Genomic DNA, 57671 nt, shown 5'->3' on the forward strand with positions numbered 1-57671 from the left:
CAAAGACGCCGGTACACACCGCTTAAAATCACGACGATTTTGTGTTTTTAACCATATTCTTGCGTTTTTTGCGCGTATCCACGCCGTCAGGTTCTCAAACATTGGCCGTGCAGGTGACGCGGCTGCTTGATCAGCGTTGCCTTAAATCGACACCGGCAACTTGAAGTAAGTGCCCAACCCATCCAGAAACATCTGCACCGAAATGGCCACCAGCAACATGCCCATCAGGCGCTCGATCGCGGTCAGTGCACGATGACCGAGCAGTTTATACAGCAGCGGCGCCGAGGCCAGGATGGTGGATGCGCCGATCCAGGCAATCATCAGGGCCAGGCTCCAATCCCATAGCCGCGTGGGTTCGTTGCTGCCCATCAGCATCACCGCGGCCATGCCGGACGGGCCGGCGACCAGCGGAATCGCCAGCGGCACGATGAAGGGCTCGCCGTCGGGGATCTCGCCCATCAGGCCTTCCGGGCGCGGGAAGATCATGCGGATGCCGATCAGGAACAGCACGATGCCGCCAGCGATCGCCACCGACTCCTGACGCAGGTGCATCAGCTCCAGCGCGTACTTGCCGCCCCACAGAAATGCCATCAGCACGAATAAGGCGACCAGCAACTCGCGCGCGAGCACGAAGCGCTGGCGCTTCGGTGGCAGCGGCTTGAGCACGCTGAGAAACACCGGGATATTGCCCAGCGGGTCGAGAATCAGGAACAGCAGCAAGGCTGCCGACAGGATGGTCATGCGGGAGGACTCCAGATCGCACCGCGGTGCACGGCGCCTGCCATAGACAACAAGGTGACGCAGGCAGACGCATAGCGCGCGGGGTCGACCGCCTCGCTGTCTTGCTGATGGGTGAAAGCACGCGCGCGCAACGCGGTGCGCATCGGGCCGGGCTGCAGGCCGCTGATGCGCACCGCGCCGGTGGCGGTTTCGTGGTGCAGGCTGGCAAGTAGGCCGCGCTGTGCATGCTGGGCAGCGCCGTAAGCGCCCCAATAGGCCTGGCCAACGCGTGCAGGGTCATCAATGACGAAGACCACTGCCGCGTCGTCCCGCTGCCGCAACAGCGGCAGGCAGGCCTGGGTCAACCAGGCGCGCGCGGTGAGATTGATATGGATGTTGCGCGCAAAATCCGCAGGCGCTGCAAGCTCGGCTGGCGTCAAACCAGCGAAATCAGCGCCGCAATGCAGCAGGCCATGCAAGCCACCAAGTTCGGATTGCAGCCGTTGCGCAAGTGCGGCGTAATCGTCCGGCGTAGCGCCGGCCAGATCGAGCGGATACAGCAACGGCTCCGGACCAAGTTTGGCTACCACGTCGTAGATGCGCTCCAATGGGCGCACTTTGCGACCGAGCAGCACCACGGTAGCGCCGGCAGATGCACATGCCTGTGCAGCGGCAGCGCCCAGGCCGCCGGCGGCACCAGTGATCAGCACCACACACTCGTCCAACAAGGCAGCGTCGGACTGGTCCTGCAACGCACTCACGGCTGATAAGCCTCGCTGACGATGCGCTTGAGCTCGCCGGATTCGAACAATTCCAGCGTGATGTCGCAGCCGCCGATCAACTCGCCATGAATAAACAACTGCGGGAAGGTCGGCCAGTTGGAATAGCGCGGTAAATTCGCGCGCACTTCGGGTTCTTCCAGCACGTTGACGGTGCGCAATTGATCGGCGCCGGCAGCGACCAACGCCTGCACTGCGCGACTGGAAAACTCGCACATCGGGAACTGCGGGGTGCCTTTCATGAACAATACGATCGGGTGTTGTTCGACTTCGGCCTGGATCCGTTCCATCACCGGCATTGGACTCTCCTGACTGGGAGCGGCAGGCCCGACCGCCGGGTCGGATAGACTTCCGCAAATGCGCGCATTGTAAGCCTTCAACGCGACCTGTCGCCGCACTCTCTTCGCTGCCATTGCCATCATGCCGATCGAACACCTTGCACTGCCCTACTCCCGCGCTGCTCTTGAGCCGCATCTTTCATCCGCTACATTGGAGGCGCACCACTGCGTTTGTCATCGCAGCGATGTCGAACGGCTCAATGCGTGCATTGAGGGCAGCGAGTTCGCCGAGCTGACGCTGGAAGAGATCATCCCGCGTGCGCAAGGGACGCTGTTTCATCTGGCCGCGCAAGTGTGGAACCACAACTTCTATTGGAAATGCCTGCGCCCGCGCGGTGGCGGCGAGCCACTCGGCCGGTTGGCCGACAGCATTGCAACGTCGTTCGGCGACTTCGTGCATTTCAAGCAGGAATTCAACCGTGTCGCCCTGAGCACCTTCGGCTCGGGCTGGGTGTGGCTGGTGCAGCGCCCGCACGGCGCCTTGGCGGTCGTTGCCACGCCGAATGCATCCACGCCGCTCACCGGGCCGGACACGCCGTTGCTCACCTGCGACGTGTGGGAGCACGCGTACTATCTGGATTACCAGCAGGACCGCGCGCAGTACATGGACGCGTTCTGGAAGCTGATCAATTGGGATTTTGTGGCTAGCCGGTTGGGCTAGCCTTGCAGTTTTTTTGCGGTTCACATAGATCGCTTGCCTACTGCAAGCGCACGTTTGGCGGCTATCGATCTTTACGACAAGGCTTCCTGTGGAACATCGCCAGACGCCTGTTCTCGCGCTGCATCGTCGCACTGCCGCTCACGCGCCTTACGCATCATCCTTCGCTCAAACGCGCAACCACCGGCCCAACCTGCGTATCACGCTTCAATGCAATGCCAGCGTCCACCAGTGCGCGCGCAAGCAGCTGCGGCGTATCGGCGCGCAGCGTTGCATGGCCGACTTTGCGCCCATCGCGCGACTGCTTGCCGTAGTCGTGCCAATGCCCACCAGGCACTGCAAGAAACGCAGCAGCGTCCGGCATCGCACCCAGCCAGTTGAGCATGCAGGCATGCCCGCGCATTGCGGTGCTGCCGAGCGGCAAACCAAGCACCGCACGCACATGATTTTCGAATTGCGAGGTCTCTGCGCCTTCGGCGGTCCAATGGCCAGAGTTGTGCACGCGCGGTGCCATCTCGTTGGCGAGCAATTTGCCATCGCTAACGAAGAGTTCAAGCGCGAACACACCCACGTAGTCCAGGCGCTCGGCGATCGCGCGCGTATGCGCCTCTGCGGCAGCCTGCAACGCAGCATCGACCGTTGCTGGTGCAAGACTGGCCGACAGCACGCCGTCCACATGCCAGTTTTCGGTCAGCGGCCAGGCGCGGAACTCGCCATCGCGGCCGCGCACAGCCACCACGCTGACCTCGCGTTCGAACGGCACGAAGGCTTCCACAATCAGTCCGACGTTCACTGCCTGCGCGCCGAGTGCTTCCCATGCGGCATCAGCATCGGCCAGCGTCTTGATGCGGAACTGGCCCTTGCCGTCGTAGCCGAAGCGACGCGTCTTGAGCACGCAGGGCGTGCCGATGCGAGCCAATGCTGCATCGAGTCCCGCACGGTCGTCGATGGCGGCGAATTCAGGAACTGGAATCTCGAGCTCGCGAAACAAGGTTTTTTCGCTGAGCCGATCCTGCGCCACCGCCAATGCGGCAGCACTGGGAAACACCGGCACCTGCGTGGCCAACTGCTGCGCGCTGGCGGCAGGCACGTTTTCGAAATCGAAGGTGATCACATCGACCTGCGCGGCGAATGCGGCAAGCGCAGCGGTCTCGTCGAATGCGCCGACCTGCAGCGGTGCCACCTGCCCTGCGCAGGCATCGGCAGACGGGTCGAATACCGCAAACCGCAGCCCCAACGGCGCGCCGGCCAACACCAACATGCGTGCCAATTGGCCGCCACCCAAAATGCCAACCGTGCTCATTGACGCGGGTCGTCGCTGGCCATCACATCGTCGGTCTGCTTGGCACGGAACTGCGCCAATGCCAGGCCGACCTGCGCCTGCTCGGGCGCCAGCATTGCAGCGGCGAACAGGGCGGCATTCGCCGCGCCGGCATTACCAATGGCAAACGTTGCGACCGGAATCCCCGCTGGCATCTGCACGATCGACAGCAGCGAATCCATGCCGTTGAGCGCCTTGGACTGCACCGGCACACCCAGCACCGGCACCGCCGTCTTGGCCGCCAACATGCCCGGCAAGTGCGCTGCGCCACCGGCACCAGCGATGATCGCGCGCAGGCCGCGTTCGCCAGCCTGCTCTGCATAGGTGAACAACACATCCGGCGTGCGGTGCGCAGAGACCACCTTGACTTCGTAAAGCACGCCTAGCGCATCGAGCTTCTGAGCTGCGTGTTGCATGGTCTCCCAATCCGAACGGGAGCCCATCACGATGCCGACCAGCGGCGCGGAGTGGTTGGAGATCATGGCCCTGCCCTGCGGTAAAGACGTATTCTAGCCATCTTCCACGCAAGACAAGACTTCGATGGATCGCAAATTGCTCTACCTGCTGTGCTCGCCCGACACCCGCCAACCGCTCTCGCTGCTCGACGGCAAGGGCCTGGAAGCACTCAACACCGCCATCGCCGGCGGAAACCTGCAGCGTGCCGACGGGACCGTGCAGGCACAGCCGCTGCGCGAGGCGCTGATCACCCGCGACCGTAAGCAGATCTTCCGCGTCGACGACGGCATTCCGGTGCTGCTGGCCGAAGAAGCCATCGGCACAGCACAGATCGCCGGCTTCCCCGAGAAGTGACTTCTCCCGTGCGCACGACCGTGCCGGAGGCGCCGCCGGCCGCGCTGGTGGATGCCGATGTGGCACGCGCGCTGGCCGAAGACATCGGCACCGGCGATGTGACCGCCGCGCTGTTGCCCGATCAGGCCGACAGCGCGTATCTGCTGTGCAAGCAGGATGCGGTGATCGCCGGCCGGCCATGGTTCGATGCCACGCATCGCGCGCTAGATCCGCAGGTGCGCATCGACTGGCAGGTGCACGAAGGCCAGCATGTTGGTGCTGGCACAGTGCTGGCCATCCTGCATGGCAGCAGCCGCAGCCTGGTCAGCGCAGAGCGCACATCGCTCAATTTCATGCAAACACTCTCGGCCACTGCAACCACCACCGCTGCTTACGTTGCTGCGGTGGCCGGTACCGGCACGCGCATTCTGGATACGCGCAAGACGCTGCCGGGCCTGCGCGCAGCGCAGAAATACGCGGTGCGCTGCGGTGGTGGCGACAATCACCGCATCGGCTTGTTCGATACGGTGATGCTCAAGGAAAACCACATTCGCGCAGCCGGCTCGTTGAGCGACGCCGTGCATGCCGCACGTGCACAGCAACCGAAGTTACCGCTGGTGGTCGAAGTGGAAACGCTGGAGCAACTGCGCGAAGCATTGCAGGTGGGCTGCACGCGCATCCTGATCGACGACTTCGACCCGGCCAGGCGCCGTGCAGCGGTGCTTCTCGTTGCCGCCTTGCCGCAAGAACAGCGTATTCCGCTCGAAGTGTCTGGCAGCGTGGATCTGGCCGGCATTGCCGCGATTGCCAACGATGGCGTTGACTGTATTTCCATCGGCGGCCTCACCAAGCACGTGCAAGCGGTGGATCTTTCGCTCAAACTCGGCCCGCCGCCGCACTGATTTCACGTGTGCTCGCACGCAGCTCTGTCAGCCTGCTGCGATTGCTCAGTGCTGGATTTTCGATTACTGTAAAACCGTGGCCGTGGATCTGTCTGTTGTTGGCCGCATGCGGCGGCAGCGCGGCAGCCGCAGAAGTGTGCGATATGCCGCCACGGTTCGGCACCAGCCCGGCCGCAATCGCCATCGTACGCAGCGCCTGCAACGAACACCGATTGTGGCAGCACCCCTTCATTGATGCCAAAGGTCGTCTGGCCAGTCTTGGTGTTACCGAAGCCGAATCGAGCTATCTCGCCGACCACGGCGTGGTGGCGTGGCAACGTGTCGCAGGCTACTGGCGCGACAGCGGCACGCTGGCATCGATGGGCAGTCGCCCCGGTGCATCGAACTGTGCAGCCTTGGATGGCACGCGCTACACCGCCAGCGAATGCCGCGCGTTTCTGGTCGACAATCCATGGTCGGCAGCCTTCATTTCATGGGTGATGACGCAAGCCGGCCTGAGCGGCTTCCATCGCTCCGCGCGGCATCTGGATTACATCCGCAGCGCCTACAACGACGGCGCCAGCGGCCCGTACCAGTTCACCGATCCTGCAGTGGAAAAACCCGCCCCCGGCGATATGCTCTGCCTGCTGCGCGGGCGCACTGCCTCGCTCGGCTATGCCGGGCTCAAGGCTGAGCTTGGCGGTAATGTACCGATGCTGTGGCAATCGCATTGCGATGTGGTGGTGGCCGCCAACGTCGGTGGCGACCGCACGCTGTATCTGATCGGCGGCAATGTGTTCAACACGGTGATGATGCGCAAGATGCCGCTGGATCGCGCCGGCCGCGTGGTGCTGCCGACACCGCAGTCCGACACTGCTCAGGACCAGAACGAAGACCGCCTCGGCATCGCCAGCGAATGCACGCCAGCGCACGAAGAACTGTGCGATTTCAACCGTCGCGATTGGGCGGCTTTGTTGAAGCTGCGTCCTGATGCGGCAATGACCGCACCGCCGCCGATTGAGTCGCTGCCGGTGCCTAGTGCTGCGCCCGCAGATCAAACGATGCCGCCAGGTTTTCCACGCGTTGTGCCACCGCGTCCGGAAACACAGCCTGCGCCGACACAGCAGCCGGGGTGAGGGTACGGAGCTTCGTTTCAACCACACGAGGCTTCGCTCGCACCCTCATCCGCCCCTGCGGCACCTTCTCCTGCATGGAGTAAGGAACAAAGCACGGATTATTACCGAACCGACAACAAAAAAGCGGGCCGAAGCCCGCTTTTTCGTGACGCATCAAACAGCAGCGATTACTCGGCTGAAGCCGGAAGGCCTTCGCCCTCTTCCACGGCCTTGATCGACAGACGGATGCGACCCTGCTTGTCCACTTCAAGCACCTTGACGCGGACCAGATCACCTTCCTTCAGCTTGTCACCGACCTTCTCCACGCGCTCGCTGGAAATCTGCGAGACGTGCACCAGACCGTCCTTACCCGGCAGGATGGTGACGAACGCACCGAAGTCCATGATCTTGGCGACCTTGCCTTCGTAGATGCGGCCCGGCTCCACGTCCGAGGTGATCTGCTCGATGCGCGACTTCGCAGCTTGCGCGGCGATGGCGTTGACCGAGGCGATGATGATCGTGCCATCGTCCTGGATGTCGATCTGCGTACCGGTTTCCTTGGTGATCGCCTGGATGGTAGAGCCACCCTTGCCGATCACTTCGCGGATCTTGTCCGGGTGGATCTTGATGGTCAGCAGGCGCGGCGCGTAGTCGCTCAGCTCCAGACGCGGCGTGGTCAGCGCCTTGGACATCTCGCCCAAGATGTACAGACGGCCAGCCTTGGCCTGCTGCAATGCCTGCTTCATGATCTCTTCGGTGATGCCTTCGATCTTGATGTCCATCTGTAGCGCGGACACGCCTTCTGCAGTACCGGCCACCTTGAAGTCCATATCGCCCAGGTGATCTTCGTCACCCAGGATGTCGGACAGCACCACGAAGCGGTCGTCTTCCTTCACCAGGCCCATGGCGATACCCGCCACCGGTGCCTTGACCGGCACGCCGGCATCCATCAGCGCCAGCGAGCTGCCGCACACCGAAGCCATCGACGAGGAACCGTTGGACTCGGTGATTTCCGAGACAACGCGAATGGTGTACGGGAATTCTTCCAGGCTCGGCATCACAGCGAGCACACCGCGCTTGGCCAGACGGCCGTGGCCGATTTCGCGGCGCTTGGGCGCACCGAAACGACCACACTCGCCCACCGAGTAAGAAGGGAAGTTGTAATGGAACAGGAAGTTTTCCTTGTACTCGCCGCTGACGGCATCGATTACCTGGCCATCGCGGGCAGTTCCCAACGTAGTGACAACGATCGCCTGCGTCTCGCCGCGGGTGAACAACGCCGAGCCGTGGGTACGCGGCAGGATGCCTGCCTGCGCTGAGATCGGACGCACGGTATCCAGTGCACGGCCGTCGATACGCACCTTGGTCTCCAGGACCGAGTCGCGCATTGTGTGGTATTCCAGCTCGCCGAATTCCTTCGACAGCTCGGCGTTGTTCCAACCTTCCGAGGCAACACGGCCGGCCAGCGACTCGAGCACGTCCTTCTTGATCGCAGAGATCGCGTCCCGACGCTGCAGCTTGTCGCGCACCTGGAAGGCACCGGACAGCTGCGCGCCGACCGCTTCCTTCAGCGCGCTGATCAGCGCGGTGTTCTTGGCAGGCGCAACCCAGGTGCTGCGCTTGGTGCCGGCTTCGACGGTCAGCTCGTTGATCACGTTGATGACCTTCTGCAGCTCGCGATGACCGAAGGTGACCGCACCCAGCATCACTTCTTCGGACAGCAGCGCAGCTTCCGACTCCACCATCAGCACCGCATTGGCGGTACCTGCAACCACCAGCTCCAGCTGCGAATCCTTCAGCTCGGTAATGGTCGGATTGAGGATGTACTCACCATTCTTGTAGCCCACCTTGGCGGCGCCGATCGGGTCGTTGAAGGGGGTACCGGCCAGCGACAGTGCGGCCGATGCGCCGATCAGCGCGGCGATATCGCCGTCGATGTCAGGGTTCATCGACATCACCGTGGCGATGATCTGTACTTCGTTCTTGTAGTCCTCCGGGAACAGCGGACGGATCGGACGATCGATCAGGCGCGAGATCAGCGTTTCCTTCTCGGTCGCACGTCCTTCGCGCTTGAAGAAGCCGCCCGGGATGCGGCCGCCGGCATAGAACTTCTCCTGATAATCAACCGTCAGGGGGAAGAAGTCCTGCCCTTCGCGCGCGGTCTTTGCGGCGACGGCGGTGACCAGCAGTACGGTGTCGTCGAACTTGACGATGACGGCGCCGCTTGCCTGGCGAGCGACTTCGCCCGTCTCCAGGGTGACGGTGTGCTTGCCGTACTGGAAGGTTTTGGTGATTTTTGCCACGGAGGTTTTTTCCTTAAGGTGTCGCTATCTTCGTTGGACCGTCGTCGACCCATGCCGAGAACGGGCGGCCGGGAGGCTCCGGCCCGTGAATTGCATCGAGCAAATAACGGAATGCGTATGACCAAAATAAAACCGCGGCGCATCGCTGCACCGCGGTGGTAGGACTCTATTAGCGGCGCAGGCCTAGCTTTTCGATCAGCGACTTGTAACGCTCGCTGTCCTTCTTCTTCAGGTAGTCGAGCAGGCTGCGGCGACGGTTGACCATCTGTAGCAGACCACGACGGCTGTGGTGATCTTTCTTGTGGGTCTTGAAGTGGCCGCTCAGCAGTTCGATGCGAGCGGTCAGCAGCGCGACCTGCACTTCAGGAGAGCCAGTGTCCTGGGCGCTGCGCTTGTTGTCTTCAATCACTTTCTGGGTGTCGACGGACATGTGTTTTCTCGATAGATGCGTGGTCGACAGGAACGTGCATGACGCACCGCCGGACTCGCCGTTTGCTTGGGATGAGCGCGCTTGGCGCTGGAGGTGCCCCGAACGGGGCCGCGAAATTGTAACGTCGTGCAAGCCTGGGGACAAGTTGACTCAAAATTAACAAGCCTGGACTTCGTTCAGTCCATTGAACAACCGCTGGGGCGACAACCGCCCCTCCATGTCCACCAGGCCTAGGCCTGAGGGGATTCCGTCTGGTCCGAACACGGCCACCTGGCCAGCCGGAAATGCGGCATCGCGCAAGCGCTGGCCCATGCGGAAACGGGCCGCATGCGCCTGATCGAGGGTGATCCTCGCAAAATCGGCAAATCCAGCCTGAATCGGCAGCAACAACTCCTGCGCATCGGTGCCTGTTTCCAGGGCTGCCGACAGCGCTTCCAGTGTGATCATCTGCGGGGTGCGGAACGGCTCGACCCATAGCCGACGCAACGACGCGATATGCGCGCCGCAACCAAACACCTCGCCCAGATCGCGCGCCAAGCTGCGGATGTAGGTGCCCGAGCCGCAGGTCACGCGCAGTTGCAGGCGTGGCGCTGCATATCCGATCAATTTGATCGCATGTACATCGACTTCGCGTACCGGTGCCTCGATGATCTTGCCGCGGCGTGCCTTGGCATACAGCGGCTCGCCGCCTTGCTTGAGTGCAGAGTAGATCGGTGCTTGTTGGGCGATACGGCCGATAAATAGCGCCAGCGCCGCACGCAAGGCGTCTTCGCTCAGCTCGGGCACCGCACGCTCACGCAGCGGTTCGCCATCGGCATCGTCGGTATCAGTGGTGACACCCAGCACGACCTCGGCGTCGTAGGTCTTGGCCGAACCGAGCAACACGCCGGCGATCTTGGTGGCCTCGCCCAGGCACAACGGCAACAAGCCGGTGGCCAGCGGATCCAAGCTGCCGGTATGGCCGCCCTTTTCGGCGCGCAGCAAGCGGCGTGCGGCCTGCAATGCAGTGTTGGAACTGAGCCCTGCCTGCTTGTCCAGCAACAGGATGCCGTGTAGCGGGCGATAGACGATGCGGGGTTTCAAAAGATCAATGCTCGAATCGGGCGCCGTGCGTGCCCGTTGAAATCAGGGCCGCGTACAAAGAGGCGGCCGACCAGACAGCGCTTAGCGCTGCTCGGCGTCTTCGTCGCTGGACGTAGCCTCGGGGCCGATATCGTCCTGGTCACGCAACAGGTTGTCGATGCGCTCGCCACGATCGACCGAATCGTCGTAATGAAAGTGCAGCTCGGGCACGTGGCGCAGTTTCATAGCGCGCGCCAACTGCGTACGCAGCTGACCGGCAATTTCCTTGAGCCCCTTGACCGCTTCGACCGAGCGCTCCTGCTGCAGCGCGGTGACGAACACCTTGGCATGCGCGAGGTCGCGGGTGACTTCGACATCGGACACGCTGACCGACGGCAAGCCGTGGTCGCGCACGGCCGCGTGCACGATCGTGCCGAGGTCGCGACGCACCTGCGCCGACACGCGGTCGGTGCGATGGAATGATTTGGTTGGCATGGTCGTGGACCTGGTTGATTCGGAGGGCCAGATGGCAACGAAGCCAAAAACGAACGTGGGCGGCCATGCCGCCCTCGCCTTGCAAAACGTGCTGTACGCAATCGCGCGTTACCGACTCCAGCTTTGCCGACTCCGGGGCCCGCAGGCCCCGGCAGTCGTTACAACGTACGCGCGACTTCGATGCGCTCGAAGCACTCGATCTGATCGCCGGCCTTGACGTCGTTGTAGGCCTTCACGCCGATACCGCATTCTGTACCGTTGCGCACTTCCTCGACGTTTTCCTTGAAGCGACGCAGCGATTCCAGCTCGCCTTCGAACACAACGACGCTGTCGCGGAGCACGCGGATCGGCTTGCTGCGCTTCACAGTGCCTTCGATGATCATGCAGCCTGCAACCGCACCGAACTTGGAGCTGCGGAACACATCGCGGACCTGGGCGATACCGATGATCTCTTCGCGGATTTCCACGCCGAGCAGACCGGAAGCGACCTGCTTCACCTGATCGATCACGTCATAGATGATCGAAAAGTAACGCAGATCTACGCCGTTGGATTCGACGATCTTGCGTGCCGATGCATCCGCACGCACGTTGAAGCCGATCATCGTCGCCTTGGACGCAGCGGCCGAATTCGCATCGGACTCGGTGATGCCGCCCACGCCGGAGTGGATCACGTTGATGCGGATATCGTCATTGGACAACGCCACCAGCGACTGCTTGAGCGCTTCCACCGACCCCTGCACGTCGGCCTTGATCACCAGGTTCAACACCTGCTGACCTTCACCCTTGCCCATCTGCGCCAGGATGTCTTCCATGCGGTTGGTCGCCGAGGAAACCAGACGCGACTCGCGACGCTTGGTTTCGCGCTGCTGCGCCACGTCCTTGGCCAGACGCTCGTCGTCGACCACCACGAAGTCGTCGCCGGCTTCCGGCACGCCGGACAAGCCGAGCACCTGCACCGGAATCGACGGGCCCGCCGAGCTCGGCTGATGGCCGGTCTCGTCGAACAACGCACGCACACGACCGTACTGGATACCGCAGACCAGGTAATCGCCCTTCTTCAGCGCACCCTGCTGCACCAGCACCGTGGCGACTGGGCCGCGGCCCTTGTCCAACGACGACTCGATGACGGTACCGCTGGCGCGACCTTCCGACAGCGCCTTCAATTCCAGCACTTCGGCCTGCAACGAGATCGCGTCCAGCAGCGTGTCCACGCCCTGGCCGGTCTTGGCCGACACTTCGATAAACTGGGTATCGCCACCGAAGTCTTCGGCCACCACGTTTTCGGCCAGCAATTCGTTCTTGACCCGCAACGAATCCGCACCGGCCTTGTCGATCTTGTTCACTGCCACGATCAATGGAACGCCTGCCGCCCTGGCATGCTGCACGGCTTCCTTGGTCTGAGGCATCACGCCGTCATCGGCAGCGACGACCAGCACCACGATATCGGTGATCTTGGCGCCACGTGCACGCATCGAGGTAAACGCGGCATGGCCGGGCGTATCCAGGAAGCTGATGACGCCACGGCCGGTTTCGACGTGGTACGCACCGATGTGCTGCGTAATACCGCCGGCTTCGCCCGAGGCGATCTTGGTTCGACGGATGTAATCCAGCAGCGAGGTCTTGCCGTGATCGACGTGACCCATGATGGTCACCACCGGCGGACGCTGCACCGCATCGCCTTCTGCACCCTCGGCATGCGCCAGCAGCGCATCCTCGAAGTCGGCATTGTCTGCCCGTGAGGCCTTGTGGCCGAGTTCTTCGGTCACAAGCGACGCAGTGTCGTGGTCGATGCTCTGGGTGATGGTCGCCATGACGCCCATCTTGAACAGCGCCTTGACCACATCGCCGCCCTTGAGCGCGAGCTTCTGCGCCAGATCGGCCACGGTGATCGTCTCGCCGATCGCCACTTCACGTACCACCGGTGCAGTTGGACGCTCGAACCCGTGCGGGCCGCTGTTGCCCTGATTGCCGCCACGCCCGCCATCATTGCCACGACGTGAGGAAGACGAACCCGGACGACCGGTCGGCTTGCTGCGCACATTGGTACGACGCGCGCGATCGGCAGCGGACAGATGCAACTGCCCGGCAAATCGCTTGGTCGCATCGTCGTCTTCGACGCCGGCCACCATGACGTGCGAACCGCGCGTCTTGTGCTTGGCCGCATTATTGCGATCATCCGGACGGGCCGGCGTCGCCGGACGCGACGCCGGCGATGCGCCAGCCGGACGGGCCGGACGCGGTGCAGAAGACGGCGAAGAAGGCGCACGCCCTGCAGGAGCGGCAGACGGCGTGGGCGCGGCAGCCACCGGCGCCGGCGCACTGGCAGCCGCAGCGGCTTCCTCGGCAGCCTTGCGCTCGGCTTCGACGCGGTCCTTAGCGGCCTGCTCGTCATCGCGCTTGCGCTGAATCGCTTCGTCGCGCACACGGTCGCTTTCGGCCAGGGCCTGCTGCTCGTCGAGATTGCGCTGACGCGATGCGGCAAGCTTGCGCATGATGTCGGCGCGCTCTTCGTCCGGCGTCATCGGTACCGGACGGGTGGCGACCTCGTTATCGGATTTCACGTAAGTACGCTTCTGCCGCACTTCCACGTTAACCGTAGTCTTGGTGCGGCCGGCGCTGACCGTGACTTCCTGCAGCTTGCGCCGATTGAGCGTGATCTTCTTGGCTGCTTCGCTTGCCGCTTCGGCAGGCGTCTCAGCCTTGCCATGCGTACGACGCAGGAAGCCAAGCAGTTTCATCTTCTCGGTGCTGGTCACGACCTGGTCGGGACCGCTGAACTTCATCCCGGCCTCGGCCAGTTGAACCAGCAGTCTATCGACCGGCGTATTGACCAGTTCGGCAAGCTTGCGGATGGTGGTTTGCTGCGACATTCGGATCCTATGATCTGGTTGGCGCCCCCTCGCCCAGAGCAAGGTAAGCGCTGATTCTAAGCCCTGATGGGGTCAGGGCGCGGTTCATTGCCGGCTCATTCGCCGCGCTCCAAACGGGCGATCTCCTCGGCGCGGGCTGCCAGGATCAGCGCCGCAGCGCGCTCCTGGGTCAAACCCTCGATGCCGAAGTCGACGATCTCGTCCGCTGCCAGGTCGGACAAATCCTCGCTGGTGCGCACGCCGTGCTCGGCCAGAGCAAAGGCCGTTTCCTCGTCCATCCCCTCCAGCGCCAGCAGGTCCTCGGTGGGCTGAGTTCCTTCCAGGCCTTCTTCCTCGGCCAGCGCGGCGTTGAGCAACGCATCGCGGGCACGGGCGCGCAACTCTTCGACGATGTCTTCGTCGAAGCCTTCCACCGCCAGCAACTCGCCGACCGGCACGTAGGCGATTTCTTCGACCGTATTGAAACCCTCGGTCACCAGGATCGCTGCGATTTCTTCGTCCACTTCCAGGCGATCCATGAACAACTGGCGCGCGGAAATCTGCTCGGCTTCGGACTTGGCGGCCACCTGGTCGGCGGTCATCACGTTGAGCTGCCAACCGGTCAGGCGGCTGGCCAGACGCACGTTCTGGCCGCCCTTGCCTATCGCCTGGGCCAAGCGATCTTCTGCCACGGCCAGGTCCATCGAATGCTTGTCTTCATCGACGATGATCGACTGCACTTCGGCCGGCGCCATCGCATTGATGACAAAGTTGGCCGGGTTCTCGTTCCACAATACGATGTCCACGCGCTCGCCATTGAGCTCGTTGGACACCGCCTGCACGCGCGAACCACGCATACCGATACACGCGCCGATTGGATCGGTGCGGGTGTCGTGCGCGATCACCGCGATCTTGGCGCGGTCGCCCGGGTCGCGTGCGCAGGCCTTGATCTCGACTAGACCCTGACCCACTTCCGGCACTTCGAGCTTGAACAGCTCGATCATGAATTCCGGCGCAGCGCGACTGATGAACAACTGCGGGCCGCGTGGCTCCGAACGCACTTCGGCCAGATAGCCGCGCACGCGGTCGCCCGGACGCAGCACATCGCGCGGAATGCCCTTGTCCTTCGGAATGAAGGCTTCGGCATTGCCGCCCAGATCGACAAAGATATTGCCGCGCTCGGCACGCTTGACCACACCGGTGATCAACTCGCCGACGCGATCCTTCCATGCGTCCACAACCTGCTGACGCTCGGCTTCGCGCACGCGCTGCACGATCACCTGCTTGGCAGCCTGCGCGGCGATACGGCCGAAATCCGGGTTTTCGATCTGTTCTTCGATGTAGTCGCCCACATCCACGCCGTCGGCTTCGTCGATGGCATCCATCAGACGCATCTGGCGATCCGGCGACTCCATCACCACATCGTCGGCGACCACTTCCCAACGACGGTAGGTTTCGTAGTTACCGTCCTTGTGATCGATGGTCACGCGCGCCAGCACGTCCTGGTCGGGATAGCGCTTCTTCGCTGCAGAAGCCAACGCGGCCTCGATCGCATCGAAGATCACTTCGCGCGGCACGCCCTTTTCGTTGGCCACCGCATCCACTACCAGCAAAAGTTCCTTGCTCATTTAGTCACTCCGCGCGCGGCTTGCCAGCCGCCGACTCGTTGGATGGTTTCTTCTTCTCGTGCCCGGGTTTTTTCGGGCCGGGCTTATTCGGTTTTTGCGGCGCCAGGCCCAAAGCGACCCAATCCGGCAGGATGCGCGCCTTGTCGATGTTGTCGAAGCCGATCTGCACGTCCTTGCCGTCGATCGCGAACACCACGGCGTCGGCCTCAGCCTCGATACGCAGGATCTTGCCCTGAAAGCGGCGCCGGCCATCCTGCGCCAGCTTCAACACGATCTTTGCGGACTCGCCGGCATGACGTGCGAACTGTTCCAGGGTGAACAAAGGGCGATCCACGCCCGGCGAAGACACTTCGAGCGTGTAGTTGCCTGCGATCGGATCTTCGACGTCGAGCTGGGCGGAGACTTCACGGCTCACGCGCTCGCAGTCATCAACGTTGATCACACGCTCGGGCTGTTCGGCCAGCGGCACATCAATGTACAGACGCAACGTGGCGCCACCTGGAGCGGGAAGATATTCCACACCAAGCAGTTCCAAGCCCAAGGACTCAACCGTTGGACTCAGCAGATTCGCGATTTCGGTCGCTTTTTCGCTCACAGACTGCCTTGATCAAATGATTGCCAGTAGAACCCCGGCAACCGGCAGCGAACTTTCCGGTTCCGGAAAAAACAAGGGGCCCGATGGGCCCCTTGCGTGAAAAAACCCCGACCTCTAAGGGCCGGCGCAAAGACGGGAACATGCGTCTTTGCGATCCAAGAAAATGAACTGCTGCCGTAAGGCAAACTGCATTAAAGCAGCAATTCAAACTTGGTAGCGGGGGCAGGATTTGAACCTGCGACCTTCGGGTTATGAGCCCGACGAGCTGCCAGACTGCTCCACCCCGCAGCAGAAGCGGAATTATGAAGAACTTGAGCGTCAATTGCAAGCCCTAAGTTTTTCATCGGTTGAAAACCTTGGGGGTCTTCAACGTCGCGGCAAATGATAACCGCATTGCAACAAAAACGAAACAGCAATCACGACTTTATTTCAGTCACTCGTCAAAGGCGCATCTGACGGACGCGCCTGCAACGTCATGCAGGTACGCGCGTCTTAAGCAAGGCATGCAAATGCGCGCTGGCACCACACCATTATCGGGCTCCAGGCCAGACCGAGTGCCAGCAGTGCAAGTGCGTTGACGCCGAGTACGGTGCCGAGCACACGGTCGTTACTGGCCGGCAACGGCTCACCGACCGGTTCGTCGAAGTACATGACCTTGATGACGCGCAGATAGTAGTAGGCACCGATCACCGCGCAGAGCACGCCGAACAACGCCAGCCACAACATGTCGCCCTTCACCGCAGCGCCCAACACGGCCAGCTTGGTCCAGAAGCCGAGGAACGGTGGGATACCTGCAAGCGAGGCCATGATGCACAGCACCAGCCCCGCCATCCACGGATTGCGAGCGTTCAAGCCCTTGAAGTCGTCGATGTTCTCGGCTTCGAAACCATTGCGCGACAACGCGATGATGGCGCCGAATGCAGCGGTCGACATGATGGTGTAGCTCACTGAGTAGAACATCGCCGCTGCATAGCCTTCTTCGCCACCACCGGCCACGCCCATCAGCAGGAAGCCGATGTGCGAGACGGTCGAATACGCGAGCATGCGCTTGAGATTGGTCTGCGCAATCGCCATCAGGTTGCCGATCACAAGCGACAGTGCCGACAGGCCACCGATCACCAGATGCCACTGCGGCGACAACGGGCCCATACCGACTTCGAGCAGGCGATAGGTCATGCCGAAGGCAGCGAGCTTGGGCGCGGAACTGATGAACAACGCGATCGGTGCGGGCGCGCCCTGATACACATCGGGCAGCCACATATGGAACGGAGCGGCGCCCAGCTTGAAGGCCACACCTGAGATCATGAAGATGGTGCCGGTCAGCAGCAGAGTGCGTTCGTTGGATCCTTCGATCGCGTCATGGATACCCGCAAGGCTCAAGGTGCCGGTAGCGCCGTACACCAGCGACATGCCGTACAGCAACAAACCAGAAGCCAGCGAACCAAGCACGAAATACTTCATCGCCGCTTCGGTGGCCAGGCCGTTGTCGCGGTTGGACGCGACTAGTGCATACGAACACAGCGCCAGCAGTTCCAACCCCAGGTACACCATCAGCAAGCTGCCTGCAGAGGCCAGCAGCATCATGCCTGCGGTGGCGAACAACATCAGCACCGGAATTTCGCCCTGATAGAGATTGCGTTCGCGCAGGTACCTCCAGCCGTAGACCAGGCTCAGACCGCTGACCAGCACGATCACCGTCTTCATGACGTCGGCTGCGGTGTCGCGGACGAACATGCCGTGGAAGGCTTCGCCCTGCCCGCCCGTCCCGGTCGCCAACAGTGCAAACACCATAGCAAGCACGGCCACGGAGAACAGGTGGGTCCAGACTTTGTGCCGCTGGCTCACGAACAGATCGAGCATCAACAGAGCAAAGGCGCCGCCGATCAGCACCAGCTCCGGTGCGAGCAGAGCCATGTCAGCGGTGGTCAACGGCGCGAGCGTTGGCGTGGTCATCATCAAATCCTGAAAATCGGTACGTACGGCAAGCGGTTACAGCTTGGTCGCGGCAATCTGGGTAGCCAGCTTGGCGATTGATGGTTCCATCAGATCGGTCAGCGGCTTCGGATACAGGCCCAGGGCCAGCACGCCAGCGGCGAACACCCCCAGCACGAGTGCCTCACGGCCATTGATGTCCTTCAGCTCGGCCACGTGTGCGTTGGCCACTTCGCCAAAGAACACGCGCTTGTAAAGCCACAGCGTGTAGGCGGCGGTGATTATCAGCGTGGTGGCAGCGGCGAAGGCGACCAACGGATGCTTCTGGAAGCTGGCCAGGATCACCATGAACTCGCCAACGAAACCGCTGGTACCCGGCAGGCCGGCATTGGCCATGAAGAACAGCATGGCGAAGGTGGCAAACCAAGGCATCACATTGACCACGCCGCCGTAATCGGCGATGCGACGGGTGTGCATGCGGTCGTACAACACGCCGATGCAGGAGAACATCGCGCCGGACACGAAGCCGTGCGAAATCATCTGCACCATCGCACCCTGCAAGCCCAGACGGGCGGCATCGGTGCTGCCGTATTCGCGCACCAGGGTGAAGGCGATGAAGGCGCCCAGGGTGACGAAGCCCATGTGTGCGATGGACGAGTACGCCACCAGCTTTTTCATGTCTTCCTGCACCAACGCCACCAAGCCGACGTAGACCACTGCGATCAGCGACAGCGCGATGACAAGCCAGGCGAACTCATGGCTCGCATCCGGCACGATCGGTAGATTGAAACGCAAAAAGCCGTAGCCACCGATCTTCAACGCGATCGCGGCCAGGATCACCGAACCGGCGGTCGGCGCCTCGACGTGCGCATCCGGCAACCAGGTGTGCACGGGGAACATCGGCACCTTGACCGCAAAGGCGATCAGGAACGCGAAGAAGATCCAGGTCTGCTCCTTTGCAGTCAGCTGCAGCGCGTACATGTCGGCAAGCTGGAAGCTGCCACCCTTCAAATACAGATAGACCAGGCCCACCAGCATCAGCACCGAGCCGAGGAAGGTGTACAGGAAGAACTTCATCGCCGCATAGATACGTCGCGGGCCACCCCAGACACCGATGATCAAAAACATCGGGATCAGCATGGCTTCGAAGAAGACATAGAACAGCATCGCATCGGTGGCGGCGAAGATGCCCACCGTGACGCCTTCCAGGATCAGGAAGGCGGCAACGTACTGATTGACGCGCTTGTCGATTGAGCGCCAGGCGCCGATCAGGGCCAGCACCGTCACCAGCGTAGTCAGCACGATCAACGCGACCGCGATGCCATCCACGCCCAGGTTGTAGCCGATGTTGTAGGCCGGAATCCAGGCGTGCAGTTCGATGAACTGCATGGCGTCGTTTGCGGTTTCGTAGCCCAGCAGCGGCAGACTCAGCGCAAAGGTCGCCACCGCCACCGCCAACGATGCCCAGCGGGCAGTTTCGACGTTGCGCAACGCAAGGATCATGGCGCCACCGATAATCGGCAGCCAGATCAAGATAGACAGTAAAGGCCAGTTCGACACGTTTTCTTATTCCGTACAGGTCAACGCCAGAAATGCATCAGTACCGCCAACAAGGCGATCAAACCGATGATCATTACGAAGGCGTAGTGATAGAGGAAACCGGATTGCGTGCGACGCAGCAGATTTGCAGCCAGGTCGATCAGTCGGGCAGAACCATTGACGACGGCACCGTCGACCACATGGGTATCGATGGCACGTGACATCTTGCCAAGAACAACGCCGCCACCGGCGAAGCCATTGATCCAGAGCTTGTCGAAACCGTACTTATTTTCCAGCAGCCACACGATCGGCGCGAACGCCTTGCGCGACTTGGTGGCCAGCTCCGGCTTCCACAGATAGAACAGCGCGGCCAGCAGAAGACCGGCAACCGTCAGGCAGAACGGCGCCGCCATCATGCCGTGCAGTGCGAACGCCACCGGGCCATGGAACTCTTCGGCCAGTGCGCCCACGGTATCGTGTGCCGGATCGTAGAAATCGACGATGCCGGTAAAGAACGACAAGGCCTGACCCTTGATCGCATGCGCTGCGTGGTGACCTTGCCAATCGGTACCGAACAGCATCGGTCCGATGGTCAAGAAGCCGATCGCCACCGAAGGAATCGCCAGCAGGATCAATGGCAGCGTCACCACCCACTTCGACTCATGCGGCTCGTGGACACCGTGATGTCCATAAGCATGGTCATAGTGGCCGCGCGTGTCGTATGCATGCGCATCGTGCGCGTGGCTGTCGTGCGCGTCAGCGTGAGCACTGTCGTGATGTCCGTGCGCGTCATGCGCATGCGCATCGCGGAAGCGCTCCTTGCCGTGGAAGGTCAGGAACAACAGGCGGAAACTGTAGAAGCTGGTGACCAGCACGCCGCCGAGCACCGCCCAGTACCCATAGGTCGCGATCCAGCTATGCGACTCGTGGGCGTGGTGCGCAGCCGCCTCGATGATGGTGTCTTTCGAGTAGAAGCCGGAGAAGAACGGCGTACCGACCAGGGCCAGGGTACCGATCACGCTGGTCCAGTAGGTCATCTTCATGTACTTGCGCAGGCCGCCCATCTTGCGCATGTCCTGCTCGTGGTGCATGCCGATGATGACCGAGCCGGCCGCCAGGAACAGCAGCGCCTTGAAGAACGCATGCGTCATAAGATGGAACACGGCCGCCGAGTACGCGGACACGCCCAGCGCCACGGTCATGTAGCCGAGCTGGGACAGCGTGGAATAGGCAACCACGCGCTTGATGTCATTCTGCACGATGCCGATCAGGCCGGTGAAGAACGCCGTGGTCGCACCGATGAACAGGATGAAGTTCAGCGCGGTTTCCGACAGTTCGAACAGCGGCGACATGCGCGCGACCATGAAAATGCCGGCGGTCACCATCGTTGCGGCGTGGATCAGTGCCGAAATCGGGGTCGGGCCTTCCATCGAGTCGGGCAGCCATACATGCAGCGGCACCTGCGCCGACTTACCCATCGCACCGATGAACAGGCAGATGCAGATCAGCGTCATCACGCTCCATTCGTGGCCGGCGAACAACTGCACCTTGGCGTTGGTCATGGTGTTCGCGTTGGCGAACACGGTGGAGTAATCCAGCGAGCCGAACCACAGCAGCACACCGGCGATACCGAGAATAAAGCCGAAGTCGCCGACCCGATTGACCAGGAACGCCTTCATGTTGGCGAACACTGCCGTCGGGCGCTTGAACCAGAAACCGATCAGCAGGTAGGACACCAGACCGACCGCTTCCCAGCCGAAGAACAGCTGCAGGAAGTTGTTGCTCATCACCAGCGTGAGCATGGAGAAGGTGAACAACGAGATGTAGCTGAAAAAGCGCTGGTAACCCGGATCTTCTTCCATGTAGCCGATGGTGTAGATATGCACCAACAGCGACACGAAGGTCACCACCACCATCATCATCGCGGTCAGGCGGTCGACCATAAAGCCAACATGCGCCGAGTAATTAGCGACATCGAAGAAGGTGTACAGGTTCTGGTTGAACGGGCTGGCGCCCTGCTCCACCAGTTGATACAGCGTCAGGCACGACAGCACGCAGCTGACCGCCACGCCCAAGATGGTGACGTATTGCGCGCCCTTGCGCCCTACCTGGCGACCGAACAGGCCGGCTATGATGCTGCCGATCAGCGGTGCAAGCACCATCGCAATCAACAGACTCTTGGAGAGAGTGATTTCCATCTACAGGTCAGCCCTTCAACGTATCGACTTCGGCCACATTGATCGTGCGGCGCGTGCGGAACAGAGTCACAAGGATCGCAAGGCCGATCGCAGCCTCCGCGGCGGCAACGGTCAGGATGAAGAACACGAACAACTGACCGGCGGGGTCGCCGAGCTCGCGCGAGAACGCAATGAAGTTGACGTTGACCGAAAGCAGCATCAACTCGATCGACATCAGCAACACGATGACGTTCTTGCGGTTGAGGAAGATGCCGGCCAGGGAGATGCAGAACAGCACCGCGCCCAATCCAAGCAGATGGCCCAAGGTAATCAAGACTTCGCCTCCTGTCCGTCGGCCGCATCGCGCTTCGGCGTGACCTGTGCCGGCTTTTCAACCGCCATTTTGACCATGCGCAGACGGTCGCCTGCCTTGACCCGCGATTGCTCACCTGCGTTCTGCAGCTTGATGCCGGTGCGCTTGCGCAAGGTCAGCATCACCGCGGCAACCACCGCCACTGTCAGGATCACTGCGGCAAATTCGAATGGCAGCAGGAACTCGGTGTAGAGGCTCTTGGCCAGCCAAGTCAGATTCGATACGTCGGCGGCTTGCGCGGCGGCGTTGTCGACCGGGACCGGCGTTGCACTGCGCGCCTTGACGCCGATCAGGGTGACCATCTGTGCAAACATGGCAACCGCCACGATGACGCCGACCGGCATGTATTTGACCCAGCCCTCGCGCAGGCGGCTGGTGTCGATATCCAGCATCATCACTACGAACAGGAACAGCACCATCACCGCGCCGACGTAGACCAGTACCAGCGTCACGCCGAGGAACTCGGCGCCGACCAGCAACCAGATGCACGCCATCGAGAAGAAAGTGAGGATCAGGCATAAAACGGCGTATACCGGGTTGCGCACGCTGATCACCGCACCCGCAGAGACGACCGCGACGGCTGAGAACGCGTAGAAAGCAATTTTGACCCAGTCCATCATGACCTCAACGGAAGGCGGCATCGGCAGCGCGACGCTCGGCGATCTCGGTTTCGAACCGGTCTCCGATCGCCAGCAGCTGCGGCTTATTAAGAATATTTTCGCCTCGCTTCTCGAAGTGGTACTCGAGGAGGTGCGTTTCGACGATCGAATCCACCGGGCAGCTTTCTTCGCAGAAGCCGCAGAAGATGCACTTGAACAGATCGATGTCGTAGCGCGTGGTACGACGCGAGCCGTCCTCGCGCTTGGCCGAGTCGATGGTGATCGCCAGCGCCGGGCACACTGCTTCGCACAGTTTGCAGGCGATGCAACGCTCTTCGCCGTTAGGATAGCGACGTAGTGCGTGCACGCCACGGAAGCGCGGCGACTGCGGGAACTTCTCCATCGGATACAGCACGGTGTACTTGGGCTTGAACGTGTATTTCAACGTCAGCCAGAGCCCTCCGAGCAGTTCGAGCAGCAGCAAGCTCTTAAAGTAATGGGTGATCTTGTTCATCGATTACACGCCCTTCTGGATCACGCCGTAAAACACCATCAACGCCGTCACTGCGATCCACACGATTGTGAGCGGAATGAACACCTTCCAGCCCAGACGCATGATCTGGTCATAGCGGTAGCGCGGGAAGCTGGCACGGAACCAGATGTAAGCGCTGGCGAAGAAGAACACCTTCATCAGCAGCCACGGCCAACCGCCCTTCCACAACCAGTCGATCCACGGCGAGATATCCGCATTGACCCAACCCTGGATCGGGCTCAGCCAACCACCGAGGAAGAAGATCGAGATCAGGAAGCTGACCAGGATCATGTTGGCGTATTCGGCCAGGAAGAACAGTGCGAATGCACCGCCCGAGTACTCCACCATGTGACCGGCAACGATTTCCGATTCGCCTTCCACCACGTCGAACGGCGCGCGGTTAGTTTCGGCCACGCCGGAAACCCAGTACACGACGAATAACGGGAACAGCGGGATCAGGAACCAGTCAAAGAAGCCCGAACTACCGCCCTGCGCAAGCACGATCTGGCTCAGGTTGACGCTGCCCGACGCGATCATAACGCCGACCAGCGCAAAGCCCATCGCGATTTCGTAGCTGACTACCTGCGCCGCCGAGCGCATCGCACCCAGGAACGCGTACTTGGAGTTGGACGCCCAGCCGGCCAGGATGATCCCGTACACGCCCAGCGAGGTCATCGCCAGCAGATACAACAAGCCCACGTTGGCGTTGGACAGCACCAGTTGCGCATCGAACGGCACCACCGACCAGGCCGCGAAGGCAGGTGCCAGCGTCAGCAACGGCGCGATGATGAACATCACCTTGTGCGCGCTGCTCGGCTGCACGATCTCCTTGAACAGGAGTTTGAACACGTCGGCGAAGGCCTGAAAAATGCCCATACCCACGTACATCGGCCCGTGGCGTATGTGCATCCAACCGATCAGCTTGCGCTCCCAGACCACAAAGAAAGCCACCGCCACAATCACCGGCACCGCGATCAGCAGGATCTTCAGCACGGTCCACAACACCACGCCACCATCGCCCAGCCCGACGAACCACTGGTGCAGGGGATTGACCAGATTCAACAGCAATTCGTTCATGCAGCCACCACCGTTACCCGACCGGCACCAAGCGGCGCGGTTGCGCCATGGCCGGATTCGATCCACACCGTGCCCGGTGCGACGCGCTTGTCCAGCACCACCGGCAGCGTTGCCTTACCGGCATCGGTACCAACCTTGACCATCTGACCTGCGCCAAGCTGCAACTGCACTGCCTGCTCCGGATGCATCGCCACACACGGCGCGACATTGAGCGGATGCGACTGCAATGCAGCGGCGCGACGTACCACTGCGTCGGTGCGATAGATCGCAGCGGTCGCAGCCACTTCCAACCCATCGCTCGCAGCCGAAGGCTGTGTGGAGTTTGCAGGCGTCACGCTGCGATTCTGCATGCCGGCACGCAGGCCGACCAGATCGATGAATTCAAAACCGGCCAGACCCAGCTCACCACCGAGCGCACGCAACACGCGCCAACCTTCGCGCGCTTCCACCGGCAAGCGGCCGGCGGCACGTGCGGTCTGCACGCAACCGTCGAGATTGGTCAGCGATGCGTCGATTTCCGGCAATGCGCCGATCGGCAGGATCACATCGGCCACATCGCGTGTGGATGCGCAGGCGAACTGACTGAAGGCAACCACTTTCGCACCCGCCAGCGCACCGCGCGCAGCGGCGGCATCGGCGAAATCCAGACCCGGCTCGATGCCATACAACACATACGCCTGACGCGGCTGCGCGAGCATGCCGGCGACATCGCGTGCAGTCGGCAGCACACCTTGCGACACCAGACCCACCGCATTGGCACCCTGCGGGATGCGGCACAGCGATGCGCCGGTTGCGGCGGCAAAATCACGTGCAGCAGCACGTAGTGCAGCAGCCTGCGGATGATTTTCAGCCAGTGCGCCAACCACGATCACGGCACGCGTGGCGCCCTTCACCGCATCACGCAATGCCGCATCGTCCAATACGCCAGCCAGCTGCGACGGCGCAACGACCGTGCGGCTTGTCTGGGTAAAGGCGAAATCGAAGTCGACCGGATTGACCGAATGGATCTGCGTCCCGTTCTGGATACTGGCCTTGCGCAGACGCGCATGGAGCAACGGCAGTTCGTGACGCACATTGGTGCCGAACAGCACCACCACATAGGCTTGCTCGATCTCGGCCAGCGGCGTGGCGAAGGCTTGCGCCACTGCGGCATCGGAAAAATCGCGGTTGAGCAGACGGTGATCCAGATTGCCGCTGCCCAGGCCTTCGGCCAGACGCGCGAGTAGCGCGCCTTCCTCGTTGGAGGTGGACGGATGCACCAACACGCCGAGCGCATCGCCAGCGTTGTCGCGCAAAATCTGCGTCGCTGCTGCCAGACCTTCGGTCCAGCTCACCTCGGTCCATTCGCCGTTGATCTTCTTCAGCGGCTTGACCGCACGGTCGTCGGAGTACAGGCCCTGATGCGAGTAACGATCGCGATCGGACAGCCAGCACTCGTTGACCGCCTCGTTCTCGCGCGGCACGGTGCGCAGCACTTCGCCACGACGCACGTGCAGGAACAGGTTCGAGCCCATCGCGTCGTGATAGCCAAGCGATTCGCGCGCCATCAGCTCCCACGGGCGGGCACGGAACTGGAACACCTTGTTGGTCAGCGCGCCGACCGGGCACACGTCGATGACGTTGCCGGAAATTTCGGTGGTCAGCGGCTTGCCGTCGTAGGTGCCGATCTGCAGGTTTTCACCGCGATACATGCCGCCCAGCTCGTAGGTGCCGGCAATATCTGCGGTGAAGCGCACACAGCGTGTGCACTGGATGCAGCGAGTCATTTCGGTGGCGACCAACGGACCGATGTCTTCGTCGGGCACCACGCGCTTACGCTCGTTGAAGCGGCTGACCGACCGGCCGTAACCGAGCGAGACGTCCTGCAATTCGCACTCGCCGCCCTGATCGCAGATCGGGCAGTCCAGCGGGTGATTGATCAGCAGAAATTCCATCACGCTGCGCTGGTACTTCAGCGCTTTTTCGCTACGCGTGGTGACTTTCATGCCGTCCATCACCGGCGTCGCGCAAGCAGGCGACGGCTTGGGCGACTTCTCGACGTCCACCAGGCACATGCGGCAGTTGGCCGCGATCGGCAGCTTCTCGTGATAGCAGAAGCGCGGAATCGGGATGCCGGCCTTGTCTGCCGCCTGGATGATCATCGAACCCTTCGGCACCACTAAACTCTGGCCGTCGATTTCGACGGTGACATGATCCGGTGGCACGTTCGGGTTCACTGGTTGGGCGCTCATGCGGCCACTCCGACGTGCGTGTCGACGATCGAACGACCGTTGACGATGTAGTACTCAAACTCGTCCCAGAACTGACGCAGGAAGCCCTGAATCGGCCACGCCGCCGCTTCGCCGAAGGCGCAGATGGTGTGTCCTTCGATCTGGCCGGCCACGGTGCGCAACTGATGCAGGTCTTCCATCGTGGCCTTGCCGGCGACGATGCGCTCCAGCACGCGGTGCATCCATCCGGTTCCTTCGCGGCATGGGGTGCACTGACCGCAGGATTCCTTATGGAAGAACTGCGAGATGCGGCAAGCGAAACGCACGCAACAGACGCTGTCGTCCAGGACGACAATCGCGCCCGAACCCAGACCGGTACCAAGCGCACGCAAGGTGTCGTAATCCATCTGTAGACCGGCGACCTGATCGGCCTTCAACACCGGCATCGACACGCCACCAGGCACCACGCCCTTGAGGGTGCGGCCCGGACGCAGACCACCCGCCATTTCCAGCAGTTCGTCGAAGGTGGTGCCGAGCGGCACTTCAAAATTGCCGCCCTTCTGCACGCAACCGGACACCGAGAAGATCTTCGGGCCGCCGTTCTTGGTTTTGCTCAACCCCAGGAACCACTCCGGGCCGTTGCGAATGATCGCCGGCACCGACGCATAGGTCTCGGTGTTGTTGATGGTTGTCGGCTTGCCGTACAGGCCGAAGTTCGCCGGGAACGGCGGCTTGTAACGCGGCTGGCCTTTCTTGCCTTCCAGCGATTCCATCAACGCGGTTTCTTCGCCGCAGATGTAGGCGCCAGCACCCAGCGCACCGTAGATGTCGATATCCACGCCGCTGCCGAGAATGTTCTTGCCAAGCCAGCCGTTGGCATACGCATCGGCCAGCGCCAGTTCGAATTTTTCGAACGGCTCGTGGTGGAACTCGCCACGCAGGTAGTTGTAGCCCACGGTCGAACCAGTGGCGTAGCAGGCGATCGCCATGCCTTCCACTACCGAATGCGGGTTGTAACGCAGGATGTCGCGATCCTTGCAGGTTCCCGGCTCGGACTCGTCCGAGTTGCACAGGATGTACTTCTGCATCGTGCCCTTGGGCATGAACGACCACTTCAAACCGGTCGGAAAGCCCGCGCCACCACGGCCACGCAGATTGGAGGCCTTGACCATCTCGATGACGTCGGCCGGCGCGATCTTCTCTTCCAGAATCTTGCGCAGCGCGGCGTAGCCACCGGATTTGAGATAGCTCTCGTACGACCACGGGGTGTCGTAGTGCAGCGTCGTATAGACGACCTGATGCGGCAACGGCGCTGGACCGACCGGGCCTGAGGGTGCGTGATGATGTGCCATGCCTTACTCCAGCCCGTCCAGCAGCGCGTCGACCTTCTCTTTCGTCAGGTTCTCGTGGTAGTGGCCGTTGATGACCATCATCGGCGCTGCAGAGCAGGCCGCCAGGCACTCTTCTTCGCGCTTGAGGTAGACGCGGCCATCGGCCGTCGACTGCCCCAGCTTGCAACCCAGTTTCTTTTCCGCGTGCGCCAGCAGATCTTCAGCGCCGTTGAGCCAGCAGCTGATGTTGGTGCAGAACGCCACGTTGTGGCGTCCGACTTTTTCGGTCTCGAACATCGAGTAGAAGCTGGCGACCTCGTAAGCCCACACCGGCGGAAGTTCAAGATACTTGGCCACACCAACGATCAACTCGTCAGTCAACCAGCCCTGGTTCTGTTCCTGCGCGGCATGCAAGCCCTGCAGCACCGCCGAACGCTTGCGGTCGGGCGGAAACCTAGCGAGCCAATAATCAATGTGCGCGCGCGTCTTGTCGCTCAGCACTACCTGCGGATCGACGTCGCGCGCCGCTTCGAAATTACCCGTCGCCTTCATCGGTCAACCTCACCGAAAACCAAATCGTAAGTACCGATCATCGCCACGACGTCGGCCAGCAAATAGCCACGCACCACTGCGTCCATCGAGGACAGATGCGCAAAGCCCGGCGCGCGCAGATGCAGGCGGAACGGCTTGTTGGCGCCATCGGACATCAGATAGCAGCCGAACTCTCCCTTGGGTGCTTCGACCGCGCAATAGGTCTCGCCGGCCGGCACGCAATAGCCTTCACTGAACAGCTTGAAGTGATGGATCAGTGCTTCCATGTCGTCCTTCATGCCTTCGCGGCTTGGCGGAGCGACCTTGAAATTAGTAACCATGACCGGTCCGGGGTTGGCCTTCAACCACGTCACGCATTGCTTGATGATGCGATTGGATTCACGCATCTCGGCCACGCGCACCAGATAACGGTCGTAGCAATCGCCGTTGGTGCCGACCGGGATATCGAAATCCACTGCGTCGTACTTGGCATACGGCTGCTTCTTGCGCAGATCCCATTCGATACCGGAGCCACGCAGCATCGGGCCGGTCATGCCCCAGGCACGTGCCAGACCAGGGCTGATGATGCCGACATCGACGGTGCGCTGCTTCCAGATACGGTTGCCGGTCAGCAGCGTCTCGTACTCGTCTACGCGCGACGGGAACGTAGTGGTGAAGTCCTCGAGGAAATCCAGCATCGAGCCTTCGCGCGCGGCGTTGAGCTTCTTCAGCGCCCCGCCCTTGTGCCAACGCGATTCCTTGTACTTGGGCATGCAATCGGGTAGATCGCGATACACGCCTCCGGGACGGTAGTAGGCAGCGTGCATGCGCGCGCCACTGACCGCCTCGTAGACGTCCATCAGTTCTTCGCGCTCGCGGAACGCATACAGCATCACCGCCATCGCGCCCAGATCGAGCGCGTTGGAGCCGAGCCACATCAGGTGGTTCTTGATACGGGTGATTTCATCGAACATCGTGCGGATGTACTGCGCACGCTCGGGCGCTTCGATTCCCATCAGGGACTCGATCGCGCGCACATAAGCGTGCTCGTTGCACATCATCGACACGTAATCCAGACGATCCATGTAAGGAACCGACTGGTTGAACGGCTTGGACTCGGCCAGCTTCTCGGTGCCACGATGCAGCAGGCCGATATGCGGATCGGCACGCACCACGGTTTCGCCATCCATTTCCAGGATAAGACGCAACACGCCGTGCGCCGCAGGATGCTGCGGGCCGAAGTTCATCGTGTAATTGCGGATTTCCTGCTTGCTTTCGACAGGATTGCTAGCGAAGGCGGCAGTCGCCTGGTGGAACTCACTCACTTGGCAGTCTCCGACTTGCCCACTTCACCAGCGGCAGTCTCATAACGGGCATCGTCGCGAATCACGCGCGGCACACCGACGCGTGGCTCCACCGAGCTGACCGGCTCGTACACCACGCGCTTTTTCTCTTCGTCATAACGCACTTCGACGTTGCCGATCAGCGGGAAATCCTTGCGGAACGGATGACCGACGAATCCGTAGTCGGTCAGGATGCGGCGCAGATCAGGGTGACCGTCGAACACGATGCCGAACAGATCGAACGCTTCGCGCTCGAACCAGTTAACGCCTGGCCAGATATCGGTCAACGAGGCCACCACCGGAACCTCCTCGTTCGGCGCGTAGCAACGCACGCGCAGACGCTGGTTGTGCTGGTAGGAAATCAGTTGGGCGACCACCGCAAAACGCTGCTTGGGCATGTGCTGCGGATGCGCGCCATCGGAGCTTTCCTGGCTGGGAAATTCCCCCCAGGCGAAACGGCCGACGGCCTTGCCTTCGACGCCGCGGCTGAAGCCCTGCGACGACACGTCGGCGGTATCCCACTCGTCGCTGCCATAGCCCAGGTAATCGACGCCGCACAGGTCGCTCAACTGCTCGAAACCGAACTCGTCGCGCAAGGCCAGACAGGTGGCGTGCCACTGCGCCGCAGCGACTTCCAGCGTCACTTCGCCGCGCGGCAATGCCACGGCAATCTGCGCACCCGCAAAACATGCCGCAAGTCGGTCAGTGAAGGAGGATGCTTGCTCTGCCATGGTGGCTTGGCTGCTCTCGGTAGAAGAAGACGGGTATCAGCGCGCGATGGTCTGGGTACGCCAGATCTTCTTCTGCAGCTGCAAGATGCCGTAGACCAGCGCCTCGGCGGTCGGCGGGCAGCCCGGGACATAAATGTCCACCGGCACGATGCGGTCGCAACCGCGCACCACCGAATACGAATAATGGTAATAGCCGCCGCCGTTGGCGCAGCTACCCATCGAGATGACCCACTTCGGATCCGGCATCTGGTCGTAGACCTTGCGCAGCGCCGGCGCCATCTTGTTGACCAGCGTGCCGGCCACGATCATCACGTCGGACTGGCGCGGCGATGGGCGGAACACCACGCCGTAACGGTCCAGATCCAGGCGCGCCGCACCGGCATGCATCATCTCGACCGCGCAGCAGGCCAGACCAAAGGTCATCGGCCACATCGAACCGGTACGCGCCCAATTCAACAGCGCATCCACGCTGGTGGTCACGTAGCCCTTATCGAGCAGCGGGTTCTCGCCTTCCGGGCGCAGGATGTCGTCCAACCGACCTTCCGGCATCGGATTGGTCATCAGACTATCAAGGGTCTGAATCACTCCCATTCCAACGCTCCCTTCTTCCAGACGTAGATAAAACCGATAAACAACATACCGACGAACAGCCCCATGGTGACCAGCGAACGTGCGCCGATCTCCATGAACACCTGCGTCCACGGCACGATGAAGATGATTTCCAGATCGAACACGATGAACTGGATCGCGATCAGGTAGTAGCGCACGTCGAACTTCATGCGCGCGTCTTCGAACGCCTCGAAGCCACACTCGTACGGCGAGAGCTTGCGTGCATCGGGGCTACGCGGACCGAGGAACCGGCCGATCAACATCAATGTGATGCCGATACCGGTGGCGACGATCAGAAACAGCAGACTCGGCAAATATTCGGCCAGCACAGCGATTCTCTCTTGCCTTTGCCCGCACGCGCCGCGTGCCGGCATGGGGTATGAGCAGAACCCGCGCGCGGCATCGCCACGATGCGCAGGAACTGCAGCCAAACATATGGTGCCCAAGAGGGGACTCGAACCCCTACGACCTAAATCGCTACCACCTCAAGGTAGTGCGTCTACCAATTCCGCCACCTGGGCATACGTTGCGCCGCTGGGCATCCCAGTGCGCAGCGTATTGTAACCGGCCTCAGCGTTTTTGTGCTGGTTCTGAAGCGTTTTCTTCGCGTGCCTCAGGAGCGGACTGCGCAGGCGCAGCAGCAGGCAACGGCTGAGATGGGGCGCTAGGCACCGCGCCGGCGGCTGGTGCCTGCGACAACGGCTGAGTCAGCTCGCCAGCGGCAGCAGGCGCCGGGGTGGCCGACTGCGACATCACGCCCAGATTCTGATCGGTAGGACGCGCGCCATGGGTGGCGTACCACGCCATGAACAGACTGATGCTGAAAAACACCACCGCCAGCCATTTGGTTGACTTGGACAGGAAGTTCGACGCTCCCTGCGAGCCGAACACGGTGCCCGACGCACCAGCACCGAAACCGGACCCGGCTGCCGCACCCGCACCACGCTGCATCAGGATCAGCGCAATCATCGCCAGCGCAACCAACACGTAGATCACATTGAGGATCAACATCAGCATTTGGAAATCTGTCCCCGGACAAAACTTAAAGGTTTAACAAACGGCCATCGCACGTGCGATGGCCAGAAAATCTTCGGCGACCAGTGACGCGCCTCCGACCAGCCCGCCATCGACATCGGGCTGAGCGAACAGCTCGTTGGCGTTGTCGGGCTTGACACTGCCCCCGTACACAATGGTCAGCGAATCGGCAATTCTAGCATTCGCCTTGGCGACTTCGCCACGCAGGAAGGCGTGGACGGCCTGGGCCTGCTCAGGGCTGGCGGTGCGGCCGGTGCCAATGGCCCAGATCGGCTCGTAAGCGAGCACGGCGCTGGCGAAGCCTTCACTCCCGACCAAGGCCAGCACCGGCTCAAGCTGAGCGCGCAGCACCGCCTCGGTCTGGCCCGCTTCGCGTTGCTCCAGCGATTCGCCAACGCACAGCACAGGGATCAACCCGGCGTGCATGGCGGCGGCAAATTTACGCGCTACCAGCTCACTGCTCTCTTGATGGTACTGACGACGTTCGGAGTGGCCGACCAGCCCGTACTCGGCGCCGACATCGACCAGCATCGTGGCCGAGACCTCACCGGTGTAGGCGCCCTTCTCGTTACTACTGACGTCCTGCGCACCGAAACACAGGTGATACTCCTCGAAATCCTCGATCAGATCGCCGAGATAAGGCAGTGGCGGTAGGATGACGACATCGACATTCTCCTGGGGCATGTGCGCGGCGATCTGGGCCACCAGTTCGGTGGCGAAGGCGCGGCTGCCATGCAGTTTCCAATTTCCGGCAACGAGTTTTCTACGCATCAGGCGCAGGTTCCTGAGTGTAAGACAGGCGATAGAATAGCCCATGCCTTGTCGGCAGCCGGCACACTTGTGTCCATTGCCTGTCCCATTCCTCCCCTACAGGAGCCTGCCATGTCCGTTTCGCCTGTCTTCGCATTGGCCACCGGCGCCTCCAGCGGCATCGGCCGCGAGATCGCGCGTGCTTACGCCAGGCGCGGCGTGCCGTTGATCCTGACCGCGCGCCGGCTGGACAGACTGGAAGCGCTGGCCGAGGAGTTGAGCGCGTTGGTGCGGGTCGAAGTGTTGCAGGCCGATCTTGCCGACCCCACGGCGATAGAAGCGCTGGTCGCGCAGATTCAGCGCAATGACTGGACCGTCGGCACCCTGGTCAACAACGCCGGCTACGGCATACCGGGCCGCTACCTGCACAACGCCTGGGCCACGCATGCGCGTTTTCTGCAGGTGATGGTGAGCGCGGTATGCGAGTTGACCTGGCGGCTGTTGCCGATGATCCGCGCCAGTGGCCAGGGCCGCATTCTCAATGTGGCCTCGTTTGCCGCACTGACGCCGAGTGCCGATGGGCAAACGCTGTATGCGGCGAGCAAGAGCTTTCTGCTGCGCTTCAGCGAATCGCTGGCGCTGGAAAACGCAGATTGCGCAGTGAAAGTCTGCGCGCTGTGCCCAGGCTTTGCATGGTCGGAATTTCACGATGTCACCCGCACGCGCGAAGCGATGTCCACCCTGCCCCACTGGGCGTGGTTGCAAGCCGATGCTGTGGCCGAGTACGGCATCGAAGCGTTGGAACGCTGCCAGGTGCTGGCGGTGCCGGGCTGGCGCTATCGACTGGCCAATGCCGCGTTGCGCATGTTGCCGCATGCACTTGCGTTGCGCCTGATGGCGCGCGGATCGCATCGTGTGCGTCCGCTGGATTGAGGAGGTTGTGCAGTTGATCGGTGCGGGTGCGCAACTGCATGACAGTGCACACGCGAGCGTCAGTGATTGACGATCTCGCCATGCATGGCCGCCAGTCTTGCGAGCAGGCGATTCTGCATGCGGCGCGGGATGCGGCGCTGATCCATTGCCCATTTCAAATCTTCCACCAATGCGTTGAAGTCGCCTTCGCGAATTGCCAGATGCGCATGCGCCTGTTTCATCGACTTGGCAGTATCCGGGCACGGCCCATCGCTGACGTGGCAGAACTTCTGCACCAGACGCGCGTTGAGCATGACGATGTTGACGCGCGCGAACTGATCGACGATGCGTTGATCGTCGGCAATGCGCGAGAGCATGGTTTCCACCAGCGCTTCGATCCCGGCTTGCCCGCCGAGTTCGTCGTAGAGCGTCTGGCGCGGTTGCGTGGTGGCGCAGGCGCTCATCAGGCCAAGCGCGCACAGCAGGCAGCAGCGCAGCCATCGGTTCATCAGAACGCCACCTGCAAGGAAAGATAGGGACCGCGCTGATCGGTGAGCGTGGCGACATCGCCAAGATCCGCCCAAGCCGCAGTGAACGACACATGCTTGCTGGGAAACCAGGCGACGAAGGCGTCTGCCCAGGACTGTTCGCGCGCGAAACTCAGGTTATCTGGTTTATCGCGATATTCCACGCCCACTGCCAGGGAGGGCGACAACATCACGGCAGCGCTGGCCTCGCCCACCAGCCGGTAGCTGTTGCGGCGATCTCCGCCAAAGCCGAGCAAGCCGGTCTGATTGGCGCGGGTGGCGCGCAGTGTGCCGTTTAACAACAGCTGATAACCGCCAACGCCTTGCAGAAATAACCGGCTGGCGCTGAAGTACACATCGGTGCCGTGATCGTCGCGCGCACCGAGCGCCAACGGCAGCGTGCCGTTGCGCAGACGCTTGTATTGCACACCCAGGCTGATTTGCGGCGCGCGCCCGTACACAAGGTCGCCATCCAAGCGCAGCTTTGCGCCGAATACGTCCTGGCCCAGCGCATTCCACGGAAGACCCAATCGATCCTGCAACGTGCCAAGATCCAGGCGTTGCCGCGCGAGCGAGAGTTCCAACCGGTTGCCGACCGTGAGTGCAGCACCCTGCACGTCGAGCCGGTAATCGCCGCTGTCCACGTGGGTGGCGAACACGACGGTGGCGAGTTCATCGCGCGTGCCGTAGCCCGACAACGTGGCCCACGGCACGATGCCGCCGCCGCTGCTGCCTTCGATCATCGATACCCCACCGGTGGCAAGCAGACGTCCTTGTCCAGCGATCGCCAGCACCGGCACAATCGAAAAACCCAACACCGCCGCAGACAGCGTGGCACGCACCCGCTTGCTCATCGTTGTGCTCCTGCCTGCGCGGCGGGTGCCAGATCGAGTTGACGGATGCACCAGGCAACCAGCGGCGCTTCTTCCAGCGGCGGCGCGTACAGATAGCCCTGCACCATGTCGCAGCCGTATCCACGCAGCAGCCCAAGCGCCGTGGCATTTTCCACGCCTTCGGCGATTACGCTCAACCCGAGGTTATGCCCCAGATCAATCGTACTGCGCACGATGAACGCATCGTCGGTGCCTTCGGCCAATTGCATGACGAAACTCTTGTCGATCTTCAATTCGTTCACCGGCATGCGCTTGAGTTGCGCCAGCGAGGAATAACCGGTGCCGAAGTCGTCGATAGACAGGCGCACGCCGACGCTGCGCAACTGATGCAGCATGTGCAGGGCGAATTCGACATCGCGCATCAAGGCGCTTTCGGTTAATTCCAACGTGACAAGCTCGGCCGCCACCGCGTGATGCTCCAGAAGACCGCGCACGTAATCGGGCAAGCCGGGATCAGACAGATCCAGCGCGGAAAGATTGATCGCCATGCCCAGCTCCAAGCCTTGGCTGCACCATTGCGCCTGGCACCGCAGCGCTTCGTCCAGCACATAGCGGGTCAGCGGGTGGATCACCCCGGAGTGCTCGGCGAGCGGAATAAATTCGTCCGGGCCGATCGGACCGAGCACCGGGTGATGCCAGCGCACCAGCACCTCGACCTGCTCGACACGATCGCTGCGCAGGCAGATCTTGGGCTGGAAGCGCAAGGTCAACTCGTTGCTGGCGATGGCCTGGCGCAGATCGCCGGTAAGCCGTAGACGACGCAGATGCTGCTCGTCCTGGCCCAGGCGATACACGCTGCTGGCGCCGATGGTAGTGACATTTCCGCCCTGGCGACGTGCAATGTCGGCGCGACGCAGCAAGGTGTCCGGGTCGGCGCCATGTTCGGGGATCAAGGCGATGCCAATGCTGACTTCCAGCTGTATGCGCGCCTGCGGCAACGCCAGTGGACGACGCAGCTGCAGCAACAATCGCTGCGCATCCTGCTGCACGGTGGTCATATTGGCCTGCGCCACCACCACCATGAATTCATCGCTGCCCAGCCGCCCGACCACATTCGGCTCCTGCACGACCTCGGCAAGGCGGCGCCCTGCTTCGACCAGCACCTGATCGGCGAAGTCGTGCCCCAGGCTGTCGTTGAGTTCCTTGAAGCGCTCAAGATCCAGGATCAGCACGGCGGCGGTACCGCCCGAGGCCACGGTCTGGTCGACCACCTGTTGCAGCCGCTCCAGCAACCAGATCCGATTGGGCAGGCCGGTCAAGGCATCGTGCCGCGCCTGATGCAGGATGTGCTGCTCGCGGCTGGCGATCTGCTGCTGCATGCGTCCGAAGCTGTCGGCCAGCTCGGCGAGTTCGCGTCCGGGCGGCACCTGCACGGCGGTGTGGTAATCGCCGCGCTGGATGCGTCTTGCTGCCTGCACCAATTGCGCAACCGGCTTGCTGACGCTGCGGGCGAGAAAAATCGCCACGCCAAGTGCGGCGGCCGTGGCCAGACCCGCCAATAAGAGAATGCGTAATTTGAGGATGCGATACGGTGCGACCGCACGATCCAATGAGGCCTGCAAGGCGACCCGCACGTTGCTGTCACCCTGGATCGATTGCAGCTTGACCAGATAGCGCGCGTTGGCCAGCGTCAGCGGGATCGCTGCGCCCTGCAAACCTTCGGCAGCAGGAAGCTGCTTGGCGAACTCGGCACGTGCGGCCGGCTCCAACGTGGAGGCCAGTACGCGCACCGGCGGGCCATCGGTGAAGAAAGTCGCATCCAGCCCGGTCGTGCTGCGGAAATCCTGCGCAAGCCCATCGCCGGATTCGTTGCCGATCGCGATCCAGCCAACCCGATTCGGCGCCAGCACTTGCACCACTGCCAGCCGCACGATGCGTGTATCCAATGCCACCACCCCGACCGCGCGTCCGTTGCGCTGCGCCTGCTGCAGCAAGGCCTGCACGGCACGCACTTGCTCGGCTTGCGGCAGATCCGCCACCCCGATCAGGAATTCGCCATCCGGCGACAACAGCAGTGCGGTCTGCGCCGACATGCGCGCGGCATGATTACGCAATGCCGACTGCATGGTCGGCACGTCGCCACTGGCAACCGCCGCACGAAAACCGAAATCGTCGGCCAGTACCGAGGCCGACTGCATCAGCTGCTCGTCGCGGCGCACATTGATGCGTTCCCAGACGCGTTCGCCGATCTGCAATTCTTCGCCGAGCTGCGCCTTGACGCTGCGCTCGGTGGCGACCTGCACTGCCATGAAGGTCAGCACTTGCGTGGCGAGCACCACCAGGACCACCAACGCCGCAATGCGGGTATGCAGGCGCATCGCCTTCATGGATGCGGCTTCTTCGGGTCGGCATGACGGAATTTGTCCTGCAGCAAGCGAGCGCGCTCATCGGGTGGTGCCACGATCGGTGCGCCTCCGGTGGTAGGGAGAGTTATGCGGCGCTGCACTGCATCGCGCGCAAGCACCAACGGCTCGGTGACCGCAGCCCCCTTGATACGCGGATGCCAGACCCGCAGCGTGTACTTGCCCACGGGCGCATCCAGTTGCACGCGGCCGTCGCCACCGGTCTTGCCGAAATATGGCGTCTCAAGCACGACGATATAGCCAAGCATCCAGTCGTGAATATTGCAGCCAATCGTCACCAGGCCCGCCTGATCGAAACGGATCGGCGTGGCCTTGGTGCCCTGGAACAGCGGCAATTCGAAACGTTTGGCAGGCGAAAACGAATAGACCTGGTGGCGGATTTGGTCGTTGTTCGGAAAGCGCACCAAGGTGCCAGTCCGCACCGCCAGGACGGCGGGCACGAACTGCGAATTGACCTGATCCATCTCGGCGGTCTTGGACGCACTGGCTGCAGCGGGACGCGCCGGCTCCAGACTGACCACCGCATCGATCAACACGCCGCTGGCATCGACCACCGTCACACTGACCGGCGTTGCCACCGCAGCGCTTGCCGCGCAGTAAGCAAGCACTACCGAAACCGCACTGAGCTGGCTGAACAATGGCATCCGCATGCGCCCGCACCTCATTGCAATCTGCAGCGGGCGCCAGGCGAGTCCGACGTTGCGCTGAGCATCAGATTGAATTATCGGCTGAGGTGAGCGCAAGCTTTAACATGCCAGGAGCGTAATTTTCTCAACAAAACTGTGGCGTTCGTCATTCCCCATGTTGCGAGCGCGGCTATTGGCTGCGCGCGCTGATAGATACCGCGCACTGGATTACTTCAGCTTGATCTCGCGCAGACGCTCTTCCAGGAAGCCGTGCGCCGTGATCGGCTCGGGAGAGCGGCTGGAGTTATCGGCAGTAATGCACGAAGGCAGCACATCGATCAGAAAGTCCGGATTGGGGTGCAGGAAGAACGGCACTGAATAACGCGGCTTGCGCGCCTGCTCGCCCGGTGGATTGACCACACGATGGATGGTGGACGGGTACACATGGTTGGTCAGGCGTTGCAGCATGTCGCCGATATTGACCACGATAGTGTCGGCATTGGCGGTGAACGGCACCCACTCGCCCTCGTTGGAACGCACTTCCAGCCCGGCCGCACTGGCACCGACCAGCAAGGTGATGAAGTTGATGTCGCCATGCGCGCCGGCACGCACATTGGGAATTTCGTCGCTGGTGATCGGCGGGTAGTGGATCGGCCGCAGGATAGAGTTGCCGTTATTGGTCTTGTCGACGAAATAGTCCTGCGGCAGGCCGATATGCAATGCCAGCGCTGACAGCACGCGTGAGCCCAGCTGATCGAGCTGCTGGTACAGACGATAACCGCGCTCGCTGAAACCATCCACTTCTTCGGGCCACAGGTTCGGCGTCATCACCTCGCGATATGGCGAATCGTCTGGAATCTCGCGGCCGATGTGCCAGAACTCCTTCAGATCGAAATGCTTGGAATCCTTGGCGGTTTCCACCCCGAACGCGGTGTACCCGCGCGCACCACCGCTGCCTTCCACATGATAGCGGCGCTTGACCTCATCAGGCAGCGCGAAGAACGCCTTGAATACCTCGTAGGCGCCATCGATATCGGCTTGCGCAATGCCGTGATTGCGGATGCCGGCAAACCCCCACTGCCGATAGACCGCACCGAGTTCGGCGACAAAGGCGTCGCGGTCGCTGTCGAAACGGGTGATATCCAGGGTCGGGATGCGGGCGCTCATATGGATATCTGCAGTCGAAGTCGAGGATTCGAGAGGAATGCCTGCTGCTCAGGACAGCAAGCGATACAACAAATAGAACGTGACGGCCTTCGCAAAGACCACGCATACACCAATGATTAGCGACTCACGCCGCGTCACGCACGGCACCAGAGAGTCGGTCCAGCGTGTCCTGCATCAGGCCTGCGTCGTCGGCTTCCACCGTCACGCGCACCACCGGCTCGGTGCCGGAGGGACGCAGAAAGGCGCGACCACGGCCCTGCACGGCGGCTTGCGCCTGTTGCAGCGCCTGCTGCACGCCAGCGGCTTCCACAATTGCTTTGGCGGCGCCGCCGTCCAGGCGCACGTTGACGGTCTGCTGCGGCACCTTGCTCAGGCTGCTCAAGGCCTCGCGCAGATTCTCACCATCGCGACCCAGGGCCTCAAGCACCTGCAGCGCGCTGACGATGCCATCGCCAGTGGTGGCGCGGTCTAGGCACAGCAGATGGCCGGAGGTTTCGCCACCCAGCGTGCCGCCACCTTCCACCAACGCCTGATGCACGTAGCGGTCACCAACTTTTGCGCGCTGGAACGGGATGCCCAATGCAGCAAGCGCCTGTTCCAGGCCGTAGTTGGTCATCAGCGTGCCGACCACCGTGCCGGTGAGCCGGCCGCTGGCCTGCCAGGAGCGGGCAAGCATGTAGAGCAGATCGTCGCCATCGACCGGGTTGCCCTGATCGTCGGCCATCAGCACGCGGTCGCCATCGCCGTCGAAGGCGATGCCGAGTTGCGCGCCACTCTCGCGCACCTTGGCGGCGAGATTGTCGATATGCGTAGAGCCGACGCCGGCATTGATATTGAGGCCGTCGGGCGCGGCGCCGATGACGACCACGTCCGCACCGAGCTCGCGGAACAGCATCGGCGCGATGTGATACGTCGCCCCGTGCGCGCAGTCCAGCACCATGCGCAAGCCATGCAGGGTGAATCCGCGCGCCACGCTGGCCTTGCAGAATTCGATGTAACGGCCGATCGCATCGCGCGTGCGGATCGCCTTGCCCAGACGCTCCGATTCCACGGTGTGGAACGGCTCGTCGAGCGCGGCTTCGATCGCCGCTTCGGTCGCGTCGTCGAGCTTTTCGCCTTCGGCGGAAAAGAACTTGATGCCGTTGTCGTAATGCGGATTGTGCGAAGCGCTGATCACCACACCGGCGTCGGCGCGCAGGGTGTTGGTCAGGAACGCGATCGCCGGTGTCGGCATCGGGCCGATCAGCTGCACGTCGGCGCCAGCAGCGACCAAGCCGGCTTCCAATGCGGCTTCGAACATGTAACCGGAAATGCGGGTGTCCTTGCCGATCAATACCAGCGGGCGCTTGCTGCGTCCCTGGCTGAGCACGCGACCGAGCGCATTGCCCAGCTGCAGCACGAAATCGGCCGAGATCACGCCCTGCCCGACCCGACCGCGGATGCCGTCGGTCCCAAAATACTTGCGAGCGCTCATGCGGTGCGGTGTTCCTGCCGACGTGTGGACGCACGCATCAACGCGCGTGCGGCGGTCGCAGCGACCAGGGTCATGCTGCGGCGTCTTGCGGATGCGGCTGGCGCATCATCATCGCGGTCAGATCGGCGAGGCGGTCGCGCATGTCGCGGCGATCGCAGATCTGATCGATGGCGCCATGATCGAGCAGGAATTCCGAGCGCTGGAAGCCTTCCGGCAGCGTTTCGCGCACGGTCTGTTCGATCACGCGCGGGCCGGCGAAGCCGATCAGCGCATGCGGCTCGGCGATGTTGATGTCACCCAGCATGGCGAACGAGGCAGACACGCCACCAGTGGTGGGATGGGTCAGCACCGAGATATACGGCAGACCAGCTTCGCGCAGGCGGCCCAGCGCGGCGGAGGTCTTGGCCATCTGCATCAGCGAGAACAGGCCTTCCTGCATGCGCGCGCCGCCACTGGCGGAAAAACACACGAACGGGGAGCCGACCTCCAGCGCCACTTCGGCGGCACGCGCAAAACGCTCGCCGACCACCGAGCCCATCGAGCCGCCCATGAAGGCGAAATCGAATGCGGCGGCGACCAACGGATTGCCCTTGAGCGTGCCGCGCATGGCAATCAAGGCGTCGTACTCGCCGCTACTCTTCTGGCTGGCCTTGATGCGCTCGCCGTAGCGCTTCTGGTCCTTGAACTTGAGCACGTCGACCGGGCTCAGCTGGGCGGCGATTTCGGTGGTCGGGGCATCCACATCGAACAGTGCGGCCAGGCGTGCGCGCGCGCGGATCGCCATATGGTGGTCGCATTTCGGACACACCTCCAGGTTTTCCTCGAGCTCGGGGCCATACAGCGCGCTGCCGCAATTGCTGCACTTTTCCCACAGGCCCTCGGGGACGCTGCGCTTCTTGGCCGGGGTGTTCTCGGTGCGGATGCCGGAGGGCATCAATTTGCTGAGCCAACTCATGCGTGTATGACAATCCATGCAGGGCGGCCATGTTAGCCGCAGAGGGGCGACAGTCTAACGCGCTGCGGGAAAGCCGAGGTAGCGCGGAGGATGAATGTGGGGCCGGGATGGCCGCAGCCCGCGCTTGCGGCGAGGGCGCTCCAAGGCACGCGCGCCAGTGACGCGCAAGCAGTGCCTTCTCGCCCTGACGGGAGAGGAGCTTTGGTTTCAGGCTTGGTCGAGCGCTTGGCGCAGCGGGGTCAGGAAGACTTCGGCGCGTTCGCGGGCGCTGCGCACGTCGGTAGCTTCGGCCAGGGCGGCGACCAGGGCGCTGCCGACTACTACGCCGTCGGCATCTACGGCCATTGCGGCGGCGCTGGCGGCGTCCTTGATGCCGAAGCCGGCCACCACCGGGGCGCCGGCACGCCGGCGCAGCTGGCGCAGGCGGTCGCCTGCCGCGTTGGTGTCGAGCAGATTCGAGGCGCCGGTGACGCCGGCGAAGCTGACGTAATACAGATAGCCCTGGGCGCTGCTGCACAGCATGTCCAGGCGCTCTTCACTGGTGGTAGGCGATGCCAGCGCGATCAGGGCCAGGCCGACCTCGGTGAAGATGCCGCGGGTCTCGGCCGCTTCTTCGGGCGGCAGATCGACCAATAGCAGGCCATCCACACCGGCGGCGACGGCCGATTCGGCAAAACGCCTTGTGCCGTGTATCTCGATCGGGTTGAGGTAGCCCATCAGCACCACCGGCGTGGTGGCGTCTTCGCGGCGGAATGCGTGCACCGCTTCCAGCACATAGGCCAGGCCGGCGCCACGGCCCAGCGCGCGTTCAGAGCTGCGCTGGATGGTGGGGCCGTCCGCCATCGGGTCTGAAAACGGCACGCCGAGTTCGATGACATCGGCACCGGCACGCACCAGCGCGTGCATCACCGGCACGGTGGCTTCCAGCGACGGGTCGCCGGCGGTGATGAAGGGAATGAGCCCCTTGCGGCCATCGGCACGCAGACGTTGAAACGTTTCGTCGATACGACGCATTGAAAGACCTTGAAAAAGTTAGCTGCGGTGCGACCGCATCAATGGATGCCCTGGTAGATGGGCGTGGGCAGTTCGGTCAACGCCTGTGCGTGGACCTCGACGTCGAAACTGTCCAGGCAACAGCCGCAGCCGCTGTTTTCCGTGCACGTACGAATCTGCGGCGCCCAGCGGTCCAGCCAGCGAACAGCAGGTCCTTATCGCCGGGATGGTCCGCCAGCGCGGTTACCGTGCCGTGCCGCAGCGACATCAGACCTGCAGGCCTTCGCGCGCGGCGATGGTGTGCATGTCCTTGTCGCCGCGGCCGGACAGGTTGCACAGGATCAATGCGTCCTTGGGCAAATCGCGCGCCAGCTTGATCGACTGTGCCACCGCATGGCTTGATTCGAGTGCGGCCAGAATGCCTTCGGTATGCGCCAGCAGATGGAACGCGGCCATCGCTTCGTCATCGGTGATGCCCTGGTACACCGCACGACCGCTGTCGGACAGGAACGAATGCTCCGGGCCGACGCCCGGGTAATCCAGGCCGGCGGAGATCGAATGGGTTTCGGTGATCTGGCCGTCGCCGTCGCAGATCACATAGGTGCGGTTGCCATGCAGCACACCGGGGCGGCCGGCTGCGATGGAGGCGGCATGACGGCCGGTGGCGATGCCGTCGCCCGCCGCTTCAGCGCCGTAGATCTTGACGCCCGGGTCGTTGAGGAATGCATGGAACAAACCGATCGCATTGCTGCCGCCGCCGACGCAGGCGCTGAGCGCATCCGGCAGCCGACCGTAGTCTTCCAGCATCTGCGCGCGCGCCTCACGACCGACGATCGCGTTGAAGTCGCGCACCATGCGCGGATACGGATCCGGGCCGGCAACGGTACCGATAATGTAGAAGGTGTCCTGCACGTTGGTGACCCAGTCGCGCATCGCTTCGTTGAGCGCGTCCTTGAGCGTGGCCGAGCCGGAGGTCACCGGTATCACCGTCGCGCCGAGCAGCTTCATGCGGTAGACGTTGATCTTCTGCCGCTCGATATCGGTGGCGCCCATGTAGACCACGCACTCCAGGCCCAGCCGCGCGGCGACCGTGGCACTGGCCACGCCGTGCTGGCCGGCGCCGGTTTCGGCAATGATGCGGGTCTTGCCCATGCGGCTGGCCAGCAAGGCCTGGCCGATGGTGTTGTTGATCTTGTGCGCGCCGGTGTGGTTGAGGTCTTCGCGCTTGAGCAGGATCTGCGCCCCGCCTACTTCCCGGCTCAGGCGCTCGGCGTGGTAGATCGGGCTGGGCCGGCCGACGTAATGCTTGAGATCCTTGTCGTATTCGCCCATGAAGGCCGGGTCCTGGCGCGCCTGGTCGTAGGCGGCGGACAGTTCCTGCAATGGGCCGATCAAGGTCTCGGCGACGAACCGACCACCGAATTTGCCGAAGTGGCCGGCAGCGTCCGGATAGGCGTAAAAGTCACTGATAGGCTGGGCCGACATGGGAATCCTCCGCAGCGATGCTGTCATACGAGAAGCAAGCACTTTAGCGCAGCCAGCCAGTGCAATAAATCGATAAGATTGCCGCAACCTGTGACCTGGACTCACATATGAGCATATTGCTTCCGCCGCTGGCAGCGCTGCGCGCCTTCGAGTCCGCCGCGCGCCTGCAGAGCGTCAGCCGGGCCGCGCAGGAACTGCACGTGACACATGGCGCAATCAGCAGACATATCCGCACGCTCGAGCAATCCGTCGGTGCGGCATTGTTCGCCAAGCAGGGTCGCGGTCTGGTGCTGACCGCTGCAGGCACCCGACTGCGCGAGGCCAGCAGCGAAGCGTTCTCCTTGCTTGGCAGCGCCTGGGCCGAGCTACGCCAGCGCAGCGGCGATGCGCCGCTGGTGCTGGGCTGCTCCGGCAGCCTGCTGGCGCGCTGGATCATCCCGCGCTTGGCAAGGCTAAACATGGATCTGCCGGACATTCGCTTGCACCTGGTCGCGCAGGAGGAAGACCCAGATGACGCGCTTTCGGGCTTGGACGCAGTAATGCTGTTGGCGACACCGCCTTGGCCTGGCAATTGGCAGGTGCAAACGCTTGGCGATGAGCGCATTGGACCGGTCCTCAGCCCGCGCCATCCGCTGGCAGCGACATTGCACAACGCATCGCCGCAGGCATTGCGCAACGCGCCTTTGCTGCAAGTGCGATCGCGGCCGCAGGCATGGTCGCAATGGGCGAAGCAGGCAGGTATAGAGTTGCATGACAGCGCATTCGCCGCAGAATTCGAGCATTTGTACTACTTGCTCGAAGCGGCAAATGCCGGCCTGGGCATCGCGATCGCACCGCAGCCACTGGTCTCGGAAGACATCGTAGCTGGCCGACTGCTGGCCCCATGGGGCTTCTTCGCGACTGGCGGCCAGTGGTTGCTGGCGAGCCCACGCCGCGGCAAGGACCCGCGCGTAGATCGGTTAGCGCAATGGTTGCAACACGCTATGGAGTCTCCTGCGCAACCCGACATCGACGGAGGATGAGTGCGCGTTGCGCATGCCCGATAGCACGTTCGCACAGGCCAACGGGCCGGCAGCGACGGCGCCTACAAGCCTGAACGCAAGGTGCTGCACGATGCACGCAATGCGCCCAAGGCGGATTACGTCTGTCATGCCTGATATTAAGCAAATTCAGCCGACCTAACTCTCAAGTTTTTTCGCTTCTGAATGCATCAATTCGTCGCAACACATACGCTTCTCGAAAAATCTCCGAAACTCCAAGTGCCAGATGTTAATTGCGAATCGCAATAAGCAGCATAGATTCTATGAATGCAGCAAGCAGGAAACGCAATTTCCTGGCCGTCCTTTGATGCATTTGCGCGACGCAGAGAGCGTCTACAGAGCAGGCTTGGCGCGACGATGACGCATGGACTTCCTTGGCTTTGTTGCGCCCCCTGCACGGGACTATCGGCGGATCGACCGGGGGAGCATTCAACCGATGCAGCGTTACACCGGCACGTCAGCAGGATAAATCCACAACCAGGGAGATGCAGCGGACTTCATTACTCACATCGCATTGTGCCGGTGCCGATCATATGCACCATGCGCCACCATCGTCGGCGTGGCCGACGTATCGACCGGAGCTGAAATGATGAAGGCAGCACAACCCTCAACAACGTTGCGATCTGCTCGCAACTCGCAGCCGGAAAATGTACATGAGGAGGCAGACCAGACCAACACCGTGGACAACACAACAGAACACTTGCAGGCCACAACAGCGGGATCCAGCCGATTGCCGAGCACCCGCCCTCCGCGCAGGCCAGCATCTGGCGGCGAGTCCGGCTCTGCCGGTCACATCACGCAGCCGTCCCTGGAGAGGCTGCCGACAATCGATCTAGAAACCAGCCAAGACTCGTGGCCGCCGCCCTCGCCGAGACAAGCGCAAGGCAGCACCAGCAGCACGCAGCAACAAAGTAGAGAACTGGCAGCGCGCACAGGAGCTTTGGCGCGTATGACGGGAACCGGTTGGTATAACGATCTTAAAAATTGCGGCGAAGAGATAGCCAGCCAATCCAGAAACGCGGCGCAGAGCGCCCATGACAAACTCTTCACAGGCATGAATCAAACCTCGCCCGCTCTCATGATAGCGGGCGATGCGATAAGGGCCATCGCCCAGGATTTGCTGCTGGACCGGCTACCCAGCAGTACCGCCTTGGGAGCCTACGCCGGCCACTCCCTGCAGCAACTGGCGAGCTGCGGCATTCCCACCTTCGCGCGCGAAGTGACAATGTTGAACATCTACAGACTCCTGGCCAACTCCAAATTCGCCAAGGAAAATCCGTTCGCCATCGTCGGGATGCAGAGCATGGTGTCGATGATGGCGATCCTGGCGCATGCCAAGGTGCGTCAACCACGCATGCGACGCGACCAGATCGCTGCGGTTAAAGGCCATTTCGGCATGAGCGATGCGCAATGGGACGCGCTGCCCGAAGCGGAAAAAACCAAAAATATGGCGATTCAGCGCGCCGATTCGCGCCGCGTGACCGCCAATCAGGTCATCGCCGAAAGCGGATTTCTGACGATGAGTTCGCTAGCTGCAGCAGCTGGCGATTGCACGATCCCCTCGCAAGTATTAGCGACTCAACTGCGCAATATCGTCTATGCGGGAATGCGTGAACTCATACAGGCCAGCATGAAAATGGTAGCGACCCGAGGACCGTCGACCAGCGGGGTCAATGACAACAACATGAGTGCAATGGCAACTTCTTACACGCTCACCAGCTTGCTGTCCACATCCGCCGCCAATATAGCGGTTGAGAGCATCGAGCAGAATAGAGAACCGCGGATGCCCGAGGACATGGACATGAGTGGATTTGGAGAATCCGCCGCCATTGCCGCAGTGCGGGCGCTGTTCAATACTGCCGTGGAAGTAGTAGACGCGGCATTGACCAAGCACTACGAGACCAGTCAGGTCGGCGGGGAACAAACCTTCAACGTCGGCGACAAGCTGCCGATGACCGACCATGATCGCTTACTGGACAACTCTATCGCACGTTTTTCGTGGAATCAATTGGCCGGTATGATCAATCTCGCGATGTCTAAGGTTGCCGAGTCCAGCAACTTGGCAGCGCGAAGTGATTCAGCCTCAGTTTTCCTGTCCGCCACATCCACGGCCGCTGGGTTCGGGCTGTCTTATCGCAATACGAACCAGACCTATCAGGCACACGCCAGGGTGCGCAGTGCGGTGGCCGCGCAACGGCAAGTTGTCGCTCTGGAGGCAATTAGCGAAACGCCGGGAGCCGTTGCGCCTAGCAGCGAGCAGTGGACGCGGAGTCAACCGGATCAACCGCCTGCTGACAGAATGCAGGAAATTGGCAGCTCCTTGACGACGATCAGTGAGTCAATTGAGCCCCCGCTCGGATAAACCCTGTGGCAGATGCCAACGGGAACGCGCGGGCGAATCGCTGCGCTGCGAGAACTAGCGCACGAATGCATTGCAATACACGTTCTCCAGCGCCCCGTAACGAAACCGGCATGGCGTCCCGCTACAGCTTCGCACGGGCATGGGCACGGAGCCTTGGCGCTTGTGCGTGGGACGCAACGTGGCCTAGTGTCGAACAGGACTGGGCGTTGACGCACATGAAATCGCCGCGCAGGCGAGGCCGCGAAGTGCATGGCAATCGGCTGTTGGCTGTTGGCTGGATCAGCTCATTTCGTGGCAGTCAGCGCGGCGCACTTCGTCAACGAACTTGCGCATCATGTGGCCGTCCTTGATCCCGGGCGCCAGTTCCACGCCGCTGGACACATCTACGCCCCACGGCAGCGTCGCCACGATCGCATCGAACACGTTGTCGGCGTTGATACCGCCGGCCAGCAGGAACGGGCGATGAAGGCCGGTCGGCAACCGCGACCAGTCGAATGTCTTGCCGGTGCCGCCACCAGCGCCGGGCGCATGGCTGTCGAACAGGAAACCGGCCGTATTGGGATAGGCGAGCTGCAAGGTGCGCGCGTTGGCGTCTTCGCCATTGACGGGGGTGCTGCCCATCGGCACGGCCTTGAGATAGGCAAGATTGAAACTGCGGCAGAACGCGTCGTCTTCTTCACCATGGAACTGCAGCAAGGTCGGACGCACGGTGCGCACCACTTCGCGCACTTCTTCCTTGGAATTGTTGCGGAACAACGCCACCACATCGACCATGGGCGCGGTGGCCTGGCGCATCGCGCGTGCCTCGGCCGGCGCCACGCGGCGCGGGCTGCCGTGCGCAAAAATGAAACCTACCGCGTCCACACCCAGCTCGCCGGCCAGTCGAATATCGCCGGCGCGGGTCATGCCACAGAACTTGATGCGGGTGCGATACAGCGATCGATTCATTGGGTGACCTCGGCGGGCAGATGCCACTCTGCGGTATACAACGGCCCGATAAACACCAGGCCTTGTGGCGGCGCTGTCGGCCCGGCCATAGTGCGGTCGCGTCCGGCAAGCAACGTCGCGATCCAATCGACCGGTTGTTCACCGGTTCCGACCAAGATCAGCGAACCAACAATATTCCGCACCATGTGATGAAGGAATGCATTGGCCTGGACCTGCACCTCCACCACCTCGCCAATCCGCTGCACGCTGATGGCCTGCAAGCTGCGGCGTGCATGCGGCGCCTGGCATTGCACACTGCGAAATGCGTTGAAGTCATTCTCGCCCAACAAGGCCTGCGCGGCTGCGTGCATGGCGCCTGCATCCAACGGGCGACGCTCCCAGCTCAAAATCTGCCGATACAGCGCAGGGCGTATCTGACGATTGAGCAGGCGATAGCGATAACGGCGTGCACGTGCAGAAAACCGCGCATGGAAGTCGGCCGCCGCCGGCACGCACCAGCGCACCGCGATCGATGGCGGCAGCCGCGCGGTGGTGCCCAACATCCAGCTGCGCGGGTCGCGGCGGGCATCGCTGTCGAAGTGCACCACCTGGCACTCGCCGTGGACGCCGGCATCGGTGCGGCCTGCGCAGACCACCTGCACCGGGGCATCGGCGACCGACGACAAGGCCGCCTGCAACCTGGCCTGCACCGTTGGCCCGCCGTGCTCGCCCAATTGCTGCCAGCCTTGAAACTCGCTGCCGTCGTACTCCACGCCCAGCGCGTAGCGCATTGGAACCTGCCTATTGTTGAATCGATTGAGTGTGCGGACCAAGAGCGGCCGAAAAAACTTGGCGAACGGTCGTCACGGAGGCGCACATGGCGCGAAGGAAGCGCAGTGCACGAGTGGTGCTGCCGCACCGAGCACCGGCCGCGCGCGCCCGATGGTGAGCGCAGCCGTTCTGTCAGTCGCCCTGAGCGGCGGCGCGCTCGGACCACACTGCCAGCGTCGTGCCACCCGGCTCGCGGAAATGGAACCGGCTGCCACCAGGGAAACCGAACACCGGCTTGACGATCTCACCACCGGCGGCACGGACGCTTTCAAGCACTGGCGCCAGATCGTCGGCATACAGCACCAACAGCGGGCCACCTTCGGCCGGTGTCGGCACAGTTGCACGGTAGAAACCACCGTCAAGGCGCCCGTCGTTGAAGGCCAGGTAGTCCGGGCCATCGGCCTGAAATTGCCAGCCGAACACGTGTTCGAAAAAGGCGCGGCTGGCGTTCGGATCGATCGAGGCGAACTCCACGTAATCGATGCGCCGCTCGCGTGCAGCGCTCTTGTCTGCGGCAAGGCTGTCCATGGCCGGGCTCATGTCAGCTGCTCCAGCAATTCAGCCGCTTCGGCGCGGGTGGCTTCATCGCCGGTGGCGGCGACTTCCAGCAACAGGCCACGTGCGGTGTCCCTGTCGCCCAGATCCATGTAGGCCACCGCCAGCTCAAGCCGGTCGCGGCCTGCGCACGCGAACTCCCTGCGCGTCTGTGCGCTGGGCGCGGCGACGGGAGCCACGGGGGCTTGCTCGACATCCAGGCGGTCCTGGGTGACAACCGCTGCGTGCGGTGCTACCGGTGGGAGATCGCTGACCGCGTGGTCTGGCGAAATCTGAGGCTCGGACGCAACATACTCGGGTACCACCACTGGTGCTGGCAGCGGCGTTGCACGCAGCGAACGCCAGTCCTCGCTGGTGACCACGACCGGCGCAGGCGCTGGCTCGGACAACAATGGCTCGCGGCGCAACGCCTCCGACAGCGGCGGCTGCGCTTCGTAAGCGCGCTCTTCTTCGCGCAGATCGGCCTGCTCGAATTCGGTCTCATGCACCACATCGTATTCGCTGGGCTGCGTAGCGGGCTCGGCATCCTGCGGCTCTGCCGTCTCAGCAGCGGCGCCGGCAGGCACGACGTCGAACTGACGACGCGGCAATGGCGGCAGCGGGGAAGGTTTGCGGCGACGCGCGGCCAGCCATGCGACAACCGCCGCAACGATCAACACCAGCCCACCGATCAGCCACAGCGGGAAGCCGCCGCCCTGATCCGCCGCAGCCGGCGTCTCCGACAGGCGCTTCTGCGCGGCCGCCAAATCGGTGTTTTTCATGGCGATCAAGGCTTGCTGTTGCTGTTTGAGTTTTTCCAGATCGGCCACGCGCGTGCGCAGATCCTGCAATTCGGCATCGCGGGTAGCGATGTCTTCTCTGGCCTGTTGCAACTGTTGATTGGCCGCCATCTCGCCCTCGCCTTCGGCACTGGTACCGGACGTGGCGCCGGCCTTGTTGGTCTGACTCGCCACTGCAGGCGCGATTTCGAGCCGCGCGCCAGCGCCCGCAGTGGTGGGCGCAGCAGATGTTGCGGGTGTGGGCGGTGTTGCGGCCGCTGCGCCGGCCTCGGCCGGCTGCGGAATCGCCGAGCGCGCCTGCCGCCACTGGTTGACCTGCTCGCGCACCATCACCGCCGCTTCGGCGGCACCGACCTGTGCCAGCGCATCTTCCTGCGGGGTACGCAGCACCGCGCCCTGCTTCAGGCGGTTGATATTGCCGGCGATGAAGGCGTCCGGATTGGTGCGCAACAACGCCAGCATGGTCTGATCCAGCGAATGCCCGCTGGAGCGCGCCACTGCGGCGGCGATTTGCGACAAGGTCTGGCCGGAGCGCACCGCCGGCAACGCATCGCCAGACTGAGCGGAAGCGGCAGCGCTTGCACTGCGGCGCGCAGTTGGTGCGGCGGCGTTTTGATCGGCGCCTTCGGCAGCCGGCACCGAGACTGAGGACTGGCGTGTGATCGTATTGCTGGCCCCGGCGCGCGGCGCTTCGATGGCCGGCTCGGCAAGCCCCGCGTCGGTGTTGGGCGCATCGACCAGCGCGGAATACTCGCGCACCAGACGCCCCTGACCCCACTCCACTTCGATCAGGAAGTTGATCGCCGGCTGGTCGACCACCTGGCTGCTGGTCACACGGATCACCGCACGCCCGCGCGCGTCCTGCGCGAACTTGAACTGCAGGCTGCTGACCAATCCCTGCGGGCGCTCCAGGCCGACACGCGCGAAGGTGGTCGCAGATGCCAGCGCCACGCGTGCGTTGTCGAGTTCGCCTGGGTCGTTGGAGATGACCGGAATCTCAGCCACCAGCGGTTGCCCAGGCTTGGACAGCACCCGGATATCGCCCAACCCCAATGCCATGGCAGCACCGCTGCACACCATCAGCAGCAACGCACCTATCGCTTGTATCGGACGCATCGCGCCCCCGCCCCTATGTTTCATGTGCATCAATATAGCCGCTGGATGAGCGAAAAAGTCGGCCATCTCGCGCAGAGTGCCACTGCGGGCGCGCTGCCGCGGTGCGGCAATGTGTATGGCGATCTATGCGCGGTCATCTTGTGCGGCCATCTTTGCAGGGCAACGACTGGCCGCATCAAACGTTGAGGCTTGCATTGTGTGCGTGCGTGCCGCGCTGCGCGCATGGCAGGCGCATTGCATTGGGCATTGGGCATTGGGCATTGGGTGCTGTCTAGCAGCGCAACCGATGTGATCGCTAGCGAATTGCAGCTCTACGCAAAGCGGGCTTGCGCGCGCTCAGGTCTTCCGAAGAAAACCCCATCGCAGGCAAGCCCGCTCGCGCACATCAAGCCTTCGGGCAGCGTTGGATCACAACCGGCGAGCCGGCGCATGCTCCAACGTCTGGCCCTGCTCAGCCTTCGTGTGCGACCAGCTCGGCCAGCTGCACGGCGTTGAGCGCGGCACCCTTGCGGATGTTGTCCGAGACGATCCACAGATTCAGACCACGCGGATGCGACAGATCCTCACGAATACGGCCGACGAACACCGCGTCCTTGCCTGAGGCGTGCGTGACCGGGGTCGGGTAGCCGCCGGGCTTGCGCTCGTCCACCACCTCGATGCCGGGCGATGCTTCCAGCAGCGCGCGTGCCTGCTCGGCAGTGATCTTGTCGCGCGTCTCGATCGCCACCGCTTCGGAGTGACCGTAGAACACAGGCACGCGCACTGCGGTTGGATTCACCATGATCGCGTCGTCGCCCAGGATCTTGCGGGTCTCCCAGACCAGCTTCATCTCTTCCTTGGTGTAGCCGTTGTCCTGGAAGTCGTCGATGTGCGGGATCAGATTGAACGCGATCTGCACCGGGAAACGCTGCGGTTCGATCTGCTGGAAGCCCAGCAGTTCGCTGGTCTGCTTGCCCAGCTCTTCCATCGCCGAACGCCCGCCGCCGGAGACCGATTGGTAGGTCGCCACATTGATGCGCTCGATGCCGTACTTGCGGTGGATCGGGCCGAGCGCGACCAGCATCTGCATGGTCGAGCAATTGGGGTTGGCGATGATGCCGCGCGGACGCTGCTTGAGCGCTTCAGGATTGACTTCCGACACCACCAGCGGCACGTCGTCGTCGTAACGGAACGCGGAAGAATTATCGATCACCACCGCGCCGGCAGCGGCGAACTTGGGGCCGTATTCCTTGGACACGCTACCGCCTGCGGAGAACAGCGCGATGTCCACGCCGGTGGGATCGAAGTCGGCCAGATCCAGGACATCGACCTTGCCGCCATTGAAATCCACTTGCCCGCCGGCCGAACGCGACGAGGCCAGCGCGTACAGGGTGGCGACCGGGAAATTGCGCTCGGCCAGGATGCTCAGCATGGTCTCGCCGACAGCGCCGGTGGCGCCCACGACCGCGACGTTGAAACGACGGTTTTCGTTGCTCATGAGATTGTCTTTATCGAAAGAGGAAAGAGGGGAACGCGCTGCGCAGTGGGTTCGGGGAACCTCCAAAGCTGGCCGCGGAGGTTCCCTATCGTTTGGTCGAAATGGTTTTGGTCGCGCCGGTTTTGATCGCGTCACTCTCGCTCTCGCCGACATTCGCGGCGCCCTGTTTGGCAGCGGCAACCGCATCGGCATTGAGTGCACTTGGCGGATGCCGTGCATTGGGGCCCTGGCCAAGCGCAGCGATCAGGTTGTCCACCGCCAGCTGCACCATGGCCCGGCGCGTGGCCAGGCTGGCGCTGCCGATATGCGGGGTGAGCACCACGTTGTGCAAGGCCAGCAGCTCGGGGCGTACCACGGGCTCGCCCTCGTAGACATCCAGGCCGGCACCGGCCAGGCGCCCGTTGGCGAGCGCATCGGCTAGCGCGATCTCATCGACCAGGCCACCGCGTGCGATGTTCACCAGCGTGGCAGACGCGCGCATCTTGCTTAGCGCTGCGGCATCGATGATGTGGTGCGACTGCCTGGTGTAGGGCAACACAAGCACGAGATGATCGGACTGCGCCAGCAACGTGTCGAAGTCCACGTATTGCGCGCCAAGCACCTGTTCGGTCTCTGCCGGCAACTGGCTGCGATTGTGATACAGCACGCGCATGCCGAAGCCGTGCGCGCCGCGGCGGGCGATGCCCTGCCCGATCCGGCCCATGCCCAGAATACCAAGCGTGCTGCGGTGGACATCGGCACCGAGCATGGTCTTGAACGACCACTGCCCCCACTGCCCGTCGCGCAGCCAGCGCTCGGATTCGGTGATACGGCGCGCAGTGGCCATCAGCAATGCGAAGCCGAGATCGGCAGTGGTGTCGGTCAGCACATCCGGCGTATTGCTGGCCAGGATGCCGGCTGCACTGAGCGCGCCGAGATCGAGATTGTTGTAACCCACACCGACATTGGCGATCGCGCGCAACTGCGGTGCGGCGGCGATTTCTGCCGCGCCGATGCGCTCGTTGAGGGTGATCAAGGCACCGTCCAGCGATGCCAACCGCGCGGCCAGTTCAGCCGGCGAATACGCAGTAACGCGCTCGGTGGTGGTCAGCTCGAAATGTTCGCCCAACTGCGCGACGACATCATCGAACAGGGGCTGGCTGACCCACACCTTGGCGCGCCGCGACTCAGACATCGAGTTGACCGGGAATCCGCGGCGACACTTCGCCGACATCGCCGCACTGGGCGCGATGACGCAAGGCCTGATCCATCAGCACCAACGCCACCATCGCCTCGGCGATCGGCGTGGCGCGAATGCCCACGCAGGGGTCATGCCGACCGGTGGTGATCACATCCACCACTATGCCGTCGGCATCCACCGTGGCGCCGGGCAGGCGCAGGCTCGACGTCGGCTTGAGCACCATCGAGGCGGTGATCGCCTGGCCGGTGGAAATGCCACCCAGGATGCCGCCGGCATGATTGCTGAGAAAGCCTTCCGGGGTGATCAGATCGCGGTGCGCGGTGCCCTTCTGCGCCGCACTGGCGAAGCCGTCGCCGATCTCCACGCCCTTGACAGCATTGATGCTCATCAGTGCGGCGGCCAGTTCGGCATCGAGCTTGCCGTAGATCGGCTCGCCCCAGCCCGGTGGCACGCCACCGGCCACCACGTCCACGCGCGCGCCGACCGAATCGCCGGATTTGCGCAGCGCATCCGTGTAGGTTTCCAGCACCGGTACCTGCTCGGCATGCGGCCAGAAAAACGGATTGTCCTCGACCGCATGCCAGTCGAAACCGGTCGGGCGAATCTCGCCCAGCTGCGACAGGAAGCCGCGCACCAGCACGCCGTAGCGCTGCTTGAGCCACTTCTTGGCGATCACGCCGGCGGCCACGCGCATGGTGGTTTCGCGCGCGGACGAGCGCCCGCCACCACGCGGATCGCGGATGCCGTACTTCTGCCAATAGGTGTAGTCCGCATGCCCGGGACGGAACTGCTGGGCGATGTTGCTGTAGTCCTTGCTGCGCTGATCGGTATTGCGGATCAGCAAGCCGATCGGCGTGCCGGTGGTGCGACCTTCGTAGACACCGGACAGGATCTCGATGGCGTCTGCTTCGCGGCGCGCCGAGGTGTGTCGGCTCTTGCCGCTGGCACGCCGCTGCAGATCATGCGTGAATTCTTCCGGCGCGATTTCCAGACCTGGAGGGCAGCCGTCGATGACGCAGCCGATGGCCGGCCCATGCGATTCGCCGAACGTACTCACCGTCAGCAAGCGACCAAAACTGTTACTGCCCATGACGGCATCCTCTCAACATTGCAGCAGGCGGCGTGGTGCGCAGGATGCGCGGCAGATGACGTGCCGCCACCAGCATCGGTGCCACTGCCAACAAGACGCCGAACACCATCGGAAACACGTACAGCTCGTCCTGCCCACTGATCAGCCAATCGGCGAGCAGGTAGAGCGCAACGCCGATCCCGCACAGCAAGCCGAGTGCAACGATCAAGGTACGACGCCGATGCGCGCGCAAGGTCGCATCCGAACTGGCAACCCCGATCCACGCCGAGACAAGGCCGAAAAACGCCATCCAGCCAAAGACGATCTCTGCCGCCGTACTCAGCCAGCGCTGTGGCGAGGAGCTAACGTACATCGGGTCGAACAAGCGAAATACCACGTCGAGCAAGACCAGCGGAATACCAACACCGAAGATGGACACCGGCACCAGCAACAGGATATCGCTCAGCTGCGGGCGCGTTGTGGACGACTCAGCGCGCACTGGCCAACTCGGCGATGCGCGCGCCGTGCGCAATCAACTCGCGGCATTCGACTGCAAAGATGCCCATTTGCCCGACCTTGAACTCGACCCAGGCCAACTCCACTTCCGGCAGCAACTTGATCAGGTGCTGCTCGGACTCGCCCACTTCGCAGATCAGCAAACCGTCTTCGCTGAGGTGCTGCGGCGCATCGCGCAGGATCTTCAGCACCAGGTCCAGGCCATCGTCGCCCGCACGCAGACCCAGTTCCGGTTCGTAGGAATACTCCTGCGGCAGCGCGTCGGTTTCGTCGTTGGTGACGTACGGCGGATTGGTGACGATCAGGTCGTACTGGCGACCGCCCAACCCGGCGAACAGGTCCGACTTGAGCAGGGTGACGTTGTCGGCATGCAGGCGCGCCTTGTTTTCGGCAGCCAGTGCCAGCGCGTCGTCGCTGATGTCCACGCCGTCGACCTCCCACTGCGGGTTGTAGTGGCCCATGGCGATGGCGATACAGCCCGATCCAGTGCACAGATCCAGCGCACGGCTCACCTCGCGGCCGCCCAGCCAGGGCTCGAAGCCGGCGTCGATCAGTTCGGCGATCGGCGAACGCGGCACCAGCGCGCGCGCATCGCTCTTGAAACTCAAACCGGCAAACCAGGCCTCGCCGGTGAGATACGCCGCCGGCACGCGCTCGACGATGCGGCGCTCGAACAAGCCCAGCACCTGCTCTTTTTCCGAGCGCAACAGACGCGCCTGACCATAGGCCGGGCCGAGATCGTGCGGCAGATGCAGGATGTGCAGGGCTAGCTGGGTAGCTTCGTCCAGCGCATTGTCGTAGCTATGGCCGAAGGTCAGACCGGCTGCATTGAAACGGCTGGTGCCGTAGCGGATCAGGTCGATGATGGTGTGCAGTTCGTCGGCCGCGGCGGCAGTCATGGCAACAACTAAAAGAGGAATCGGCTCCCGATTATAGAGGTCGGATCGGTATCATGAGCGTCCGTTTCAGTGGAAACCGCCATGTTCAATCGCAATACCGGCATTGTGCTGCTGGTGGCGCTGGCCGCCGGCCTTGGGCTGTTGCTGGGCCAGAAGTTCCTCGGCGCCGCGCCAAGCTCGCCCTGGCCACCCACCAAAACCATCACCTTCTATCCGCAGCCGCGCACCCTGCCGCAGTTCGGCCTGCGCCAGTCCGACGGCACCCAGTTGGTATCCGGTGAGTTGAAGGGACATTGGACGCTGGTGTTTCTGGGCTTCACCTTCTGCCCGGACGTCTGCCCGACCACGCTGACCGATCTGGCGATGGCGCAGCAGCAATGGGAAAGCATTCCCGACGGCTTGCGCCCGCGCGTGCTGTTCGTCTCGGTGGACCCGCAGCGCGACCCACCAGCGCGCCTGGGCGAATACGCGCATGCCTTCCACAAGGACACGCTGGCTGCTACTGCCGACGTGCCGGCGCTGGAACGCTTCGCTACGGCGCTGGGCTTCGTGTTCCAGAAGGTGCCGGGCAAGGGCTTTGCGCAAAATCCCAACAACTACAGCATGGATCACTCTGCCGGCATCGCCGTGCTCGACCCGCAAGGCCGCCTGGCCGGCCTGATCCGTCCCCCGCTCCAACCGAAGGCGATCGCCGCCGACCTCCAACAGCTGACCAAGGGAACCGCTCCGTGAGTCTCGTCACTTCCCTGACCTACGTGCTGCCGCACCGGTTGTTGTCTTCGTTGGCACGCGC

The 57671-nt window shown here is 62.6% G+C and carries 55 protein-coding genes and 2 tRNA genes (1 of these 57 running past the window's edge); 9 read left to right on the top strand and 48 right to left on the bottom strand.

The window, feature by feature from the left end:
* Positions 1-141 precede the first annotated feature (141 nt).
* The 3 genes from XpopCFBP1817_RS02030 to grxD are packed head-to-tail and all read right to left on the bottom strand — an operon-like array spanning position 142 to position 1798.
* Positions 142-741, bottom strand: coding sequence for a YhgN family NAAT transporter (locus tag XpopCFBP1817_RS02030; RefSeq protein ID WP_128415766.1), 600 nt, complete (start codon positions 739-741; stop codon positions 142-144).
* Positions 738-1481: an SDR family NAD(P)-dependent oxidoreductase gene (locus tag XpopCFBP1817_RS02035; protein WP_128415767.1), complete on the bottom strand. Its 744-nt coding sequence runs from the start codon at positions 1479-1481 to the stop codon at positions 738-740. Before XpopCFBP1817_RS02035 ends, XpopCFBP1817_RS02030 begins: the two co-directional genes overlap by 4 nt.
* Positions 1478-1798, bottom strand: a complete 321-nt coding sequence (gene grxD, locus XpopCFBP1817_RS02040) for a Grx4 family monothiol glutaredoxin (protein ID WP_128415768.1) — start codon at positions 1796-1798, stop codon at positions 1478-1480. The genes XpopCFBP1817_RS02035 and grxD overlap by 4 nt, the downstream gene beginning before the upstream one ends.
* A gap of 121 nt (positions 1799-1919) precedes the next feature.
* Here grxD and XpopCFBP1817_RS02045 point away from each other — a divergent pair, with 121 nt between their 5' ends.
* A complete protein-coding gene (locus XpopCFBP1817_RS02045; protein ID WP_128415769.1) occupies positions 1920-2498 on the top strand; it encodes a superoxide dismutase in 579 nt (192 codons plus the stop codon).
* 154 nt (positions 2499-2652) lie between these two features.
* Here XpopCFBP1817_RS02045 and XpopCFBP1817_RS02050 read toward each other — a convergent pair whose 3' ends face one another.
* Together XpopCFBP1817_RS02050 and purE are read right to left on the bottom strand one after the other, a co-directional pair.
* Positions 2653-3798, bottom strand: a complete 1146-nt coding sequence (locus XpopCFBP1817_RS02050; RefSeq protein ID WP_128415770.1) for a 5-(carboxyamino)imidazole ribonucleotide synthase — start codon at positions 3796-3798, stop codon at positions 2653-2655.
* Positions 3795-4298, bottom strand: a complete 504-nt coding sequence (gene purE / locus XpopCFBP1817_RS02055; RefSeq protein WP_128415771.1) for a 5-(carboxyamino)imidazole ribonucleotide mutase — start codon at positions 4296-4298, stop codon at positions 3795-3797. The genes XpopCFBP1817_RS02050 and purE overlap by 4 nt, the downstream gene beginning before the upstream one ends.
* Positions 4299-4356: 58 nt before the next feature.
* Here purE and XpopCFBP1817_RS02060 point away from each other — a divergent pair, with 58 nt between their 5' ends.
* From XpopCFBP1817_RS02060 to XpopCFBP1817_RS02070, 3 genes are all read left to right on the top strand, one after another.
* The gene (locus tag XpopCFBP1817_RS02060; RefSeq protein ID WP_128415772.1) at positions 4357-4626 is read left to right on the top strand and encodes a Trm112 family protein; all 270 of its coding nucleotides are present in this window, start codon (positions 4357-4359) and stop codon (positions 4624-4626) included.
* The gene (gene nadC / locus XpopCFBP1817_RS02065; protein WP_128415773.1) at positions 4623-5507 is read left to right on the top strand and encodes a carboxylating nicotinate-nucleotide diphosphorylase; all 885 of its coding nucleotides are present in this window, start codon (positions 4623-4625) and stop codon (positions 5505-5507) included. The genes XpopCFBP1817_RS02060 and nadC overlap by 4 nt, the downstream gene beginning before the upstream one ends.
* 62 nt (positions 5508-5569) lie before the next feature.
* Positions 5570-6622 carry a DUF2272 domain-containing protein gene (locus tag XpopCFBP1817_RS02070; RefSeq protein ID WP_128415817.1) on the top strand — a complete coding sequence of 351 codons (1053 nt, stop codon included), beginning with the start codon at positions 5570-5572 and terminating at the stop codon, positions 6620-6622.
* A gap of 167 nt (positions 6623-6789) precedes the next feature.
* On the opposite strand, the gene pnp is transcribed toward XpopCFBP1817_RS02070, so the two are convergent.
* From pnp to tpiA, 25 genes are all read right to left on the bottom strand, one after another.
* The gene (pnp, locus tag XpopCFBP1817_RS02075) at positions 6790-8904 is read right to left on the bottom strand and encodes a polyribonucleotide nucleotidyltransferase (RefSeq protein WP_128415774.1); all 2115 of its coding nucleotides are present in this window, start codon (positions 8902-8904) and stop codon (positions 6790-6792) included.
* A gap of 169 nt (positions 8905-9073) precedes the next feature.
* Entirely contained in the window at positions 9074-9334 is a 261-nt protein-coding gene (gene rpsO / locus XpopCFBP1817_RS02080) for a 30S ribosomal protein S15 (RefSeq protein WP_006450548.1), read from the bottom strand.
* A gap of 156 nt (positions 9335-9490) precedes the next feature.
* On the bottom strand, positions 9491-10417 hold the full coding sequence (gene truB, locus XpopCFBP1817_RS02085) for a tRNA pseudouridine(55) synthase TruB (RefSeq protein WP_128415775.1): 927 nt from the start codon (positions 10415-10417) through the stop codon (positions 9491-9493).
* A gap of 81 nt (positions 10418-10498) precedes the next feature.
* Positions 10499-10891, bottom strand: a complete 393-nt coding sequence (gene rbfA, locus XpopCFBP1817_RS02090) for a 30S ribosome-binding factor RbfA (RefSeq protein WP_128415776.1) — start codon at positions 10889-10891, stop codon at positions 10499-10501.
* A gap of 158 nt (positions 10892-11049) precedes the next feature.
* Entirely contained in the window at positions 11050-13761 is a 2712-nt protein-coding gene (gene infB / locus XpopCFBP1817_RS02095) for a translation initiation factor IF-2 (RefSeq protein ID WP_167393786.1), read from the bottom strand.
* Between the two features lie 95 nt (positions 13762-13856).
* Positions 13857-15368: a transcription termination factor NusA gene (gene nusA, locus XpopCFBP1817_RS02100; RefSeq protein WP_128415778.1), complete on the bottom strand. Its 1512-nt coding sequence runs from the start codon at positions 15366-15368 to the stop codon at positions 13857-13859.
* Between the two features lie 4 nt (positions 15369-15372).
* On the bottom strand, positions 15373-15963 hold the full coding sequence (gene rimP / locus XpopCFBP1817_RS02105; RefSeq protein ID WP_128415779.1) for a ribosome maturation factor RimP: 591 nt from the start codon (positions 15961-15963) through the stop codon (positions 15373-15375).
* A 211-nt stretch (positions 15964-16174) separates the two neighbouring features.
* Positions 16175-16251 (bottom strand) — tRNA-Met (locus XpopCFBP1817_RS02110).
* 204 nt (positions 16252-16455) lie between these two features.
* Complete coding sequence (gene nuoN, locus XpopCFBP1817_RS02115; RefSeq protein ID WP_128415780.1) at positions 16456-17916, bottom strand: NADH-quinone oxidoreductase subunit NuoN; 1461 nt, start codon at positions 17914-17916, stop codon at positions 16456-16458.
* A gap of 36 nt (positions 17917-17952) precedes the next feature.
* Positions 17953-19455 (bottom strand): NADH-quinone oxidoreductase subunit M, encoded by a 1503-nt coding sequence (locus XpopCFBP1817_RS02120; RefSeq protein WP_128415781.1) that lies wholly within the window; start codon positions 19453-19455, stop codon positions 17953-17955.
* Positions 19456-19475: 20 nt separating this feature from the next.
* Entirely contained in the window at positions 19476-21632 is a 2157-nt protein-coding gene (nuoL, locus tag XpopCFBP1817_RS02125; protein ID WP_128415782.1) for an NADH-quinone oxidoreductase subunit L, read from the bottom strand.
* A 7-nt stretch (positions 21633-21639) separates the two neighbouring features.
* Positions 21640-21945, bottom strand: a complete 306-nt coding sequence (gene nuoK, locus XpopCFBP1817_RS02130) for an NADH-quinone oxidoreductase subunit NuoK (protein WP_006450557.1) — start codon at positions 21943-21945, stop codon at positions 21640-21642.
* Entirely contained in the window at positions 21942-22604 is a 663-nt protein-coding gene (locus XpopCFBP1817_RS02135) for an NADH-quinone oxidoreductase subunit J (protein ID WP_208619528.1), read from the bottom strand. Before XpopCFBP1817_RS02135 ends, nuoK begins: the two co-directional genes overlap by 4 nt.
* Before the next feature lie 4 nt (positions 22605-22608).
* Entirely contained in the window at positions 22609-23097 is a 489-nt protein-coding gene (gene nuoI / locus XpopCFBP1817_RS02140; protein ID WP_006450559.1) for an NADH-quinone oxidoreductase subunit NuoI, read from the bottom strand.
* 3 nt (positions 23098-23100) lie between these two features.
* On the bottom strand, positions 23101-24192 hold the full coding sequence (nuoH, locus tag XpopCFBP1817_RS02145) for an NADH-quinone oxidoreductase subunit NuoH (protein ID WP_128415783.1): 1092 nt from the start codon (positions 24190-24192) through the stop codon (positions 23101-23103).
* Positions 24189-26423: an NADH-quinone oxidoreductase subunit NuoG gene (nuoG, locus tag XpopCFBP1817_RS02150; RefSeq protein ID WP_128415784.1), complete on the bottom strand. Its 2235-nt coding sequence runs from the start codon at positions 26421-26423 to the stop codon at positions 24189-24191. The genes nuoH and nuoG overlap by 4 nt, the downstream gene beginning before the upstream one ends.
* Positions 26420-27754 (bottom strand): NADH-quinone oxidoreductase subunit NuoF, encoded by a 1335-nt coding sequence (gene nuoF, locus XpopCFBP1817_RS02155; RefSeq protein WP_128415785.1) that lies wholly within the window; start codon positions 27752-27754, stop codon positions 26420-26422. Before nuoF ends, nuoG begins: the two co-directional genes overlap by 4 nt.
* A gap of 3 nt (positions 27755-27757) precedes the next feature.
* Positions 27758-28285 carry an NADH-quinone oxidoreductase subunit NuoE gene (nuoE, locus tag XpopCFBP1817_RS02160; protein ID WP_128415786.1) on the bottom strand — a complete coding sequence of 176 codons (528 nt, stop codon included), beginning with the start codon at positions 28283-28285 and terminating at the stop codon, positions 27758-27760.
* Positions 28282-29589: an NADH-quinone oxidoreductase subunit D gene (locus tag XpopCFBP1817_RS02165; protein WP_128415787.1), complete on the bottom strand. Its 1308-nt coding sequence runs from the start codon at positions 29587-29589 to the stop codon at positions 28282-28284. The genes nuoE and XpopCFBP1817_RS02165 overlap by 4 nt, the downstream gene beginning before the upstream one ends.
* On the bottom strand, positions 29586-30338 hold the full coding sequence (locus XpopCFBP1817_RS02170; RefSeq protein WP_128415788.1) for an NADH-quinone oxidoreductase subunit C: 753 nt from the start codon (positions 30336-30338) through the stop codon (positions 29586-29588). Before XpopCFBP1817_RS02170 ends, XpopCFBP1817_RS02165 begins: the two co-directional genes overlap by 4 nt.
* A gap of 36 nt (positions 30339-30374) precedes the next feature.
* A complete protein-coding gene (locus XpopCFBP1817_RS02175) occupies positions 30375-30929 on the bottom strand; it encodes a NuoB/complex I 20 kDa subunit family protein (protein ID WP_128415789.1) in 555 nt (184 codons plus the stop codon).
* Positions 30920-31276 (bottom strand): NADH-quinone oxidoreductase subunit A, encoded by a 357-nt coding sequence (locus XpopCFBP1817_RS02180; protein WP_128415790.1) that lies wholly within the window; start codon positions 31274-31276, stop codon positions 30920-30922. The genes XpopCFBP1817_RS02175 and XpopCFBP1817_RS02180 overlap by 10 nt, the downstream gene beginning before the upstream one ends.
* Before the next feature lie 107 nt (positions 31277-31383).
* Positions 31384-31468: transfer RNA gene (locus tag XpopCFBP1817_RS02185), tRNA-Leu, on the bottom strand.
* A gap of 49 nt (positions 31469-31517) precedes the next feature.
* Positions 31518-31964, bottom strand: coding sequence for a preprotein translocase subunit SecG (gene secG, locus XpopCFBP1817_RS02190; RefSeq protein ID WP_128415791.1), 447 nt, complete (start codon positions 31962-31964; stop codon positions 31518-31520).
* 33 nt (positions 31965-31997) lie between these two features.
* Complete coding sequence (gene tpiA, locus XpopCFBP1817_RS02195) at positions 31998-32753, bottom strand: triose-phosphate isomerase (protein ID WP_128415792.1); 756 nt, start codon at positions 32751-32753, stop codon at positions 31998-32000.
* 111 nt (positions 32754-32864) lie between these two features.
* Here tpiA and XpopCFBP1817_RS02200 point away from each other — a divergent pair, with 111 nt between their 5' ends.
* Complete coding sequence (locus XpopCFBP1817_RS02200) at positions 32865-33665, top strand: SDR family NAD(P)-dependent oxidoreductase (RefSeq protein WP_128415793.1); 801 nt, start codon at positions 32865-32867, stop codon at positions 33663-33665.
* Positions 33666-33724: 59 nt separating this feature from the next.
* Here XpopCFBP1817_RS02200 and XpopCFBP1817_RS02205 read toward each other — a convergent pair whose 3' ends face one another.
* The 9 genes from XpopCFBP1817_RS02205 to trpB form a co-directional block, all read right to left on the bottom strand.
* The gene (locus XpopCFBP1817_RS02205) at positions 33725-34153 is read right to left on the bottom strand and encodes a group I truncated hemoglobin (RefSeq protein WP_128415794.1); all 429 of its coding nucleotides are present in this window, start codon (positions 34151-34153) and stop codon (positions 33725-33727) included.
* Positions 34153-35025, bottom strand: coding sequence for a DUF3034 family protein (locus tag XpopCFBP1817_RS02210; protein WP_167393787.1), 873 nt, complete (start codon positions 35023-35025; stop codon positions 34153-34155). Before XpopCFBP1817_RS02210 ends, XpopCFBP1817_RS02205 begins: the two co-directional genes overlap by 1 nt.
* Positions 35022-37391: a putative bifunctional diguanylate cyclase/phosphodiesterase gene (locus XpopCFBP1817_RS02215; protein ID WP_128415796.1), complete on the bottom strand. Its 2370-nt coding sequence runs from the start codon at positions 37389-37391 to the stop codon at positions 35022-35024. Before XpopCFBP1817_RS02215 ends, XpopCFBP1817_RS02210 begins: the two co-directional genes overlap by 4 nt.
* Positions 37388-38071 (bottom strand): methylamine utilization protein, encoded by a 684-nt coding sequence (locus tag XpopCFBP1817_RS02220; protein ID WP_128415819.1) that lies wholly within the window; start codon positions 38069-38071, stop codon positions 37388-37390. The genes XpopCFBP1817_RS02215 and XpopCFBP1817_RS02220 overlap by 4 nt, the downstream gene beginning before the upstream one ends.
* A 210-nt stretch (positions 38072-38281) precedes the next feature.
* Complete coding sequence (locus XpopCFBP1817_RS02225; RefSeq protein WP_128415797.1) at positions 38282-39220, bottom strand: isopenicillin N synthase family dioxygenase; 939 nt, start codon at positions 39218-39220, stop codon at positions 38282-38284.
* 124 nt (positions 39221-39344) lie between these two features.
* Complete coding sequence (gene glmM, locus XpopCFBP1817_RS02230; protein ID WP_128415798.1) at positions 39345-40694, bottom strand: phosphoglucosamine mutase; 1350 nt, start codon at positions 40692-40694, stop codon at positions 39345-39347.
* A gap of 70 nt (positions 40695-40764) precedes the next feature.
* Positions 40765-41649: an acetyl-CoA carboxylase, carboxyltransferase subunit beta gene (gene accD, locus XpopCFBP1817_RS02235; RefSeq protein ID WP_128415799.1), complete on the bottom strand. Its 885-nt coding sequence runs from the start codon at positions 41647-41649 to the stop codon at positions 40765-40767.
* A 207-nt stretch (positions 41650-41856) separates the two neighbouring features.
* Positions 41857-42663, bottom strand: coding sequence for a tryptophan synthase subunit alpha (gene trpA, locus XpopCFBP1817_RS02245; RefSeq protein ID WP_128415800.1), 807 nt, complete (start codon positions 42661-42663; stop codon positions 41857-41859).
* Between the two features lie 246 nt (positions 42664-42909).
* Positions 42910-44127, bottom strand: a complete 1218-nt coding sequence (gene trpB / locus XpopCFBP1817_RS02250) for a tryptophan synthase subunit beta (RefSeq protein WP_128415801.1) — start codon at positions 44125-44127, stop codon at positions 42910-42912.
* A gap of 107 nt (positions 44128-44234) precedes the next feature.
* On the opposite strand from trpB, the gene XpopCFBP1817_RS02255 reads away from it, so the two are divergent.
* Positions 44235-45149, top strand: a complete 915-nt coding sequence (locus XpopCFBP1817_RS02255; RefSeq protein ID WP_128415802.1) for a LysR family transcriptional regulator — start codon at positions 44235-44237, stop codon at positions 45147-45149.
* 577 nt (positions 45150-45726) lie between these two features.
* Complete coding sequence (locus XpopCFBP1817_RS02260) at positions 45727-47529, top strand: hypothetical protein (protein ID WP_128415803.1); 1803 nt, start codon at positions 45727-45729, stop codon at positions 47527-47529.
* Between the two features lie 279 nt (positions 47530-47808).
* Here the strand turns inward: XpopCFBP1817_RS02260 and XpopCFBP1817_RS02265 are convergent, their stop codons facing one another.
* From XpopCFBP1817_RS02265 to prmB, 9 genes are all read right to left on the bottom strand, one after another.
* Entirely contained in the window at positions 47809-48477 is a 669-nt protein-coding gene (locus XpopCFBP1817_RS02265) for a phosphoribosylanthranilate isomerase (protein WP_128415804.1), read from the bottom strand.
* A complete protein-coding gene (gene truA / locus XpopCFBP1817_RS02270) occupies positions 48474-49247 on the bottom strand; it encodes a tRNA pseudouridine(38-40) synthase TruA (protein WP_128415805.1) in 774 nt (257 codons plus the stop codon). Before truA ends, XpopCFBP1817_RS02265 begins: the two co-directional genes overlap by 4 nt.
* Before the next feature lie 172 nt (positions 49248-49419).
* The gene (locus tag XpopCFBP1817_RS02275; protein ID WP_128415806.1) at positions 49420-49827 is read right to left on the bottom strand and encodes a VOC family protein; all 408 of its coding nucleotides are present in this window, start codon (positions 49825-49827) and stop codon (positions 49420-49422) included.
* Entirely contained in the window at positions 49824-51737 is a 1914-nt protein-coding gene (locus XpopCFBP1817_RS02280; protein WP_167393788.1) for a type IV pilus assembly protein FimV, read from the bottom strand. Before XpopCFBP1817_RS02280 ends, XpopCFBP1817_RS02275 begins: the two co-directional genes overlap by 4 nt.
* 451 nt (positions 51738-52188) lie before the next feature.
* The gene (locus XpopCFBP1817_RS02285; RefSeq protein ID WP_128415808.1) at positions 52189-53214 is read right to left on the bottom strand and encodes an aspartate-semialdehyde dehydrogenase; all 1026 of its coding nucleotides are present in this window, start codon (positions 53212-53214) and stop codon (positions 52189-52191) included.
* 85 nt (positions 53215-53299) lie between these two features.
* Positions 53300-54388 carry a 2-hydroxyacid dehydrogenase gene (locus XpopCFBP1817_RS02290; protein ID WP_128415809.1) on the bottom strand — a complete coding sequence of 363 codons (1089 nt, stop codon included), beginning with the start codon at positions 54386-54388 and terminating at the stop codon, positions 53300-53302.
* Positions 54381-55484: a chorismate synthase gene (gene aroC, locus XpopCFBP1817_RS02295; protein ID WP_128415810.1), complete on the bottom strand. Its 1104-nt coding sequence runs from the start codon at positions 55482-55484 to the stop codon at positions 54381-54383. The genes XpopCFBP1817_RS02290 and aroC overlap by 8 nt, the downstream gene beginning before the upstream one ends.
* The gene (locus XpopCFBP1817_RS02300; RefSeq protein ID WP_128415811.1) at positions 55474-55962 is read right to left on the bottom strand and encodes a hypothetical protein; all 489 of its coding nucleotides are present in this window, start codon (positions 55960-55962) and stop codon (positions 55474-55476) included. The genes aroC and XpopCFBP1817_RS02300 overlap by 11 nt, the downstream gene beginning before the upstream one ends.
* Positions 55952-56878: a 50S ribosomal protein L3 N(5)-glutamine methyltransferase gene (gene prmB / locus XpopCFBP1817_RS02305; RefSeq protein ID WP_128415812.1), complete on the bottom strand. Its 927-nt coding sequence runs from the start codon at positions 56876-56878 to the stop codon at positions 55952-55954. The genes XpopCFBP1817_RS02300 and prmB overlap by 11 nt, the downstream gene beginning before the upstream one ends.
* Positions 56879-56959: 81 nt before the next feature.
* Between prmB and XpopCFBP1817_RS02310 the strand changes: the two genes are divergently transcribed.
* Both XpopCFBP1817_RS02310 and asd read left to right on the top strand, forming a co-directional pair.
* Positions 56960-57610 carry an SCO family protein gene (locus XpopCFBP1817_RS02310; protein WP_128415813.1) on the top strand — a complete coding sequence of 217 codons (651 nt, stop codon included), beginning with the start codon at positions 56960-56962 and terminating at the stop codon, positions 57608-57610.
* A protein-coding gene (gene asd, locus XpopCFBP1817_RS02315) for an archaetidylserine decarboxylase (protein WP_128415814.1) crosses the window boundary here: on the top strand, positions 57607-57671 show its beginning. It continues 784 nt past the right edge of the window; the window shows 65 of its 849 coding nt (coding positions 1-65); it begins with the start codon at positions 57607-57609; its stop codon lies off the right edge, out of view. Before XpopCFBP1817_RS02310 ends, asd begins: the two co-directional genes overlap by 4 nt.

This window comes from Xanthomonas populi (genome assembly GCF_002940065.1).
Lineage (GTDB): Bacteria > Pseudomonadota > Gammaproteobacteria > Xanthomonadales > Xanthomonadaceae > Xanthomonas > Xanthomonas populi.

Bases quoted from the DNA above. Each gene is read 5' to 3' on its own strand.
- prmB (WP_128415812.1), bottom strand. From the start codon at position 56,878: ATGACTGCCGCCGCGGCCGACGAACTGCACACCATCATCGACCTGATC.
- purE (WP_128415771.1), bottom strand. From the start codon at position 4,298: ATGATCTCCAACCACTCCGCGCCGCTGGTCGGCATCGTGATGGGCTCC.
- tpiA (WP_128415792.1), bottom strand. From the start codon at position 32,753: ATGCGTAGAAAACTCGTTGCCGGAAATTGGAAACTGCATGGCAGCCGC.
- XpopCFBP1817_RS02280 (WP_167393788.1), bottom strand. From the start codon at position 51,737: ATGCGTCCGATACAAGCGATAGGTGCGTTGCTGCTGATGGTGTGCAGC.
- rpsO (WP_006450548.1), bottom strand. From the start codon at position 9,334: ATGTCCGTCGACACCCAGAAAGTGATTGAAGACAACAAGCGCAGCGCC.
- XpopCFBP1817_RS02220 (WP_128415819.1), bottom strand. From the start codon at position 38,071: ATGCCATTGTTCAGCCAGCTCAGTGCGGTTTCGGTAGTGCTTGCTTAC.
- XpopCFBP1817_RS02310 (WP_128415813.1), top strand. From the start codon at position 56,960: ATGTTCAATCGCAATACCGGCATTGTGCTGCTGGTGGCGCTGGCCGCC.
- accD (WP_128415799.1), bottom strand. From the start codon at position 41,649: ATGAGTTGGCTCAGCAAATTGATGCCCTCCGGCATCCGCACCGAGAAC.
- XpopCFBP1817_RS02060 (WP_128415772.1), top strand. From the start codon at position 4,357: ATGGATCGCAAATTGCTCTACCTGCTGTGCTCGCCCGACACCCGCCAA.
- nuoF (WP_128415785.1), bottom strand. From the start codon at position 27,754: ATGGCACATCATCACGCACCCTCAGGCCCGGTCGGTCCAGCGCCGTTG.
- XpopCFBP1817_RS02045 (WP_128415769.1), top strand. From the start codon at position 1,920: ATGCCGATCGAACACCTTGCACTGCCCTACTCCCGCGCTGCTCTTGAG.
- XpopCFBP1817_RS02285 (WP_128415808.1), bottom strand. From the start codon at position 53,214: ATGAGCAACGAAAACCGTCGTTTCAACGTCGCGGTCGTGGGCGCCACC.
- XpopCFBP1817_RS02030 (WP_128415766.1), bottom strand. From the start codon at position 741: ATGACCATCCTGTCGGCAGCCTTGCTGCTGTTCCTGATTCTCGACCCG.
- nuoE (WP_128415786.1), bottom strand. From the start codon at position 28,285: ATGAAGGCGACGGGTAATTTCGAAGCGGCGCGCGACGTCGATCCGCAG.
- XpopCFBP1817_RS02275 (WP_128415806.1), bottom strand. From the start codon at position 49,827: ATGAGCCCGGCCATGGACAGCCTTGCCGCAGACAAGAGCGCTGCACGC.
- XpopCFBP1817_RS02225 (WP_128415797.1), bottom strand. From the start codon at position 39,220: ATGAGCGCCCGCATCCCGACCCTGGATATCACCCGTTTCGACAGCGAC.
- XpopCFBP1817_RS02175 (WP_128415789.1), bottom strand. From the start codon at position 30,929: ATGGGAGTGATTCAGACCCTTGATAGTCTGATGACCAATCCGATGCCG.
- infB (WP_167393786.1), bottom strand. From the start codon at position 13,761: ATGTCGCAGCAAACCACCATCCGCAAGCTTGCCGAACTGGTCAATACG.
- aroC (WP_128415810.1), bottom strand. From the start codon at position 55,484: ATGGGCAGTAACAGTTTTGGTCGCTTGCTGACGGTGAGTACGTTCGGC.
- secG (WP_128415791.1), bottom strand. From the start codon at position 31,964: ATGCTGATGTTGATCCTCAATGTGATCTACGTGTTGGTTGCGCTGGCG.
- XpopCFBP1817_RS02290 (WP_128415809.1), bottom strand. From the start codon at position 54,388: ATGTCTGAGTCGCGGCGCGCCAAGGTGTGGGTCAGCCAGCCCCTGTTC.
- rbfA (WP_128415776.1), bottom strand. From the start codon at position 10,891: ATGCCAACCAAATCATTCCATCGCACCGACCGCGTGTCGGCGCAGGTG.
- XpopCFBP1817_RS02210 (WP_167393787.1), bottom strand. From the start codon at position 35,025: ATGAGCAAGCGGGTGCGTGCCACGCTGTCTGCGGCGGTGTTGGGTTTT.
- XpopCFBP1817_RS02170 (WP_128415788.1), bottom strand. From the start codon at position 30,338: ATGGCAGAGCAAGCATCCTCCTTCACTGACCGACTTGCGGCATGTTTT.
- XpopCFBP1817_RS02255 (WP_128415802.1), top strand. From the start codon at position 44,235: ATGAGCATATTGCTTCCGCCGCTGGCAGCGCTGCGCGCCTTCGAGTCC.
- nuoL (WP_128415782.1), bottom strand. From the start codon at position 21,632: ATGGAAATCACTCTCTCCAAGAGTCTGTTGATTGCGATGGTGCTTGCA.
- trpB (WP_128415801.1), bottom strand. From the start codon at position 44,127: ATGTCGGCCCAGCCTATCAGTGACTTTTACGCCTATCCGGACGCTGCC.
- XpopCFBP1817_RS02135 (WP_208619528.1), bottom strand. From the start codon at position 22,604: ATGATGGACTGGGTCAAAATTGCTTTCTACGCGTTCTCAGCCGTCGCG.
- XpopCFBP1817_RS02205 (WP_128415794.1), bottom strand. From the start codon at position 34,153: ATGAACCGATGGCTGCGCTGCTGCCTGCTGTGCGCGCTTGGCCTGATG.
- XpopCFBP1817_RS02215 (WP_128415796.1), bottom strand. From the start codon at position 37,391: ATGAAGGCGATGCGCCTGCATACCCGCATTGCGGCGTTGGTGGTCCTG.
- truA (WP_128415805.1), bottom strand. From the start codon at position 49,247: ATGCGCTACGCGCTGGGCGTGGAGTACGACGGCAGCGAGTTTCAAGGC.
- nuoI (WP_006450559.1), bottom strand. From the start codon at position 23,097: ATGAACAAGATCACCCATTACTTTAAGAGCTTGCTGCTGCTCGAACTG.
- XpopCFBP1817_RS02265 (WP_128415804.1), bottom strand. From the start codon at position 48,477: ATGAATCGATCGCTGTATCGCACCCGCATCAAGTTCTGTGGCATGACC.
- trpA (WP_128415800.1), bottom strand. From the start codon at position 42,663: ATGCGTCGTATCGACGAAACGTTTCAACGTCTGCGTGCCGATGGCCGC.
- glmM (WP_128415798.1), bottom strand. From the start codon at position 40,694: ATGAGCGCTCGCAAGTATTTTGGGACCGACGGCATCCGCGGTCGGGTC.
- nusA (WP_128415778.1), bottom strand. From the start codon at position 15,368: ATGAGCAAGGAACTTTTGCTGGTAGTGGATGCGGTGGCCAACGAAAAG.
- XpopCFBP1817_RS02200 (WP_128415793.1), top strand. From the start codon at position 32,865: ATGTCCGTTTCGCCTGTCTTCGCATTGGCCACCGGCGCCTCCAGCGGC.
- nuoG (WP_128415784.1), bottom strand. From the start codon at position 26,423: ATGAGCGCCCAACCAGTGAACCCGAACGTGCCACCGGATCATGTCACC.
- nuoH (WP_128415783.1), bottom strand. From the start codon at position 24,192: ATGAACGAATTGCTGTTGAATCTGGTCAATCCCCTGCACCAGTGGTTC.
- grxD (WP_128415768.1), bottom strand. From the start codon at position 1,798: ATGCCGGTGATGGAACGGATCCAGGCCGAAGTCGAACAACACCCGATC.
- XpopCFBP1817_RS02050 (WP_128415770.1), bottom strand. From the start codon at position 3,798: ATGAGCACGGTTGGCATTTTGGGTGGCGGCCAATTGGCACGCATGTTG.
- nuoN (WP_128415780.1), bottom strand. From the start codon at position 17,916: ATGACCACGCCAACGCTCGCGCCGTTGACCACCGCTGACATGGCTCTG.